The 57,671-nt window shown below is 29.7% G+C and carries 48 protein-coding genes and 1 pseudogene (2 of these 49 running past the window's edge); 35 read left to right on the top strand and 14 right to left on the bottom strand.

Annotation, left to right across the window (positions count from 1 at the left end):
• The 3 genes from CBLAS_RS08480 to dcd form a co-directional block, all read right to left on the bottom strand.
• Positions 1-1,103 carry the 5' portion of a cation:proton antiporter gene (locus CBLAS_RS08480; protein ID WP_106869804.1) on the bottom strand. Its footprint begins 55 nt before the window's first position, so only the first 1,103 of its 1,158 coding nucleotides appear in the window; the start codon lies at positions 1,101-1,103; its stop codon lies beyond the left edge, outside the window.
• 2 nt (positions 1,104-1,105) lie between these two features.
• Entirely contained in the window at positions 1,106-3,178 is a 2,073-nt protein-coding gene (topA, locus tag CBLAS_RS08475; protein ID WP_106869806.1) for a type I DNA topoisomerase, read from the bottom strand.
• Between the two features lie 65 nt (positions 3,179-3,243).
• Positions 3,244-3,804 (bottom strand): dCTP deaminase, encoded by a 561-nt coding sequence (gene dcd, locus CBLAS_RS08470; protein WP_106869808.1) that lies wholly within the window; start codon positions 3,802-3,804, stop codon positions 3,244-3,246.
• 185 nt (positions 3,805-3,989) lie between these two features.
• Between dcd and CBLAS_RS08465 the strand changes: the two genes are divergently transcribed.
• Genes CBLAS_RS08465 through CBLAS_RS08435 form a run of 7 tightly spaced genes read left to right on the top strand, consistent with a single transcriptional unit; the run spans position 3,990 to position 13,009 of the window.
• On the top strand, positions 3,990-6,263 hold the full coding sequence (locus CBLAS_RS08465; RefSeq protein ID WP_106869810.1) for a TonB-dependent receptor domain-containing protein: 2,274 nt from the start codon (positions 3,990-3,992) through the stop codon (positions 6,261-6,263).
• A gap of 15 nt (positions 6,264-6,278) precedes the next feature.
• Positions 6,279-7,079 (top strand): ChaN family lipoprotein, encoded by an 801-nt coding sequence (locus CBLAS_RS08460; RefSeq protein WP_157943548.1) that lies wholly within the window; start codon positions 6,279-6,281, stop codon positions 7,077-7,079.
• A gap of 13 nt (positions 7,080-7,092) precedes the next feature.
• A complete protein-coding gene (locus CBLAS_RS08455; protein ID WP_241517563.1) occupies positions 7,093-9,384 on the top strand; it encodes a TonB-dependent receptor domain-containing protein in 2,292 nt (763 codons plus the stop codon).
• Between the two features lies 1 nt (position 9,385).
• The gene (locus CBLAS_RS08450; RefSeq protein ID WP_106869814.1) at positions 9,386-10,198 is read left to right on the top strand and encodes a MotA/TolQ/ExbB proton channel family protein; all 813 of its coding nucleotides are present in this window, start codon (positions 9,386-9,388) and stop codon (positions 10,196-10,198) included.
• Positions 10,185-10,595: a biopolymer transporter ExbD gene (locus tag CBLAS_RS08445; protein ID WP_106869816.1), complete on the top strand. Its 411-nt coding sequence runs from the start codon at positions 10,185-10,187 to the stop codon at positions 10,593-10,595. Before CBLAS_RS08450 ends, CBLAS_RS08445 begins: the two co-directional genes overlap by 14 nt.
• The gene (locus CBLAS_RS08440; RefSeq protein ID WP_106869818.1) at positions 10,585-11,394 is read left to right on the top strand and encodes a TonB family protein; all 810 of its coding nucleotides are present in this window, start codon (positions 10,585-10,587) and stop codon (positions 11,392-11,394) included. Before CBLAS_RS08445 ends, CBLAS_RS08440 begins: the two co-directional genes overlap by 11 nt.
• A 28-nt stretch (positions 11,395-11,422) precedes the next feature.
• On the top strand, positions 11,423-13,009 hold the full coding sequence (locus tag CBLAS_RS08435; RefSeq protein WP_106869820.1) for an ATP-binding cassette domain-containing protein: 1,587 nt from the start codon (positions 11,423-11,425) through the stop codon (positions 13,007-13,009).
• Between the two features lie 18 nt (positions 13,010-13,027).
• Here the strand turns inward: CBLAS_RS08435 and hutX are convergent, their stop codons facing one another.
• Complete coding sequence (gene hutX / locus CBLAS_RS08430; protein ID WP_106869822.1) at positions 13,028-13,522, bottom strand: heme utilization cystosolic carrier protein HutX; 495 nt, start codon at positions 13,520-13,522, stop codon at positions 13,028-13,030.
• A gap of 266 nt (positions 13,523-13,788) precedes the next feature.
• Here hutX and CBLAS_RS08425 point away from each other — a divergent pair, with 266 nt between their 5' ends.
• The 6 genes from CBLAS_RS08425 to CBLAS_RS08400 all read left to right on the top strand — a co-directional run bounded on the left by CBLAS_RS08425 (position 13,789) and on the right by CBLAS_RS08400 (position 21,631).
• Entirely contained in the window at positions 13,789-14,763 is a 975-nt protein-coding gene (locus CBLAS_RS08425) for a FecCD family ABC transporter permease (RefSeq protein ID WP_106869824.1), read from the top strand.
• Positions 14,760-15,527, top strand: coding sequence for an ABC transporter ATP-binding protein (locus tag CBLAS_RS08420; RefSeq protein WP_106869826.1), 768 nt, complete (start codon positions 14,760-14,762; stop codon positions 15,525-15,527). The genes CBLAS_RS08425 and CBLAS_RS08420 overlap by 4 nt, the downstream gene beginning before the upstream one ends.
• Positions 15,528-15,556: 29 nt before the next feature.
• Positions 15,557-18,439 carry a TonB-dependent hemoglobin/transferrin/lactoferrin family receptor gene (locus tag CBLAS_RS08415; RefSeq protein WP_106869828.1) on the top strand — a complete coding sequence of 961 codons (2,883 nt, stop codon included), beginning with the start codon at positions 15,557-15,559 and terminating at the stop codon, positions 18,437-18,439.
• A gap of 15 nt (positions 18,440-18,454) precedes the next feature.
• Positions 18,455-19,252 carry an ABC transporter substrate-binding protein gene (locus CBLAS_RS08410; protein ID WP_106869830.1) on the top strand — a complete coding sequence of 266 codons (798 nt, stop codon included), beginning with the start codon at positions 18,455-18,457 and terminating at the stop codon, positions 19,250-19,252.
• A gap of 21 nt (positions 19,253-19,273) precedes the next feature.
• Entirely contained in the window at positions 19,274-21,196 is a 1,923-nt protein-coding gene (locus tag CBLAS_RS08405; RefSeq protein WP_172658218.1) for a flavodoxin family protein, read from the top strand.
• 285 nt (positions 21,197-21,481) lie between these two features.
• Positions 21,482-21,631, top strand: coding sequence for a hypothetical protein (locus CBLAS_RS08400; RefSeq protein ID WP_157940006.1), 150 nt, complete (start codon positions 21,482-21,484; stop codon positions 21,629-21,631).
• Positions 21,632-22,035: 404 nt separating this feature from the next.
• On the opposite strand, the gene CBLAS_RS08395 is transcribed toward CBLAS_RS08400, so the two are convergent.
• Positions 22,036-23,466: a pyridoxal phosphate-dependent decarboxylase family protein gene (locus CBLAS_RS08395; protein WP_106869832.1), complete on the bottom strand. Its 1,431-nt coding sequence runs from the start codon at positions 23,464-23,466 to the stop codon at positions 22,036-22,038.
• A gap of 338 nt (positions 23,467-23,804) precedes the next feature.
• On the opposite strand from CBLAS_RS08395, the gene accB reads away from it, so the two are divergent.
• Positions 23,805-24,263 carry an acetyl-CoA carboxylase biotin carboxyl carrier protein gene (gene accB / locus CBLAS_RS08390; RefSeq protein ID WP_106869834.1) on the top strand — a complete coding sequence of 153 codons (459 nt, stop codon included), beginning with the start codon at positions 23,805-23,807 and terminating at the stop codon, positions 24,261-24,263.
• Positions 24,263-25,600, top strand: a complete 1,338-nt coding sequence (locus CBLAS_RS08385; protein ID WP_106869836.1) for an acetyl-CoA carboxylase biotin carboxylase subunit — start codon at positions 24,263-24,265, stop codon at positions 25,598-25,600. Before accB ends, CBLAS_RS08385 begins: the two co-directional genes overlap by 1 nt.
• Positions 25,601-25,787: 187 nt before the next feature.
• Here CBLAS_RS08385 and CBLAS_RS08380 read toward each other — a convergent pair whose 3' ends face one another.
• From CBLAS_RS08380 to CBLAS_RS08365, 4 genes are all read right to left on the bottom strand, one after another.
• Positions 25,788-26,060: a GNAT family N-acetyltransferase gene (locus tag CBLAS_RS08380; RefSeq protein WP_106869838.1), complete on the bottom strand. Its 273-nt coding sequence runs from the start codon at positions 26,058-26,060 to the stop codon at positions 25,788-25,790.
• Positions 26,061-26,065: 5 nt separating this feature from the next.
• Positions 26,066-26,281: a (4Fe-4S)-binding protein gene (locus CBLAS_RS08375; RefSeq protein WP_106869840.1), complete on the bottom strand. Its 216-nt coding sequence runs from the start codon at positions 26,279-26,281 to the stop codon at positions 26,066-26,068.
• Between the two features lie 64 nt (positions 26,282-26,345).
• A complete protein-coding gene (locus CBLAS_RS08370) occupies positions 26,346-27,185 on the bottom strand; it encodes a pirin family protein (protein WP_106869842.1) in 840 nt (279 codons plus the stop codon).
• Between the two features lie 126 nt (positions 27,186-27,311).
• The gene (locus CBLAS_RS08365; RefSeq protein WP_106869844.1) at positions 27,312-28,145 is read right to left on the bottom strand and encodes a peptidylprolyl isomerase; all 834 of its coding nucleotides are present in this window, start codon (positions 28,143-28,145) and stop codon (positions 27,312-27,314) included.
• Between the two features lie 88 nt (positions 28,146-28,233).
• On the opposite strand from CBLAS_RS08365, the gene gltX reads away from it, so the two are divergent.
• The 12 genes and pseudogenes from gltX (at position 28,234) to CBLAS_RS08305 (ending at position 40,077) form a co-directional block, all read left to right on the top strand.
• Positions 28,234-29,610, top strand: coding sequence for a glutamate--tRNA ligase (gene gltX, locus CBLAS_RS08360; RefSeq protein WP_106869846.1), 1,377 nt, complete (start codon positions 28,234-28,236; stop codon positions 29,608-29,610).
• A gap of 2 nt (positions 29,611-29,612) precedes the next feature.
• Positions 29,613-30,869, top strand: a complete 1,257-nt coding sequence (locus tag CBLAS_RS08355) for a malic enzyme-like NAD(P)-binding protein (RefSeq protein ID WP_106869848.1) — start codon at positions 29,613-29,615, stop codon at positions 30,867-30,869.
• Positions 30,870-30,889: 20 nt separating this feature from the next.
• Complete coding sequence (locus CBLAS_RS08350) at positions 30,890-32,317, top strand: nicotinate phosphoribosyltransferase (protein ID WP_106869850.1); 1,428 nt, start codon at positions 30,890-30,892, stop codon at positions 32,315-32,317.
• Positions 32,318-32,326: 9 nt separating this feature from the next.
• Complete coding sequence (gene upp, locus CBLAS_RS08345) at positions 32,327-32,959, top strand: uracil phosphoribosyltransferase (RefSeq protein WP_106869852.1); 633 nt, start codon at positions 32,327-32,329, stop codon at positions 32,957-32,959.
• A gap of 68 nt (positions 32,960-33,027) precedes the next feature.
• Positions 33,028-33,309, top strand: coding sequence for a hypothetical protein (locus CBLAS_RS08340; RefSeq protein ID WP_133169605.1), 282 nt, complete (start codon positions 33,028-33,030; stop codon positions 33,307-33,309).
• A gap of 61 nt (positions 33,310-33,370) precedes the next feature.
• Positions 33,371-34,747: an NADP-specific glutamate dehydrogenase gene (gdhA, locus tag CBLAS_RS08335; protein ID WP_106869857.1), complete on the top strand. Its 1,377-nt coding sequence runs from the start codon at positions 33,371-33,373 to the stop codon at positions 34,745-34,747.
• Between the two features lie 153 nt (positions 34,748-34,900).
• Positions 34,901-35,890 (top strand): annotated as a pseudogene (locus tag CBLAS_RS08330) (DUF2156 domain-containing protein).
• On the top strand, positions 35,887-36,300 hold the full coding sequence (locus CBLAS_RS08325; RefSeq protein ID WP_106869859.1) for a GNAT family N-acetyltransferase: 414 nt from the start codon (positions 35,887-35,889) through the stop codon (positions 36,298-36,300). The pseudogene CBLAS_RS08330 and the gene CBLAS_RS08325 overlap by 4 nt, the downstream one beginning before the upstream one ends.
• A 130-nt stretch (positions 36,301-36,430) precedes the next feature.
• Positions 36,431-37,801, top strand: a complete 1,371-nt coding sequence (locus tag CBLAS_RS08320; RefSeq protein WP_106869861.1) for a GntP family permease — start codon at positions 36,431-36,433, stop codon at positions 37,799-37,801.
• Positions 37,802-37,873: 72 nt separating this feature from the next.
• Positions 37,874-38,995, top strand: a complete 1,122-nt coding sequence (locus CBLAS_RS08315) for a glycerate kinase family protein (RefSeq protein WP_106869863.1) — start codon at positions 37,874-37,876, stop codon at positions 38,993-38,995.
• A gap of 184 nt (positions 38,996-39,179) precedes the next feature.
• Positions 39,180-39,644: a DUF2628 domain-containing protein gene (locus tag CBLAS_RS08310; RefSeq protein WP_106869865.1), complete on the top strand. Its 465-nt coding sequence runs from the start codon at positions 39,180-39,182 to the stop codon at positions 39,642-39,644.
• A gap of 172 nt (positions 39,645-39,816) precedes the next feature.
• Positions 39,817-40,077, top strand: coding sequence for a DUF2628 domain-containing protein (locus tag CBLAS_RS08305; protein WP_106869867.1), 261 nt, complete (start codon positions 39,817-39,819; stop codon positions 40,075-40,077).
• Between the two features lie 455 nt (positions 40,078-40,532).
• Here CBLAS_RS08305 and CBLAS_RS08300 read toward each other — a convergent pair whose 3' ends face one another.
• Genes CBLAS_RS08300 through selA form a run of 3 tightly spaced genes read right to left on the bottom strand, consistent with a single transcriptional unit; the run spans position 40,533 to position 44,459 of the window.
• The gene (locus CBLAS_RS08300; protein ID WP_106869869.1) at positions 40,533-41,240 is read right to left on the bottom strand and encodes a thioredoxin fold domain-containing protein; all 708 of its coding nucleotides are present in this window, start codon (positions 41,238-41,240) and stop codon (positions 40,533-40,535) included.
• A 49-nt stretch (positions 41,241-41,289) separates the two neighbouring features.
• Positions 41,290-43,116 carry a selenocysteine-specific translation elongation factor gene (selB, locus tag CBLAS_RS08295; RefSeq protein ID WP_106869871.1) on the bottom strand — a complete coding sequence of 609 codons (1,827 nt, stop codon included), beginning with the start codon at positions 43,114-43,116 and terminating at the stop codon, positions 41,290-41,292.
• Between the two features lie 17 nt (positions 43,117-43,133).
• Positions 43,134-44,459 (bottom strand): L-seryl-tRNA(Sec) selenium transferase, encoded by a 1,326-nt coding sequence (gene selA, locus CBLAS_RS08290; protein ID WP_106869873.1) that lies wholly within the window; start codon positions 44,457-44,459, stop codon positions 43,134-43,136.
• 131 nt (positions 44,460-44,590) lie between these two features.
• Between selA and CBLAS_RS08285 the strand changes: the two genes are divergently transcribed.
• A complete protein-coding gene (locus CBLAS_RS08285) occupies positions 44,591-45,880 on the top strand; it encodes a DUF2130 domain-containing protein (protein ID WP_106869875.1) in 1,290 nt (429 codons plus the stop codon).
• A gap of 939 nt (positions 45,881-46,819) precedes the next feature.
• Here CBLAS_RS08285 and CBLAS_RS08280 read toward each other — a convergent pair.
• On the bottom strand, positions 46,820-48,670 hold the full coding sequence (locus CBLAS_RS08280) for an aryl-sulfate sulfotransferase (protein WP_206603284.1): 1,851 nt from the start codon (positions 48,668-48,670) through the stop codon (positions 46,820-46,822).
• A gap of 164 nt (positions 48,671-48,834) precedes the next feature.
• Entirely contained in the window at positions 48,835-49,665 is an 831-nt protein-coding gene (locus tag CBLAS_RS08275; protein ID WP_157940007.1) for a PfkB family carbohydrate kinase, read from the bottom strand.
• A gap of 221 nt (positions 49,666-49,886) precedes the next feature.
• On the opposite strand from CBLAS_RS08275, the gene CBLAS_RS08270 reads away from it, so the two are divergent.
• The 7 genes from CBLAS_RS08270 to CBLAS_RS08240 form a co-directional block, all read left to right on the top strand.
• Positions 49,887-51,572: a 4Fe-4S dicluster domain-containing protein gene (locus CBLAS_RS08270; RefSeq protein ID WP_106869883.1), complete on the top strand. Its 1,686-nt coding sequence runs from the start codon at positions 49,887-49,889 to the stop codon at positions 51,570-51,572.
• Entirely contained in the window at positions 51,569-52,255 is a 687-nt protein-coding gene (locus CBLAS_RS08265; RefSeq protein ID WP_106869885.1) for a molecular chaperone TorD family protein, read from the top strand. Before CBLAS_RS08270 ends, CBLAS_RS08265 begins: the two co-directional genes overlap by 4 nt.
• A gap of 166 nt (positions 52,256-52,421) precedes the next feature.
• Complete coding sequence (locus CBLAS_RS08260; RefSeq protein WP_106869887.1) at positions 52,422-52,619, top strand: twin-arginine translocation signal domain-containing protein; 198 nt, start codon at positions 52,422-52,424, stop codon at positions 52,617-52,619.
• 9 nt (positions 52,620-52,628) lie between these two features.
• The gene (locus CBLAS_RS08255) at positions 52,629-55,544 is read left to right on the top strand and encodes a formate dehydrogenase subunit alpha (protein WP_172658217.1); all 2,916 of its coding nucleotides are present in this window, start codon (positions 52,629-52,631) and stop codon (positions 55,542-55,544) included.
• Positions 55,545-55,554: 10 nt separating this feature from the next.
• Positions 55,555-56,130, top strand: a complete 576-nt coding sequence (gene fdh3B, locus CBLAS_RS08250) for a formate dehydrogenase FDH3 subunit beta (RefSeq protein ID WP_106869893.1) — start codon at positions 55,555-55,557, stop codon at positions 56,128-56,130.
• A gap of 88 nt (positions 56,131-56,218) precedes the next feature.
• Positions 56,219-56,779 carry a complement resistance protein TraT gene (locus CBLAS_RS08245; protein WP_106869895.1) on the top strand — a complete coding sequence of 187 codons (561 nt, stop codon included), beginning with the start codon at positions 56,219-56,221 and terminating at the stop codon, positions 56,777-56,779.
• A gap of 98 nt (positions 56,780-56,877) precedes the next feature.
• Positions 56,878-57,671 carry the 5' portion of an alanine/glycine:cation symporter family protein gene (locus tag CBLAS_RS08240; protein ID WP_106869897.1) on the top strand. It continues 622 nt past the right edge of the window, so only the first 794 of its 1,416 coding nucleotides appear in the window; it begins with the start codon at positions 56,878-56,880; its stop codon lies off the right edge, out of view.

Raw genomic sequence — 57,671 nt, 5'->3', positions numbered from 1 at the left:
CAAACTATAGCTTGAAACAAACTTGCCAATATGAAGGAGTAGTATAAATCTTTTGATATATAGTTTGTTTCATACCCTATAGCAGCTGTTGCTATAAGTAGCGTTAAAGGTATGGATAATGAAAAGCCAAAGAGTATAATACCTTTAGATCCTAGATTTTTAATAAATATAGTTGATGCTATTAGTCTTACAATTATCATACCTATTGTGATTAATATCATATTTTTTAAAATTTCTATATTTAAAAGTGCTTCTAAATTTACAGTAGAGCCAATGTAGACGAAAAATATAGGTACTAAAAATCCAAATCCAAAACTAGAAAGCTTGTGTGGAAGATCTTTTTTGTGTTCAAAAAATGTAGGTATAAACGTTCCTGCTATAAAAGCACCTATAACTACTTTTAGATGTAGCATTATAGTAATTGCTATAACAAAACAAAAAAGTGCCATTGATAGTCTTATATCTTTTTCTTCTTTGTCATAACTTGGCATTAGAATTTTTTTAACACTTGGATACCACCAAAACAGAATTTCTAAGCCATTAAATATTAAAGTAGTAACAACTAAAAAACCTATAAGTGCAGATAAGTTTATAAAAAGTCCAGTTCCAAAGCCATATTTTAGATAAGCGCTAAAGACAGTAAGAAGAGCTATGCTTACAACTTCTCCTATAATGCCAACTATCATAGCCATATTAAGCCACTCTTCATCTTTTCCATACTCTTTATATAGGGTTGAAAGAATTCCTATACTTATTAAAGGGGTTATAATTATAAATATCTTATTTATATCAAAAGTGAAAATAGCTATAGTTGAGAGCACATAAAGAAGGGCTAAAAATAAAATAGATTTTTTTAAAATTTCTCTTTTGGTTGTTATAAAAACTTTAAGATTAACCTCTGTTCCTGCTAAAAACATAAGATAGTAAAAGCCTATATCGGCTACAACCTTAAATGAGGCGTTGTCTTGAAGTAGCCCAATTGCTCCAAACAAAATTCCAAGTAAAATTTCTGTTGGTGCTGTTGGAATTTTTATAATTTTTGCTATGTATGGAGATGCAAATATTATAAATGCCAAAGTTATTAAAATCGATATCTCACTCATAATTAGTCAATTTGCTCTTTAAATTTACACTCAGGACACTCTAAAAAAGTTCCTTTTTTAAGTTCTTTTTTAACCAAATTCGTTTTTTTACACTCAGGACACTCTTTGTTCGTTGGTTCGTAGTTGCTTACAAATTTACATTTTGGATATCTAGAACAGCCATAAAATTTACCTCTTCTTGAAAATCTTTCAACTATATCGCCTTCTTTACATTCTGGGCATTTTACGCCTATTGATTTAACCTCTTTTTTCTCTTTTGTTTCGCCACTTAAATTTCTACTATATTTACATTTTGGAAAATTTAAACAAGCTACAAACTCCCCATATCTTCCTTTTCTCTTAACTAGTTCTCCGCCACATTGAGGGCATTTTTCACCAATAGGAGTTGCAACTTTTAAACTTTTAATATTTTCTTTTCCAAGTGCAATTTTTTCCATAAAAGGGTTATAAAAATCAGCAAGAATTTGTTGCCAATCAGCTTTATCTTCAGCTATATCATCCAAAATAGCTTCCATTTTTGAAGTAAATTCACTATCAACAATATTTGCAAAATGTTTTTCTAAAATTTCTGTAATAGTAAAGGCAATCTCTGTTGGGATTAGTTGTCTTTTTTCTAAATTTACATATTTTCTTGCAGTTAGTATTGATATAGTTGGTGCATAGGTTGATGGTCTTCCTATTCCTAAACTTTCAAGCTTTTTAATTAGGCTTGCTTCTGAATATCTAGCTGGTGGTTCGGTGAAATTTTGAGCTGAGCTTATTTTTTCTATTTCCATGTTTTGACCAATTTTCAACTCAGGAAGTATCTTATCTTTATCAAGATCTCCATATACCTTATAAAAACCATCAAAAGTTACCTTTCTTCCACTTACTTTAAACTCAGTTTTTTCTCCACTTATAAATACATTTTGAAGCTCTGAAATACTTGGCGTCATTTGCGATGCTAAAAATCTATTATATATTAAAGTATAAAGCCTAGCTTCATCTTTTGGCAAGATAGCACTTGCATCTTGTGGGGTAAAGCTTAAATTAGTTGGGCGAATTGCCTCATGGGCTTCTTGGGCGGATTTTTGCTTTGTTGCATAAAAATTTGGTGATTTTGGTAGGTATTTATCTCCAAATTTACTTTTTATCAAATCTCTAGCTGCACTAAGAGATTCTTTTGAGAGGTTTAATGAGTCAGTTCTCATATATGTTATAGCACCACCATCTTTTGTATTAACACCCTCATAAAGACTTTGAGCTAACATCATAGTTTTTTTAGGGCTAAAACCAAGAGATGAGCTTGCAGTTTGTTGAAGCGTTGAGGTCATAAATGGCGGAGTTGGATTAGTTTTTCTTTGTTTGCTTTCAATATCTCTAATAGTAAATTTTTCATTTTTTACAATATCTAAAATTTTATTTGCTTCATCAAAGGTTTTTACGGATAATTTATCCATTTTTTTATTTTGAAATTTAATAAATTCTGCATCTAAGCCTTTTTTGAAAATAGCATCAATGCTATGATATTCAACAGGAATAAAAGCTTTAATCTCTCTTTCTTTATCAACTACTATTTTTAAAGCTGAGCTTTGAACTCTTCCTGCACTTAATCCCTTTTGAATTTTTTGGTTTAGCAAAGGGCTTAGTTTGTAACCAACTATCCTATCAAGTAATCTTCTTGCTTGTTGTGCATTTACACTTGATATATCAAGTTTTCTAGGGTTTTTAATAGCATTTTTAATAGCATTTTTGGTAATTTCGTGAAATACTATTCTAGGAAGTTCCTCTGGATTTTTACCTATTGCCATAGCTATATGATAAGCGATAGCCTCACCTTCTCTATCCTCATCAGTAGCTAGATATACTGTATTTGCCTTTTTTGATAACTCTTTTATCTCTTTTACTATCTTTGAATGATCTGTACTAACTCTGTATTGCGGCTCAAATTTATCATCTTTTATAATTATGCCAAAGGTCGTTTTAGGGAGATCTCTAATGTGTCCTTTTGAGGCTATCACCTCGTAATCTTTCCCTAAAAATTTTTTTATAGTTTTTGCTTTAGCTGGAGATTCCACAATTATTAAATTTTTCATATCTTATACCTTAAAATGCACTTTTTTCTGTAATTTTATCAAAATTTATTAATAAAAATTAAACATTACTTTAAAATTCTTGGTAAAGTTATGCCCTCTTGTGATTGATATTTACCTTTTTTATCAGCATATGTTATCTCACAAAGTTCATCTCCTTCAAAAAATAAAACTTGTGCTATGCCTTCGTTTGCATAAATTTTAGCAGGAAGTGGGGTTGTGTTTGAAATTTCAATTGTAATATGCCCTTTAAATCCTGGCTCAAAAGGAGTTACATTTACTATAATTCCACATCTTGCATATGTGCTTTTACCAAGACAAATTGCTAAAACATTATTTGGCATATTAAAATACTCAACAGTTCTTGCTAATGCAAATGAATTTGGCGGAACTATACAAACATTACCCACAAAATCAACCACATTCTTTTCATCAAAATTTTTAGGATCAACAACAGTTCCTCCAACATTTGTGAATATTTTAAACTCTTTTGCTACTCTTATATCATATCCATAACTGCTAAGACCATAACTAACGACACCAACACCAACATTTTCCTCAAAAAATGGATCAATCATCTTGTTTTTTAAGCTCTGTTCTCTTATCCATTTATCACTTTTTAAACCCATAAAATTTCCTTTTTACTAGAATTATATCAAAAAATTATGAGAATATATCATTATGTAATTAAACTACATATTGCTTTATCAAAAAGTAAGTATTTATAAACTAATTTATTATATTTATTGTAAATTAATACAAATATCTATATAATAATGATATTAAATATCAATATTATAAGGTTTTCGAGAATATGTTAAAATTTTTTATTATTGGAACAATTTGTTTGGTTAGCTTGTATGCGGTGGATTTAAATAAACAAAATAATGAAATAAATTTTGATACATTAAATATATCAGCAGATGAAATTAAAAAATCAAATGAGAGTTTTTTAAAAGCAGGCGCAGTATCAATAAGAGGCAAAGATACTTTTAGTAATCAAACACAAAGTTTAGATTCTATAGTAAGAAGTTTGCCGGGAAGTTACACTCAAATTGATCAATCTCAAGGTGGAATTTCTGTTAACCTTAGAAGTATGACAGGTCTTGGTAGGGTTAATACTATGGTAGATGGAGTTACTCAAACTTTTTATGGAACATCAACTGACGAGGGCGGGGTTCATAATTTTCTTAGTGATATAGGAACTTCTTCATTCAATACATTAATTGATACATCATTTTTAATTGGACTTGATGTTGAAAAAGGATCTTTTAGTAGTTCGGCTATAGGTTTAATGGGCAGTGCAAATTTTAAAACAATAAATGTTAATGATGTTATAAGAGGAAATAAAAACTTTGGGTTTTTAGGAAAATTTTCTTATGGAAGCAATGAAGTTGGACCAAGTTATATGGGGGCTTTGGCTGGAAAAGTTAATTTTGAAAATGGATCTAATCTTGGAATTTTGCTTGGATATGGTGGCAAAAAAATTAAACAAAACTATAAAATGGGTAATGGCAAAAGAATAAAAGATAATCTTAAAGATATAGATGGTGATGGTATTTTTGATATAGATAGTGCTTTTAATCCAGATAGATTAACCCAAAAACCTAAAAGCTATTTATTTAAATTAGATTATAAAAATGAAGCTAGCAATGCTACACTATCTTATAGAAAATATGATAATTATTTAGCACAAAGAAAGATTAAAAGTGATAATTATCAATTTGATTATAGATATAATCCATATTCTGATTTTATTGATATTAAATTTTTAGTAGCATATGGAGATAATAAACAAATTTACGACAAAGATTCAAGGCTGTTTTGGGCAAGTTTTGAAAATGGTATGACTTTTAAAAATAAAGCTTCAACTTTTGATATATCAAATACTATAAATTCAGATATTTTAAATGATATTTTATTAACAAATACTTTTGGAGTTAGATATTTAAATAATGAATACAAAAGAGAAACAGGCGATAAGGATTATGCTGTATTAAAAACAGATTATGGAATTCCTGATGGAAAACAAAAGATAATTAGCTATTATTTAAACAATAAGTTTAAATATAATATATTTACATTTGATGCAAATTTTAATTTTCAAGATTGGAAAACAAAAGGTTTTAAAGGAGAATGTGCCAAAGTAAATGGATTTTGTTTTCCTAAAGAGAGTGGAAATTTTACAAAAAAAGATAAAAATTTAAATAGTTCTTTTGTTTTTTCTGCTGATATACACGATCTATTTTCTCCATTTATAAGTTATTCAAAAATAACAAGGGCAATAAATGTTCAAGAGTTATTTACATCAGGTAGTGTTTATCAAGATATTAACACTATGTTAAAACCAGAAAAATCCAAAACTTGGCAAATAGGGTTTAATAGCTTTAAAGATGGATTATTTCAATCAAATGATTTTTTTGGATTTAAATTTGTATATTACAACACTGATGTTGAGGATTTTATATATGACAGAATGCTTTTACTATCAGGTAAAGATTCTACATTATTTACAGCTAGAATGAATGGAAAAGCCAAACTAAAAGGCTATGAATTTGAAATTAGCTATGATAATGGAGCTTTTTATACCAATGTAAGCTATACTAGACAAAAAACTTCAATGAATCTTTCCGATAGCTCAAGTATAGGCTCTATGTTTGGTCCTTCTAGTGGACAAACACAATTTAGTATCTTGCCAAAAGATTATGCAACTATTGATATAGGCTTTAGATTATTTGATAAAAAACTAACAATAGGCACAATAGCAAAATACACAGGAGAGGCAAAAAGGGTTGATCCTAGGGTTGATTATGTAGGAAATCCTACTTTGGATTCGTTGTTTGGTGACCCAAAAATAGAAAAATTGCCAAATATACCAACTATATATGATCTTTATGCAACCTATAAACCAAACGAACAATTTTCTTTAAAATTTGAGATTCAAAATATTTTTGATAAAGATTATATGGATGCATTATATACATATAATTCATCAAATGCAAAACAACAAATTGGTGATGAAATTTCTGTTTTTAATAACTCTGCAAGAGGCAGAACATTTATAGCTAATATAGAATACAGGTTTTAGAGTATGAAATTATTTATGAATAAATGCATTTTTTTAGTTGTTCCATTTTTGTTTTTTGGTTGCTCTAGTTTAAATACTCCAAATAGTTTAGAACAAATTACTTTTAATATTATAAACAACAACACCAGCAAAGAGATATCATTTAATGAATTTATAGATGAAATTTTAAAATATGATATTGTTTTAATAGGCGAAGAGCATAACAATCACAAACATATTTTAGTTGAAACAAAAATTATAGAGGCTTTAAACAGCAAAAAAGATGTAGAAGTTGTGCTTGAAATGATGAGTGTTGATAAACAAATAAAGATAGACAATGCAAAAATCAATGGCTATGAAAATAAAAATTTATTAAAAGAAATTGATTGGAGTGATAGTTGGGATAAGAGTTATTATAAAAGGTTAGTTTTATTTATATTTAATTCCAAAATAGATTTAGTAGCAGGAAATTTAAGCAAAAGTGAAATTCAAACTATATTTAATGGAGCTTATCCATTACAAGGAAAAGCTTCAACTACATTTCAGGTTAAAGAAAAAATTAAAGATATGATAATTGACACATCACACAAAATAGATGATACAAAAACTATAGATAAGTTTGTTCAAATTCAACAATATAAAGATAGAAGAATGGCAGATAAATTAGTAAGTTCTAATAAAACGGCTATTTTGATTGCTGGAAAGTATCATACAAGAAAAGATATTGGAATTCCATTACATATAGAGGATTTTAATAAGTCAAAAACTTTTATAAGCATTGGTCTACAAACTAATATAAAAAATGAATATGTTGATTACAGCTTTAAAATTAAATAATTAGGAGATTTTTGTGGGAAAAGTAAAGAGTTTATTATTGATTATATTTCTTAATGTTTCTTATCTTGTTGGTGGTGAAAATGAGATTGATTTTGATACATTAAATATTTCAGCTAAGCAGATAAAAAATAATGAAAAGACTTTTATTATGCCGGGGGCTATTAGCTCTAGAGATGAGATTGGTTCTCAAACACAAAGCATTGATTCAATAGTTAGATCTATCTCAGGAAGTTATACAAATACAGATCAGTCTCAAGGAACTGTTCAGGTAAATATTCGTGGAATGACAGGCTTAGGAAGAGTTAATACTATGATAGATGGTGTTACTCAAACTTTTTTTGGAACTTCAGCTGATAATGGTAAGTTTCATACAGGAGAAGGAACGCTGGGGAATTCAAGCTTTGGAGCACCTATTGATAAGAATTTTTTAGTATCTGTTGACGTTGAAAAAGGTAGTTTTCATAGTGGCAGTAGCGGACTTATGGGTAGTGCAAATTTTAAGACAATTGGTGTTGATGATATTGTAAGAGATGGTAATACGTTTGGTTTTTTAGGTAGATTTGGATATGGCACAAATAAAGTTGGACCAAATTATATGGGTTCTGTTGCTGCTAAAACTGAGCTTAATAATGGATATAATGTAGGTGCTTTGTTTGGATATGCTGGTAAAAAGCTTAAACAAAATTATAAAACTGGTGGCGGTGACAACATAGAGGATAAGAAGATTTTAAATGAAACATTTGATCCTGCTATGCCAGAGTCTGATTGGAATAAGAAATATATAGATGTAAGTCCTTTTAACCCTAAAGAGCTTACCCAAAAACCTAATAGTTATATTTTTAAATTTGAATTAAATTCAAACGATGATATAAAATCTATTCTTAGTTACAGAAAATATGACAATGAACTAGCTGGTAGAAAAATTAATCATGATACCTATCAATTTGATTTAAATTACAACCCTATATCTGAACTTATAAATTTAGACTTTTTAATTGCCTATAACAAAGGCACACAAAAATACAATAAAAATGCAACAATTTTTTCAAGAAGTGATATAACAAATGGACTTAGTGCTAAAAATAAGGCATTAACTATTGATATTAGTAATGAACTTAAATTTGATTTTATGAATAATATTTTTTTAACATTAAAGCCAGGAGTTAATTATATAGATAATAAATATACCAATTCAATTGATTATGAAAATACTCCTGGTGCATATGCTACACCATTTCAGCCAAAGGGTAAGCAAAAGATTAAAACACTTTATTTGGATACAAATTTTGAATATGATATATTATCAATAGCTACAAATTTTAGTTTAACAAATTGGGAGTTAAGTGGCTTTAAGCCAGAGTGTGATGTTAATACTAATTGCTTTCCTAAGGCAGCAACTGATATTAAAAAAAGTGATACAAATTTTAACTATTCAACAATTTTATCAGCACAATTACACGATTTGTTTTCTCCTTTTATAACTTATTCAAAGACAACAAGAGCCCCAAATATTCAAGAGATGTTTTTTGGTAGCAATTATGGAAATAGTGTAAACCCTTTTTTAAAACCAGAAGTTGCTAAAACTTGGCAGATAGGGTTTAATAGCTTCAAACATGGATTATTAAGCGATAATGATAGCTTTGGATTTAAAGTGCTTTATTATAAGACAAAAGTTGATGATTATATTTATAATAAAAGCTTTTATACAACAGATAAATTTACACTGCATTTAAACTCAGCAAACACTGTAACTCTTAAAGGGGTTGAGGCTGAACTTAGTTATGATATGGGCAGTTTTTTTGTGAATGCTAGTTATTCTCACGAAAAGTCAGATGCTCCTACAAATGAAACATACGGAGGTGATATGTTTGGATATGGAAAGATAGCAAAACTCCCAGAAGACTATGCTACTATAAATGTAGGAACAAGGCTATTTAACGAGAAATTAACTTTAGGTGCAATTATAAAATACACAGGAAAAGCCAAAAGAATACATCCAAATGATTATGATTTAGGAAGAGAGCCAACAGATGATCCAAATGATTTGTTTGCATCAAGAAAAGAGCAAGATTTGCCAAATATACCTACTATATATGATTTATATGCCACCTATAAATACAGCGATAATTTTAATCTGAAATTTGAAGTTCAAAATGTATTTGATAAAGATTATGTGGATGCTTTAAATGCTTTTTCAACTCAAGGAAACCAAGAACAATATGATAGTAATTGGAATGAGTTATATATTTTTTCAAATAAAGCAAGAGGAAGAACATTTTTAGCTAGTTTTGAGTATAGGTATTAATATGAAAACATTGTTAAGTTTAATTTTATTTTTTAATGTATCGTTTGCTTTAGTGGTAGAAGGAGACTCTACCACTAATCTATCTTATAGTAATTTTACTGAGCAAAATTTTACAGCTAATGAAAAAGATATTCAAGTAAATTCGGATAAAAAACTAGAGTTATCAATATATTCATTTTATAAGCAATCAGATTTTGTTACTAAAATAATTATTTATATTTTAGTAATTTTTTCAATTCTCACTTGGAGTGTTTTAATAGGGAAAACGATTCATTACTATGTTGTGTTTCATATTTTAAATAAAGACAGAGAAATAGTGTCAAAAATAGTAAATTTAAATAAAAATATAAATTTCCATAAAAATAGTTTTGTAAAAATACTTATAGAAGAGATAAAAGATGAAACAAATAAATCAAAGAATTATTCTAAAGACACAATAGATAGAATAAGATATAGAATTGAATCAAATAATTTATCATTTTTAGCAAATTGTAAATCTTATACACCAATTCTTGCCACAATAGGTTCTAGTGCTACATTTTTAGGTTTATTTGGAACAGTTTGGGGAATAATGAACTCATTTATAGCCATAGCTAGTATAAGTAATCCAAATTTGAGTGTAGTTGCACCAGGAATTGCACAGGCACTATTTACAACAGCACTTGGACTTGGCGTGGCAATTCCAGCTGTTTTATTTTATAATTATTTAAGCAGAAGAAGCGTTAAATTTGCTAATGAATTATCAAAAATATCAACTACTCTTTTTGTTATAGCCCATAGGAATTTAAACAAGGAAAATTATGATAAAAGTTGAAGATGAAGAAGAAATAAGTGATATAAATATAACTCCATTTATTGATGTTATGTTGGTTTTATTAATAGCTTTTATTGTAACAATACCATTGGTAACTACATCTATTGATGTAGAGCTTCCAAAAGTGGCTCAAGATGATGTAAAACAAAGTAATAAAAAACCAACTATACTTTCAATTGATAAAAATAGATTGTTAAAAGTTAATGACATCAATGTTGAACTTGAAAATATAGAAGATATTTTATTAAAACAGACTAATAACTCTAAAGATGAAGTGATATTTTTTTATGTGGATAAAGATGTTAATTATGAATTTTTAATGAAGATAATAACAAAAATAAAAAAAATTGGATATTTAAAAATAGCATTATCTGCCGAGATTAAGAATGACAACTAATAAAAATCTGTTTTTATCGTTATTAAGTTCTGTTTTACTTCATTTAATTGTATTGATTTTTATTTTTCATAAACCTATAAAAAGTGAAACCTTTAGTGGTTCTTTAGGGGAACACTCAGAATTTGAATCAATAATGATTATTTCAGAGCTTCCAGTAGGTATTTTAAAAGATACTAGCGTGCCATCAATTAATACCGAAAATACTTTAGATGAACCTAAAATTGAAGATGAAATTTTAAAACCAATAGAGCCAAATTCAAATTTAGATGGATTTAATGATATACATAGTGATATAGAAGTTAGTAAGCAAAATAAGATAAAAGACAGTAAAGAACACAATAAAAAAGAGACAAAAAAACAAAAGAAAAAACTAGTAAAAGTTAATTCAAATTTAAACTCAAGTGAAAAATATCAAATCTCTAGTGCTCCTATCAAAGATAATGGAAAAAAAGTTTCTTCTTATCAAGAAGGTGTGAGTAAACAACAAATCAGTAGTTGGCAGGGTAAAGTTTTTGCACATATAAACAAGTATAAGAAGTATCCAAAAAGTGCTTTATTTAAAAAACAAGAAGGCACAGTATATGTTCAAATAAAAATAGATAAAAGCGGATATGTGATTGATAAAAATGTAAAAAAACAAGCCAAACATAGTTCTTTAAATAGAGCCTCTATTCAAATTTTTGATGAAGCATCTCCGCTTCCTGCTCCGCCAAAAAGTATATTAGGAGATGATAAATATATAGTGATTAATATACCAATATTATATAACATAAAAGAGTATTTGAAAAATAAAAATTAATGTTATAATTTTCAAAAGGAAAATTATAATGCAAAAAAATTATATATATAAATTGATTATTATATTTTTACTATCTGCTATTTATAGTGGAATTGGAATTTTGATATTGTTTTTTATAAATAGATATATTATGACTCTGCAAAGCCCTGACTACATGGTTTTGATATACTTTATGCTTATTTTAATTTTATTTTTTTCATATACCCTTTTGATGAGAGTTTTAGTCGCTAATATAAATAACAATATAATCTATGAGCTTAGAACAAAATTTGTCCTTCGTATTTTAAATAGCGATTTACAAACTATAATAATCAACAAAAAATCAAAAATTCTAGCCTCTTTATCAAAAGATATAACAAATATTTCAAACGGCTTTATGCGACTTAGTGATACACTGCAAGGCTCTTTGTTTGTTTTTATTTCATTTTTTTACTTTTTTTATCTTTCAAAAGAGCTTTTTGTTTTTATATTTATCTGGTTTTGTTTGATTACAATTGGCGCTTTTTATTTTATTAAAAAAGCACATTTAGAATATAAAAAAGCAAGAGAAAATGAGGATATTTTATATAATGATTATGAAGTTCTACTTGAAGGATTTAAAGAGCTTAGCTTGAATGAAAAAAGAGCTAATAGTTTTTTAAATACCTTTTATCAAAATGCAAATGAACAAAAACTCACAAGCTCAAAAGCTGAAATTTATGGAAATTTATCAGGCAATTATTTAAACAATATGATGCTAGGTGGCATAGGTATGATTATATATTTAGCTCTTGGTTTAGGGATTAGTGATTTAAAAACAGCAGCAACTATGGCTATATCTATGATGTTTTTAAGAGCTCCTTTTATGATGAGTATTTTTTCTATACCATCAGTTGTTTTGGCTATTATCTCTATAAAAAAAGTAAAGGAGTTAAAATTAATTTCTTTTGATAAGATTGATTTTAGCAAAAGCTCTCAGGCTATTAAGTGGAGTGAGATAGAGCTTAGAGATATATCTTTTTCATATGGTGAGAATTTAGTTTTAGATAGAGTAAATCTTAAAATCAAAAAAGGTGAAAGCATTTTTTTAATAGGTAAAAATGGAAGCGGTAAATCAACTCTTTTTTTAATACTTTGCGGTCTTTTAAGGGCTGATAGTGGAGAAATTTACATAGATAATGAAATATTAGATGAAAAAAATATAAAAGAATTTCAAAATAGTATTAGTGTTGTATTTAGTGACTTTTATCTTTTTAAAGAGATATTAAATAGTAATGAAAAGAGTATTAATTATTGGATTGAAATTTTAAAGATGAAAGATAAAGTAAAGGTTATTTTGAAAAATGAAAAACTGCATTTTTCAAGTATAAATCTCTCATTAGGTCAAAGAAAAAGAGTGGCTTTAATCCAAGCTTTACTTGAAAAAAGAGATTTTTTAATGATGGATGAATTTGCAGCTGACCAAGATCCTGAGTTTAGAAAATACTTTTATAATGAAATTTTAAATTTATTAAAAGAGAAAGGAATTTCTATCTTTGCCATAAGTCACGACGATAAATATTTTGATAAAAGTGACAAGGTTTATAAGATAAAAAATGGAAAATTAGAACTTATAAAACAAGCTACCTGGAGATAAAATAGCTTGTTTTCATGGCTAGAACCTATTTTTTAGTCTAAAAAATTTCTCTTCTTGAGTTTTGTTTAGTTGCATTTTTTCATCACGGCTAACAAATATTTTAAAAATAGAATTATTGTTTTTATCATAAAAATGCAAACTATGACCAAGAAAACCCATAAATTTTGTGCTAACAAAACCTATATTTGCAATAGCATCTTCTTTTAAGTGCCCACCTAAAAATCCGCTATTTCCATTAAAATTATAAAAACCTCTTGCTTGTTTTGGTGTGTCAATTTTGAGCTTTATTTCTATTATAAATTCGGGGGTATTTTTGATAAATACAACCTCACCCCAAGAGCCTAAATCCTCTATAATCTCTAAAAATTTATCTCCACTTACTAGCTTAAATTCATTCTCATCTTTTAAATTTAAAATATCAAATTCACTAACTTGAAGTATTTTAGAAGCCTCATAAACAGACATTTTCTTATCTTGAAACAACTCATCAACTTTTTGCTTTAAATCTTTCATATATAGCCTTTTAAAATTAGTTTTTAATATTACTAGAAATATCATTAAATTATATTTAAAATAATTATCATTATATAAATAAACAGTTTAATAAACATTAATAAAACTTTAATAAATAAGTAGGTAAGATAGTTTTTAAATTAATGATATCAAAAATTAAAATTGATATTAATTTTAGAATTTTTGGTAAGCAAGGTAATTTCTTTTGAGGAGTTGTTGAGAGTGGTAAAGATATTTTTTATTAAAAAATCAGTATTGAAGTATAAATGAAAAAATATTATCTGTTTTTATTAATAATAATTAGTATATTTTTGATGTTTTTATCATTATTTTTAGGTGGTGCTGATATTGGATTTTCCGATATTATAAATCTACTTAATGGAGATGTAAAAAACGCTAAAAGCATTATTTTATTAGAGATTCGTATCCCTAGAGTAATAATGGCATTTTTAATAGGAATGCTATTAGCAAGTAGTGGAGTTGTAACACAGAGTGTTTTTTTAAATCCATTAGCTGATCCTTATATTATAGGGATTGCTTCAAGTGCTACATTTGGTGCAGTTATAGCATATTTTTTAAAATTACCAGATATTTTTTATGGTTTATTTGCTTTTATAGCTTCTGCTGGACTTTCTTTTTTGATATTTGTAATATATAAAAAGGCAAATAACATAGCAACTCTTTTAATAACGGGGATAGCTTTTTCATCTTTTTTAGGAGCATTTACCTCTTTTGCAACGTATTTAATAGGCGAAGAGAGTTTTAAAATAGTTGCTTGGATGATGGGTTATTTAGGTGGCGCTTCTTGGAATAAGATAGCAATGCTTATAGTGCCATTAATTTTTACAATATTTTATTTTTATATTAAAAGAGATGAGTTAAATATAATTTTAAGCGGAGATGAAGAGGCAAAAAGTCTTGGGGTAGATGTAGAAAAAATTAAAAAAAGACTATTGGTTGTGTCAGCACTCTCTGTTAGTTTTTCTGTTGCTTTTACTGGAATGATAGGCTTTGTTGGTTTAATTATACCTCATACTTTAAGAATGTTTTTAAGAACATCTAATAATGCAATTTTAATACCTTTATCTTCGGTTTTTGGTGGGATTTTTTTGCTAATATGTGATGATATAGGTAAGAGTATATTAAGTCCAACAGAGATTCCTATTGGAGTGATTACGGCATTTTTTGGCGCACCATTTTTTCTATATTTGGCACTAAAGTCTAAAAGAGGTGTCTTTTGAGCTTAAAAGTTGATAACTTATCATTTAAATTTGGTGAAAAAGTAATTTTAAAAGATATAAGTTTTGGTGTTAAAAGTGGTGAGATAGTTGGAATTTTAGGACCAAATGGTTGTGGAAAAAGTACAATTTTAAAAAATATACTTCAAATTTATAAACCAAGTAGTGGGATTATAAAATTAGAAAATAAAAAGATTGATGAATATTCCTTAAAAGAGCTCAGTAAAATCATAGGGTTTGTTCCGCAAAAATCAGCACTTTCTATGCCGCTTTTAGTGGAAGAAATAATACTAATGGGAAGATATTCTCATATGAAAAATGCATTTAGCGGATATAGCATTGATGACCTAAAGGCAGTAGATGAGATTATAACTAAGCTTGATTTAAATAAGTTTAAAAAAAGAATTGCTAACTCATTAAGTGGTGGCGAGTTTCAAAGAGTTATCTTAGCAAGGGCTTTAGTGAGTAATCCAGAATTTCTTTTGCTAGATGAGCCAACATCAGCATTAGATTTAAATTTTAGTGTGCAAATTTTAAAATTTTGTAGAAATCTTGCAAAAAATAGCAATATAAAATGTGTTTTAGTATTGCATGACTTGAATTTAGCATCATTAATATGCGATAAAGTTGCTATGGTTAAAAATGGTAAAATAAAGTATTTTGGAGAACCAAATAAACTATTTAATAAAGAAATTTTAAAAGAAATTTATGATTTAGATTGCGAAATAATTAACCATAAAAACAGACCTGTAGTGATAGCTAATTAAAAGATAATACAAATTAATTAAGGGATTTTATGAAAAGATATTTTTATCTGATATTTGTAGTTAGTGTTTCTAATTTTTTATTAAATGCAAAAGAGATTTCATTAAATCAAGTTACTGTAACTGCAAGCGAAGAAGATAATTTAGCATACAAAAAAGTTGGTAAAAATATAAAATCCTCTAAAAAACTTAGCAAAGAACAGGTATCTAGTTCAAAAGATTTAGTCAGGTATGAAACAGGTATAAGTATTGTTGAAGGAGATGGCAGATTTGGAAGTAGTGGTTATAATATAAGAGGGGCAGAGGAGAACAGAGTTGCTACTGTAATAGATGGTTTACATCAAGCTCAAACACTCTCTTCTCAGAGTTTTAAAGAGTTGTTTATGGGATATGGAAATTTTAACAATGTTCAAAATGGTGTTGAAATGGAAACTTTAAAACAAGTTACTTTCCAAAAAGGTTCAAATTCTGTTAAAACAGGAAATGGCTCACTTGGTGGTTCTGTTATATTTGAAACCAAAGATGCTAGAGATTATCTACTTGAAAAAGATTGGTTTTTTAGTGTTAAAAGTGGTTATTCTAGTGCAAATTCTCAAAAATTATTTTCTACAACACTTGCTGCTAAAGTGAAATATTTTGACTTTTTATTTGTTAAAGCAAAAAGAGATGGTCATGAGACTAAAAACTATGGGTATAAAGGGTATGATGATAGTATAGTTGGTAAAAAAAGAGAAAAAGCAGATCCATATAATATAAGTTATGATAGCACATTGGTTAAAGTTTCTTTTAATCCATCAGAAAATCACCGTTTTACAATTGGAACCGATATGTATGAGAAAAATTCACAAGGGAATGATTACTCATATACATTAACCTTGACTAGATGGGGAAATTCATTTCAAGAACTTGGAAAAAGATATACAGATGACAAAGTAGAGAGAAAAAATAACTTTTTAACATATGAAAATTATGATATTACACCTTTTTGGGATACTCTAAAACTTACTTTTTCAAATCAAAAAATAAAAACAAAAGCTAAAACTGATGAAAATTGTCGTGGAAATAATTGCATAGAGGTATCCAATAAAGAGGGAATAGATCTTAAAAATGGACAACTAGTAGATAAATATGGCGGTAAGTACAAGGCGGAGTTAAATAGCGAAGGAAAAGAACTATATGTAGATAGTAAAGGAAATAAAATTCTATTTAGCAATGCTGATTTAACATCAAAAAGATTAAATCAGTTGTGGTTTGATTGTTCTGTGTTTGATTGTTCAAAAGAGATAGAAGGATATAAGACGGGCTATGATACGACAGGAAAGACCATTGTACATAAAAAATTTAAATTAGATAGAGAGGCTACATGGGCAGTTAATGGAAAAACATATAGGTCAATTCCAGATGAGTATGGGTGGCTTTTAATGCTTCCAAATTCAAAAGGATATCTTGAAAGGGATTGGAAAGACAGGGATTTAAACACAGATACTAAGCAGATTAATCTAGATTTAACAAAATCTTTTACAACTTTTAATCTAGACCATTATTTGGAGTATGGAGGACTTTATAGTAAAACTGAAAAAAGTATGGTAAATAGACAAGGCTATGATGGTGCAAATGCAAAGTGGTGGGGAAAATATATACTCGAAGGAAATACTCCGTGGAATAAGCCAAATCAAATAGAAAATGTTAAAAATTCATATTTAAACCCTAAAATAGATCCAGAATTTTCTTTTTTAATTCCAGTGGAGATTAAAAACACTGCACTATATTTTTATGATGAACTTTATATAAATGATAAAATTAGTTTTGATTTAGGATATAGATATGATATATTAAGATATAGAACTAAATATGAACATGGTAAATCTCCAAAAATTCCAGATGATACTGTAAAAGGGCTTTTTATACCTATGCCAAAAGGAGAGGAAATTTGGTGGAATCCAGGACATTACTATCCACCAAATGATAAGCAAATTGCAGAAAATATTAGACAAAATATAGATTTTATATCAAAACCTAAAAAGTATAATAGCCACTCTTATGAACTAGGGTTAAATTTAGATCCACTAGATTATTTAAAGATTCAACTTAAATACTCAAAAGGCTTTAGGGCACCAACTTCTGATGAGTTGTATTTTACTTTTCAACATCCAGATTTTACCATTATACCAAACCCTACATTAGAAGCTGAAACTTCAAAAACAAAAGAGATATCTTTTACTCTTCATAATGAAAATTATGGATATTTTAGTATAAATGCTTTTAGAACTGATTATGATAACTTTATAGACTTAGTCTTTTTAGGGGCTAAAAATGTAGAATGGGCAGGTGGTTCTAGGGTTGATTATTATAAATATGCAAATTTTAATAGAGATAATGCAAAAGTAGAGGGTATTGAAATTGAGTCAAAACTTAATTTAGGTGCTTTAACCAATATTTTAGATGGATTTCATATTGGCTATAAACTAACTAAGCAAAAAGGAACTGTTAAAGATAAAATTGATATGCCTATGAATGCTATAAATCCTATGAAATCTGTGTATAACTTAGGATATAATGATCCTTTAAATAAATATGGAATCGATTTATATATGACTAGCGTTGCTAAGAAAAAAGCTAAAGATACATATAATATGTTTTGGAAAGAACAAGGTGAAACTGACACTACTATGAAATATAGAAGTGATGATTATACTGTAGTTGATCTTATAGGTTATATAAAGCCTATTAAAAACTTAACTATTAGAGGCGGTATATATAATATAACTGATAAAAAATATCTAACTTGGGAATCAGCAAGATCTATAAGACCTTTTGGAACAACAAATTTAATAGATCAAGATACAGGTGAGGGTTTGGCTAGATTCTACTCACCGGGCAGAAATTTCAAAATTGATTTTGAATATAAATTTTAAATATGAGGGAAAAATATGAAAAAAATAATTTTTAGTTTAATTTTATCTATAAATGCACTTTTTGCAAAGAATATCGTGATTCTTGAGCCATCAAGTATCGAGATAATTTTTATGCTTGAAGCACAAGATAGTATTGCAGCCATTGCAAAAACACAAAGTAGTGATATTTGGCCACAAGAAGAGGTAGCAAAACTAGCAAGTATTGGAACCTATATTAAACCAAATTTAGAAAAAATTGTAGAAATAAATCCTGATTTGGTTTTGGTTAGTTATCACTCAAGCTCTATCATAAATGATTTAGATAGATTTAACATTAAACATGAAATGATACAAGCAAATAGCATAGATGATATTTATAAGAATATAATTAAAATAGGAAAATTTGTTGTAAAAGAAAAAGAGAGTAAAAAAATTATAGATGATTTTCAAAATAGAATAAATGCACTTAAATTTGATAAATTGAAAGACAAAAAAGCACTATTTTTTTATTCAGCAACTAATTTGCTTAGTTTTGGAAAAGATACATTACCAGATAGTATATTTAAAATTATGGGAATTAAAAATATTGCTTCAAAATTAAAAGGTAGCAATCCAATTGTTTCGCCTGAATATTTATTAGAGGAAAATCCTGATTTTATGTTAGTTGTAAGCAATGGCAATGTTGATGATTTTTTGAAACAATATCCTATTTTAAGGCATACAAATGCAGTAAAAAACAATAAAATTTTTATAATTAATGGCTCTTCATTATTAAGAGGAACACCTAGAATTATTAACGAGATAGAAAAAATTTATAGCGAGTTTATTAAATAGATTTTAAAAAAGATATAAAATATGTTTAAAGAAAGAATAAAAAATCATCATAGGGAAAGATTAAACCCACCAATTATGAGTAGTTTTAATGAGTTAGATAGGTTTTTACAAAAAAAACCAAAAGATAAAAATATGGTTATATATTTTCATATTCCATATTGTGACAATATCTGTTCATTTTGCTCTATGAATAGAACAAAACTAGAAGATGAGCTTGATAATTATTGTAATTTTTTAATCTCACAAATTGATAAATATAAAGATTATCCATATATACAACAAAAAAGCATTAAAAGTATATATTTTGGTGGTGGAACGCCAACTGTTTTTAAAGAAAAACATTTAGAGAAAATTTTAAACAAGATAAACGCATCTTTTAATATCTCAAAAGAGGTTGAGTACAGCTTCGAAACTACTTTGCATAATTTATCTATGAGCAAAATAAATTTGATGACAAATTTGGGTGTAAATCGTTATAGTATTGGAATTCAAAGCTTTGATGATAAGGGAAGAAAGTTTTTAAACAGAGTTGGAACTGCAAAACAGGCTATTAACAAGATAGAGAAAATCAAAGAGCGTTTTAGTGGAAATTTATGTATTGATATTATATACAATTATCCAAATCAGAACATAAAAGATATTTTATATGACTCTAAAACAATTAAAGAGCTTAATATTGATAGTGTTAGCTTTTACTCTTTGATGTATTTTACAGGTTCAAAACTTAGTAAGGAGCTTGACGAAAAATACTATAATCTAGAACAAGATAAAAAACTTCATAATGCTTTTGTAGAGGATTTGCTAAAAGATAAAAGGTTTGAGTTTTTAGAATACACAAAAATATTGCAACCAAAAAGAGATAAATATAAATATATAACTTTAAGCCATAAAGGTGTTGATATTTTACCTATTGGAGTTGGTGCAGGTGGGAGAATTGCAGAGTATTCAATGTTTATGCCTAAAATGGGAATGCAAATAGTTACGAAAGTTCCAAAATTTGAGATAGAATTTGAGCGACTTTGTAATTTGTTTCAATATGATAAAATAAGCCTTGAGAAAGTGAAAAGCTATTTAAGTGGTGAAACTTTTGGTGAGCTAATGAACTTTTTTAAAAAATTAGAGGCTGAAAAATATGTCTATATAAATAATGGCTCTATAAATTTCACTTTAGATGGAATATTTTGGGGAAATACGATAGCAGTTGAAGTTGCAAAAATAGTAAAAAAAGATTTTATAAAACATATTGATATGAATATTATACCTATGCTACACCATCATATGAAAAATTCAGAAGTTACTAATAAAATGTCACCAAATATGTTAGAAAAAGCTAAGAAAATGAATGAAAATATGATGCGTATGCCACATCATTATACTGATGAACAGAATTTACATAGTAAAATTCCAGATATGAGCAAACAAAAACAAAAGGAAATTAAAATGAAAAATGTAGTTATTTATTCATCAAAAACAGGAAATACAAAAAAAGTTGCAGAAGCTATAGCGCAAAGTTTAGATTATGAGCTTATAAATATAGATGATGTAAGAGATTTTGATGATTATGAAAAAATTATTTTTGGTTTTTGGGTTGACAAGGGTTTTATGGATACAAAAACTAAGAAAAAAGCTGAAAACATTAAAAATAAAACTTTAGGTATATTTTTTACATCAGGAGTTGAGCCAAATAGCGAGCATGCAAAAGAGTGTTTAGAAAAATCAAAAGAGTATTTTACTATTTTAGGTAACAATGTTACTCACCTTTTTTGCTGTCAAGGGGCAATTGATCCTGAGGTTATAGAGATAATGAAAAATATGGCAATTAAAATGGGAGATAAAGCTGTTCATAAAATCACTGATGAAAGAAGAGCAAGATGGAAAAAAGCAGAAACTCATCCAGATAAAGAAGATTTAAAAAATGCAATTTTAGCATTTTCAAATTTTTGAATGTTATTTATATTAAAATTAAAATATTTATACGAATTTCAAACGACTTATAAATTTATAATGTAATATTAAAAACAAAAAAATATTAATCATGAAAAAGTTTTTGTTAATAGCAATATTAATAATAGGTAAATTTATATGCTGATGAAAATCTAACTTTAGAGTTGTGTCAAAAAAAGTAAGAGATATTGATGTTTTATCAATGAATGATGAAGATAGAAAAATTATTGACAAATGTGAAAAATTTAAAAGAGAAACAAATTATAAATAGTGTAAACTGGTAGAATGGAATTTGATAAAATTATTGATTTTAGACAAATAAACTGTTATAAAGTTAATGAATATTATGAAGGAAAATCTGAAGCTAGTTTAAATATTGGAAAATGTGAAATGATAATGTGTAAAAATCAAGCAGAAAAATATGCGATGAGCTAAGAAACGATTATAGTAGTGATGGTTTAAAAAGTATAGCTGGTGCGAATGAAAATAGATATGTTAAGCCTAAAATGCAAAATAAAATGAACTTAAAACAAATTTAGAAATAAAAAGAGATAAAGCTTTAAAGAGTTGGATAAAGCAAGTAAAAAATACCAAATATCTATAAGAGATAATAAAGATGTAAAAAAGTTAAAGAAAAATTAGATAAAGCTGAAAAAGAGCTAAATAACTCAATGAAACAATCAGATTAGAAAAAGAAAAATAATTTAATATATTCATCATAAAATTATAACTAATATTTTAAAGTTTTATAATAAAGTAAAATACAAATTTTTATATATGAAATTTTGATTTTGCAAAGACCTTCAATTGCATAAATTTAGGGTCTTTGCAATGGTTGTTTATTTAATTAGCCCAAGGGATACAATATCATTTTTAATTTCTTCGACAACTTCTTTAACATCCTTTTTGGTTAACAAAGGATTAATTGTGCAAAATCTTAAAACAATTTTTTCATTAAGCATAGTTGTATAGTATATTGCCTTATTGCGTTTTGTAGCCATTTCAGATAGTTTTTTATTTATTTGGTTTAGCTCTTCTTCGCTATGGTTGTTATCAAAATATCTTATGTTTACAGTGCTTAACTGAGCAGGCGATACTATTTCAAAATATGCTTCTTTTTTAAATAGCTCTTCAAAGTATTTTGCATTTTCAAAACCTTTATCAATTGCTCGTCTCATCTCTTTTAAGCCGACTCTTTGTAAGGTATACCATAAACGCATGCCTCTTGCTGGAGCGGTTAATTCAATTCCCATATCCCAAAAATTTATATTTGAATCGTCTGATTTTATATCTGTCAAATATTCAGGATTGGAATTAAAAGTTCTTGCCATAGCTTGACGGTCTTTGCATATCACAACCGCACATCCATAAGACTGAAATAACCACTTATGACCATCCCAACTTATAGAATCACTGCGTTCAATGCCGTCTAATAATTCACGGTAAGAAGATAGTAAAGCACTAGCACCATAAGCACCATCTATATGAAGCCAAGTATTGTATTTTTCGCTAATGTCTGCTAATTTGTGTAGCGGATCAATTGAGCCTGTATTTGTAGTTCCACAAGAACCAACTATTAAAAACGGAATATAACCCGCTTCTTTGTCTTCTTGAATTTGTTTTTCTAGCTCTTCTGGAATCATTTGAAAATATCTATTTGTCTTTACTTTTTTAATATTTGCTCTAGGAATTCCCATAACTCGTATCCCTTTTGCAACGGATGAATGGGTTTGATCCGAGATGTAAACAGTTCCTTTGTAAAATTCATTGTCTTTTAGTTTTTCATCTCTAGCAACTATAGAGGCTGTTAAATTTGCCATAGAGCCACCTGAAACAAATAATCCACCAAGCTCTTTTACAGGATATCCAACTTGTTCGCCTAGCCAGTTTATAAGCCTTTTCTCAGCAACTGCCATTCCTTGACTTAAAGTATGGCTTCCTCCATATGGTGAATAAAAAGCATTAATTGCTTCTCCTACAACAGATATCGGCGATAGTGCTAAGGGTATAAAAGAAAAAAATCTTGGATTGTTTTGCATAGTTCTATATTTGTAAACTAGCTCTTTTAAATCATCCATAACATCATTTGCTGATCTAGGTTCTTCTTGAAAAGGTATACTTTTTATCTTTTCTTTTTTCTCCTCAGGCAATGGATTTATTATACTAGTTCTAGAAGCATTCATTTGCTCTTCAGCCATCATAGGCATAAATTTGTTTAGAGATTCTTGCGCTTCTTTCCATTGAAATAAAATAAATTCTTCTTTATTCAAAACTATTCCTCCTATTTTTTTGATAAATATTATAACACAAAATATTATATCTATAAGCAAAATATTGAAATTATAAATGGAATATTTATATAATAAATATGCATAAATTTTTGTTTTAATAATTATACTGATAATATCAATATATTAGGTAAAATAAAGTAGTTTTTAAATATGTTGATTTTAAATCGTGCTAAATTTATATATTATTTTTTTAGAAATAGTAGTGTATAATAATAAAAACTTGTTATTTTACTAAATTTAAAAATAAGTTGTTTTAGCAAAGTTTATAAACTTTTGATAATATTAAAATAGTATAAAATTTTTAACCGGAGTGGAGAATGAAAAAATTAGAAGATATAAAAAATCTTATGGAATTTTTTGAAAAAGTTGGAATAGGGCGTCTTAGAATAAAAGAGGGGGATTTTGAAATAGAATTAAAAAAACATAGTGAAGATAAAGCAGAAGCTTTAGAGCAACAATGCACAGCCCCAAAAAATCAAACAACAACACCAATTAATTTTGTTGTAAATGATACTATGCTTTCATCAAATACTAAAACAGATACCATAGATGCACCGATGGTCGGCACCTATTATGTGGCACCAACACCAGGAGCAACTCCATTTGTAAAAATTGGACAAAGCGTTAGAAAAGGTGAGGTTATAGGAATTATTGAAGCTATGAAAATAATGAATGAGATTGAGGCTGAGTTTGATTGCAAGATTGTAAAATCATTAGTTGAAGATGGACAGCCGGTTGAATATGGAACACCTTTATTTGAGGTGGAGAAAATATAATGGAAATAAAACGAGTTTTAATAGCAAATCGTGGTGAAATTGCTCTAAGAGCACTTAGAACTATCCAGGAGATGGGAAAAGAGGCAATCGTTGTCTATTCTACTGCTGATAAAGATGCTTTGTATGTAAAATATGCAGATGCTAGTATATGTATAGGTCCACCAAGAAGTAGTGATAGTTATTTAAATATACCTGCAATTATGGCAGCAGCTCAAATCAGTGAAGCTGATGCTATTTTCCCAGGATATGGTTTTTTAAGTGAAAACCAAACTTTTGTTGAAATTTGTGAAAAAGAGGGTGTTAAATTTATTGGACCTGATGTTTCTGCTATGAGTTTAATGAGTGATAAGAGTAAGGCAAAAAGCTTTATGAAAAGAGCAGGAGTTCCAGTAGTTCCTGGAAGTGATGGAGCTGTAAAAGATGCTGACACAGCCAAAAAATTGGCTAAAGAGATAGGATATCCTGTCATTATAAAAGCAGCAGCTGGTGGTGGTGGTCGTGGTATGAGAGTAGTTCATAAAGAAGAGGATTTAGAAAAAAACTTTTGGTCTGCCGAGAGTGAAGCAGTATCTGCTTTTGGTGATGGAACTATGTATATGGAAAAATATATTCAAAATCCAAGACACATAGAAGTTCAAATCATTGGTGATAATTTTGGCAACGTCATACACATAGGAGAAAGAGATTGCTCTATGCAAAGACGACATCAAAAGTTAATAGAAGAGAGTCCTGCTGTAGTTCTTGATGAAGTTGCAAGAAAAAAACTCCAAGAAAGTGCAGTAAAAGCCACAAAGTCTATAGGATATACTGGTGCTGGAACTTTTGAATTTTTATATGATAGCACCACAAAAGAGTTTTATTTTATAGAGATGAATACAAGATTGCAAGTTGAACACTGTGTTAGTGAAATGGTAAGTGGTCTTGATATAGTTGAACTTATGATAAGAGTAGCTCAAGGTGAAAAGCTACCTTCGCAAGATGAGGTTATTTTAAGAGGTCATTCAATTGAATGTAGAATTACAGCTGAAGATCCAAAAAGCTTTGTGCCAAGCCCGGGAACAATCACGAAATATATTGCCCCTGGAGGACGTAGCGTTAGAATGGATAGCCATATTTTCCAAGGATATACAATTCCTCCATTTTATGATAGTATGATAGGAAAGCTTATTGTTCATGCAAGCACTAGAGAAAAAGCGATCTCAAAAATGAATGTTGCGCTTCACCAACTAACTATACAAGGAATAAAAACAACAAGAAATTTTCATATAAATATGATGGAAAATAAGGATTTTCGAGACAATAATTTTGATACAAACTATCTTTCAAAATACTATTAAAAATTATTTCCGCCTATTTAGGCGGAAATACATAGATGTTTTATAGAATACTTTTTAAAGCTATGTTTAGTAAGATTAAGATGATAAATTTGCAATTTAATAATTAATTTTTTGGTATGAATAAGACTAAAACATTGTAATATTAAAATGGTTTAGTTTAAAATAGATTAAATAAAACTATAAGAGCTTATAGTAAATCTGAGTAGTTTGGATTTTTATCAAATTCACTTTTTGCAAATGGACATAGTGGAATTATTTTAACCCCATTTTTTCTGGCTTCTTGAACTATTAAGGCTACAAGTTTTCCTGCTATGCCTTGTCCTGTGTAGCTATCTTTGACAAAGGTATGATCTATTATCCATATATTATCAGATTTAGAATATGTACTTTCACCTATATTTTTATCTCCATCATATGCAACTACTCTTTTCTTGTCAGGTTCATATATGATTTTTATCATTTTATTTACTTTTTTTCATAACTTAGTGCACCAGATGGACATCTATCAATTACTTCCATAATGTGTTCTATGCTATCTTCATCAAGTTTTACCCATGGTCTTCTATTTACATCAAAAACTTTTGGAGAGCCTTTAACGCATTTACCTGCGTGAGTACAGGTATTTGGTTTCCAATAAACTGTTAAACCATCTTTTTCGTATTTTTTAACTATTTGTTCCATTGTCTAGTTCCTTTTTATTTACCCCTATTAATTTAAAATAGGGGAATCAATTATTTTAACTATATTAATAATCTATATTTTCTTTTATAAAAGTATCGTTTTGAAGATCATTAAAGGCTTCTCTTAACTCTTCTTGAGTATTCATTACAATTGGTCCAGCCCAGGCTACAGGCTCACTAAGTTTAACAGAACTCATAAATAACACTTGAGCTTTTTTGTCGCCATTTTTAATTCTCAAGATATCGCCATTAGTTAATTTTACAGCTGTTTTTTCTTCTACAAATTTATCATTTACATAGATGTTACCAACTAGAGTAAAAAGCATAATTGAAGCATCATTTTTTGTATCTATAGAAAATTCTTTGTTTGCTTCAAGATGTATGTCATAGTAATCAAGTGGTAAATGTTCGCCTTTATATCCTTGATGTTCTTTATAGGAGCCAGCAAGCAATCTAAGCTTACCTCCTTCAATTTCTATCTCTTCAATGTCATTATTTTTTATACTATGATAACTTGGTTTGCTCATTTTTTCAGACTTAGGAAGGTTTATCCAAAGTTGAACTCCTAAAACTCTTTCGCTAGCAGGAAGCATTTCTTCATGCAAAATACCAGATCCAGAGTTCATCCATTGAACTTCTCCATCAGATATCATATCTGAGTTTCCAAGGCTATCTCTATGGACCATTTTTCCTCTATATACATAGCTTATAGTCTCTATGCCTCTGTGAGGATGCATAGGAAAACCTGCTGTATAATCATCAGGATTTGTGCTATCAAACGAATCAAGCATTAATATTGGATCAAATGTTCTTGTTGTTTCTCCGCCCAATACTCTTACTAAATGCACGCCAGCACCATCAATTGCTCTTCTACCTTTAACCTGTGTTTCGATTTGTCTTTCCATTTTTTATCCTTTTTTATTTATATTATATATTAATAAATATAATATTATATTAATAAAAATTAATAGTATCCTTAATGGAAATTTACTTCAATAAAACTATAACAAGCCTTAAAAAGATAAAACTAACTATTTTTTGGGTTCTAAAAATTCTATAACAGCTTGAGCTCTTAGTTTTTCAAAATACTCTTCAATATTCTTTTTTCTAACTTGGATTATATATTGATTTGTAACATCATCTTTAACTTCTTCAAATGATAAAGTTTTATATCCAGACTTTGAATCAATTCTAAATACTTCATAAAATCCTCTTGGATTTGGAATTATAGGAGTAAATCCGCCATTTGGTATGGACATAAATACAAATTGAGAATTTGGATCTAATTGTGATTTTTTAATTGTGATTTTATGATTAAAAGTATTGCCAATGCTCCCGCCTTTAGAGATTCTTAGTATATCTGCTTTATTATCAGAAGCAAATCTAGTAACATTTACTGCATCAAAAGTTGTGAAAAGTCTTTTATTTTGTTCATAAAAATCTCTAATATTTTCAGGAGTTATTTTCTTATCAGCTTTTTCAAAAATAGCCGCAAAAAATTTTTGTTCTTTTAAGTTTTTAGCTACATCTTGTTCAAAATTTTCAAATTTAATACCTTGTCTTGATAAATCTTCTTTAAGGGCATTAACTGATTTACCATTTTTTTCAGCTATCTGTTTTATTTGATTATCTATCTCAAAAGGAGAAACAACAATACCTCTTTTTTTTAACTCTGAGGTTTTTAATTTATCTTTTATTAATAACTCAAGAGCAGTTTTTTTATCAACTCTTACTTTTTCCATAGTGCTAACTAATTCATAGTTAGTAATAGGCTCATTGTTTACTAGGGCAACAACCCAATTAACTATGTTTGCGTACGACAATGTAAAACTAAAAAGAGTTATTAGTATAAACTTTTTTTTCATTAAAAACCTTTATTTTAAGCTTTTTGGATTATAATATAGCCTAAATTATAACATAGTTTAATTAAATTTGAGCAATAAAAGGAAAAATATGATCGTAACTCGTTTTGCACCATCTCCAACTGGGTATTTGCACATAGGTGGACTTAGAACAGCTTTGTATTCTTACTTATATGCAAGAGCAAATAACGGCAAGTTTCTTCTTAGGATAGAAGATACAGATTTAAAAAGAAATTCACAAGAAGCGGCTGAGGCTATTGTTGAGGCTTTTAAATGGTGCGGCTTAGATTTTGATGGTGAGATAGTTTATCAAAGCAATAGATTTGATGTTTATAAAAAATATATCCAAAAACTTCTTGATGAGGGGAAAGCTTATAAATGTTATATGACAAAAGAGGAGCTCGAAGCTTTAAGAAATGAACAAATAGCAAATAAGCAAAGACCAAAATATGATGGCAGATATAGAGATTTTAAAGGAACTCCACCAGCAGGAATTGACCCAGTTATCCGTATAAAAGCACCACTTAGTGGAGAGATTAAATTTGATGATGGAGTTAAGGGCGAGATTAAGTTTAATGCTGAAGATATTTTAGATGATTTTGTAATTGCTAGAAGTGATGGAAGTCCAACTTATAATTTTACTGTTGTAATTGATGATGCTTTGATGGGTATAAATCAAGTAATTAGAGGAGATGATCATCTTTCAAATACTCCAAAACAAATTGTTTTATATAAAGCTTTAGGATTTGAAATTCCAAAATTTTATCATGTTGCTATGATAAATGGAACTGATGGACATAAGCTCTCCAAAAGACATGGTGCAACTGATGTTATGGAATACAAAAAAATGGGATATTTAAGTGAAGCACTTTTAAATTTCTTGGTAAGACTTGGTTGGAGTTATGGAGATGAAGAGATTTTTACAATGGAGGATTTAAAAAAGAAGTTTAGCCCTAATAATCTTAGCAAATCAGCAAGTACATTTAATCAAAGCAAATTAGAATGGTTAAACCAGCACTATATAAAAGAGGCTAAATTTGAATACCTAGTAGAAAAACTAAAAGATTTTGATTTGGATTTAAGCAAAAATAGCCATGCAAAATTACTTATTGATTCTTTAAGAGAGAGAAGTAAGACCCTTATTGAGATGAGCAATAGTGCAAAAAATATATTAAATAGACCAAAAGAGTATGATGAAAAGGCATATAGAAAATTTATTAATGAAGATAGTTTAGAATTATTAAATAAATTTAGTGTTATTTTGGATAAAGATATGAGTGCAGCTGAATATGAAGAGGCGACAATTAAATTTCTAGAAGATAACAATTCAAAACTTAAAAATTTAGCTCAACCTTTAAGGGTAGCTATAACTGGCACTAGTGTAAGTCCTTCAATTTTTGAAGTGATTGAGATACTAGGAAGCGATGAGGTAAAAACTAGAATTAACAATATAATAAATAAGGAATAAAAATGTCAACAAAATATACAAAAGAAGAAGCTTTAGAGTATCACCATAATGGAAAGATTGAAGTTTGTGTTAAAAAGCCAGTTGCTACTGCTAAGGACTTAACGCTAGCTTATAGCCCAGGAGTTGCTGAGCCTTGCAAAGAGATAGCAAGAGATAGAGAGCTTGCATATAAATATACAAATAAATCAAATTTAGTGGCTGTTATAAGTGACGGAAGTGCGGTTTTAGGTTTAGGGAATATTGGTGGGCATGCTAGTAAGCCAGTAATGGAAGGTAAAGCAGTTTTATTTAAAAAATTTGCCGGAGTAGACGCTTTTGATATAGAGCTTAATGAGAGCGATCCAGAAAAAATCGTTGAAATTTGCAAAGCTATTTCACCAACTTTTGGAGGTATAAATTTAGAAGATATCAAAGCTCCAAAATGTTTTGAGATAGAAAAAAGACTAAAAGCTGAGACTAATATCCCTGTTATGCATGATGACCAACATGGAACTGCGATAATTACAACAGCAGGACTTATGAATGCAATCGAGCTTAGTGGAAAAAATAAAGAAGATATAAAAATTATAGTAAATGGAAGTGGTGCTGCTGGTATTGCTTGTGCTAGAATGTATAGAGCTTTTGGTATTAAAAATATAATACTTATTGACTCTAAAGGCGTTATTCACTCAGAAAGAACAGATTTAACACCGGAAAAAATAGAATTTGCTATTAAAACAAAAGATAGAATTTTAGAAGATGTTATAAAAGATGCAGATATGTTTTTAGGGCTTAGTAGAGCTGGAGTTTTAACAAAAGATATGGTAAAACAAATGGCTCCTAACCCTATAATATTTGCTTTGGCTAACCCTGAGCCAGAAATTTACCCTGAAGATATTGAAAAAGTAAGAGATGATGCGATGATAGGAACGGGAAGAAGTGATTATCCAAATCAAGTAAATAATGTTTTAGGTTTTCCATATATCTTTAGAGGCGCTTTAGATGTGAGAGCTAGAGCTATAACTGAAAATATGAAAATAGCGGCTGCTAAGGCTTTAGCTGATTTAGCTAAAGAGCCTATTACACAAGAAGTTAAAGATATTATAGGTAGTGATGACATTAAATTTGGTAAATATTATATAATTCCAAATCCATTTGATAGAAGGGTTTTTGTTGCTGTATCTTCAGCTGTTGCAAAAGCTGCATTTGACGATGGGGTTGCAAGAGTTAAAGATTTTGATGTTGAAGAGTATAAAAAACATTTAGAAAAACAATTATAACCTTTAAAGATAGTTTTATAATGAATAATTTTGGACTTTTTACAGACTTTTACCAACTTAGCATGATGCAAGGCTACTTTAAAGAAAAAAGAGATAGCGTAGTTGTATTTGATTGTTTTTTTAGAAAACACCCATTTGAGGGTGGTTATACTATAATTTGTGGCATAAATGAGGTTGTAGAGTATATACAAAATCTAAAATTTAGTGATGAAGATATAGAGTATTTAAGAACTCTTAACTCATTTGATGATGATTTTTTACAGCATTTAAAAACTCTAAAATTTAGTGGTGAAATTTATGCTATGAAAGAGGGTTCTATCGCTTTTGCTCACGAGCCAATTATAAGAGTAAAAGCAAATATTTTAGAAGCACAACTCATTGAAACAGCTATTTTAAATATAGTTAATTTCCAAACACTAATTGCAACAAAAAGCTCAAGAGTTGTGGAGAGTGCAAAGGGTGGTGGAGTTATGGAGTTTGGGCTTAGAAGAGCCCAAGCAAGAAGTGCAGGGCTTTATGGCTCAAAAGCTGCCATAGTTGGTGGGTGCGTAGGAACTTCAAATGTTGAAGCTGCTAAGAAATTTGGCTTAAAGGTAATTGGAACTCACTCTCACTCTTGGGTTCAAAGCTTTAACAGTGAGCTTGAGAGCTTTAGAGCTTATGCAAAATGTTACCCAAATAGCACTCTTTTACTCATTGATACTTACAATGTTTTAAATAGTGGTTTGCCTAATGCAATTACAGTTTTTAAAGAGCTTAGAGAAAAAGGTTATAAACCATTAGGCGTAAGGCTTGATTCTGGAGATTTGGAATATTTAAGTAAAGAGGTAAGAAAAGCTTTAGATGCTGAGGGTTTTAAAGATGCAAAGATAACTGCTTCAAATGATTTGGATGAGCATTTAATAGAGCACCTTCTTATAAATGGAGCTAAAATTGATAATTGGGGTGTTGGAACAAGGCTTATTACAGCACATGATAGCCCAAGTCTTGGTGGAGTTTATAAGCTAAGTGGAGTTTTGAAAGATGGTAAAATTGAGCCTAAGATGAAAATTTCAAACGACCCAAGAAAGATAAACAATCCAGGGTTAAAACAAGTTTATAGACTTTATGATAAAGATACAGATAAAGCCATAGCTGATTTAATAACCTTAGACGATGAGGTTATAAATAACGATGAAATTAAGATTTTTCACCCACTATATACATATAAAAGAAAGATAGTTAAAAATTTCTATGCAAAAAAACTACTTAAACCACTATTTATAGATGGTAAATTTGTAGGTAAAATGCAAAGTGTAAAAGAGATAGCTAAGTTTGCAAAAGAGGAAAAAGAGAGTATGTGGGAGCAGTACTTAAGAAATATAAAACCACAAACTTATAAAGTAGATTTATCGCAAAAATTATGGGATATTAGAGAGAGTATAATACAAAAACACAAACCAAATTAAAGGATAAAAATGAGTAACATTAAAAAAATTTCACACCCCTTAATAGAGCATAAAATTTCAATTCTAAGAGATAAAAACACAGACCCTTTCCAGTTTAGAATGCTTATAGATGAGATTAGCTATTTGATGCTATTTGAAGCAAGCAGAGATTTGGAGTTAAAAGAGGTAAGAATTGAAACTCCAGTTGCAAAAACAAAGGGTAAAAAACTATCTAGTAAAATAATGATATGCCCTATTTTAAGAGCTGCACTTGGTATGCTTGATGCTGTATTTAAGCTAATTCCTGATGCAAGTGTTGGATTTTTAGGTTTTCAAAGAAATGAAGAGAGTTTGGAAGCTGAGTTTTTTTATGCAAAATTGCCAAAAGACTATAAAGAGAGAACTGCTATTATAATTGATCCTATGTTTGCAACAGGTGGAACTGCAATTGATGCTGTTAAATACCTAAAAGATAAAGGTGTAAAAGATATAAAGTTTATATCTATAGTAGGAGCACCAGAGGGTCTAGAAAAATTTAGTAAAATTTACCCTGATGTCGAGGTTTATTTAGCTGCAATTGATGAAGGACTTAATGATAAAGGCTACATTGTTCCAGGTCTTGGCGACGCTGGTGATAGGGTATTTAATACTTTAAATAGCTAATGATGAAATATATTTATTATATAATTTTTCTCTTTTTTTTAGTAGCTTGTAGCTATAAAATAAATAGCATGGAAAAAGAGAACCTAGATCCTGTAGATGAGATTAAAGCACTTTATTATATAGGAACTCAGGGTCTAGTTATTGAAGTTAGTACAAACGATTTGTTTCAAAATGTAACAGTAAAAGATAGTAATCAAAAAAAATTTAATCTCTCAAGAAATACATTTAAAAACAAATTTTGTTTTAGCGATAACCTAAATACCGAACTTTGTTTAAATAATAATTTAGCAACATTTAAAACTCAAACTCAAAATTTGGTAAAACTAGTTTTAGTAAGCATTGAAAAGTAAATAAATTTTTACGCTAAAATTTATTTACTAGACTGAAGTCTAGATTTAAAAAGGAGTAAAAATGAGTGCAAAAAGCAATGCAAAAAATTATGTAAACGATGTGTTAAATACTGTTAAGATAGTTTCTCCAAGACAGCCGATTTTCCATCAAGCAGCAACTGAGGTTTTACAAAGCTTAGTTCCGCTTTTTGAAAGAGAGCCAAAATACCAAAAACACAGTGTTTTAGATCGTATCGTATTGCCTGAAAAAACTACAATTTTTAGAACAGTTTATATAGATGACAAAGGCAAAGCTTGTGTTCATTTTGGATATAGAGTTGAGTTTAATTCTGCTTTAGGACCTTATAAAGGCGGACTTAGATTTCATCCGACTGTAAATTTAGATGTTCTAAAATTTCTAGGCTTCGAACAAATTTTTAAAAACTCACTTACAGGTCTTAATATAGGTGGCGCAAAAGGTGGTGCAAATTTTGATCCTAAAGGTAAGAGTGATGGCGAGATTATGAGATTTTGCCAAGCATTTGCTAGTGAGCTTTCAAAGCTTATAGGTGATGTTAAAGATGTTCCAGCAGGAGATATAGGTGTTGGTGCAAGAGAGATTGGTTATATGTATGGTCAATATAAAAAAATAACAAGTAGATTTGATGGGGCATTTACAGGAAAAGGACTTAGTTGGGGTGGAAGTTTAGTAAGAACAGAAGCAACTGGATATGGATCTGTTTATTTTGCAGAAGAGCTACTAAAAACTAAAAATGATAATTTAGAAGGAAAAACTTGTACTATAAGTGGATCTGGAAATGTTGCTATTTATACTGCCCAAAAGCTTTACCATTACGGTGCAAAACCGATTGCGGTTAGTGATTCAAGCGGATATATTTATGACAAAGAGGGTATTGATGTAGAACTTTTAAAAGAGCTAAAAGAGGTTAAAAGAGAAAGAATTAGCGAGTATGCTAAGATTAAACCTAGTGCTAAATTCGTTAGTGTTAGTAAATACCCAAAAGATAGAAATGGAATTTGGGATGTGCCTTGCGATGCGGCTTTTCCTAGCGCAACTCAAAATGAGTTAAATTTAGAAGATGCAAAAACTCTTTATAATAATGGTTGCCGCTTAGTTTGCGAGGGTGCAAATATGCCAAGTAATCTTGAAGCAATTGACTTTTTCTTATCTAAAAAAGATCTGCTTTTTGGTCCTGCAAAAGCTGCTAATGCCGGAGGTGTTGCAGTAAGTGCTCTTGAAATGGCACAAAATGCAAGTATGACTAGTTGGAGCTTTGAAGAAGTTGATACAAAACTTCAAAATATAATGAAACATATTTTTAAAATATCTTATGAAGCTTCAAAGGAATTTGGAGATGAGGGCAACATCGTTCTTGGTTCAAATATAGCAGGCTTTAGAAAAGTTGCTGATGCTATGATTGATCAAGGTTATATCTAAAATATCAAATTTCAAAGGGCTTTAGGGCTCTTTGGTTATTTATAAATTCATAAAATTTACAAATAAAATTTTTAAATAAATAATCTATTTTAAAAGATACAAAAACTCAAAATTAGAGTACAATTACCCGAAATTTATATATAGGAATATTTTATGGAATTTCAAATTCAAGGGTATGAGTTAAAAAAACTTGATATTCATTCAAAATCAATTATGGAGGAATATTTAAGGCAACTTGGTAAAGACCAGCAAATAGATGTTAGCGACTACACTTTTGCATCAAATTACATCTGGCTTGCAAATGCTAGTGGTTTTTATGTGATTATTGATGAGTGCTTTTGTCTATTTTTGCTTCAAGGTGGAGAGCTGTCTATGCTTTTGCCACCAATTGGAAAAATTAGTAAACTAAAAGATGTTATATTAAAATGTTTTGAACTTATGAATGAAAACAATAGCTCAAAAAATTACTCAAGAATTGATTATGTGGCTGAATGTTTGCTTGAGAGTTTTGCACTTTCACTTGATAAAACAGCAAATATTTTTGATATTTTTGAGGATTTTATTTTTGAGAAAAAATTGGCAGACTATATCTATAAAACCGATGATTTGATAGAACTTAAAGGCAATTCTTACCATACCAAACGCACTGAAATTAACAAATTTAAAAAGACATACCCAAGCTATAGAGTTGAAATTTTAGATCCATCTATCCATAAAGATGGAATTTTAGAACTTTCAAACAGATGGGCACAAGAGCGTATAAAATATATGCCAAAAGAGAGTGTTGATGAGTTTATGGAGGGGATTTATTAAGAGAGATCAGCTATTAAAAAAGTAATTCAAAGCTATAACGAGCTAGATTTAGTTGGGATAGTGCTTTATATTGATGATAAAATGCAAGGTTTTACCATAGGAGAGCAGATAAATGAAGGTGTTGCAAGTGTTATAATAGAAAAAACAGATTTTCAAATTCTTGGTTGTGCACAGTTTATTTTTAGAGAGTTTAGTAAAATTTTAAAAGATAACTACTCTTGCGAGTTTATAAATGTTGGCGATGATATGGGGTTTGAAAATCTAAAAAAAGTTAAGATGAGTTATAGGCCATTTAAGCTTGATATAAAATATACAATTTATCAAAAATGAAGATTAGATTAGCTCACTCAAGTGATGTAAAAAGGCTTTTGGAGATTGAAAATAGAGTCTTTTCAAAAGATGAATTTGCTCTTTCAAAAGCTAATTTTTACTACCATATAAGAAAAAATTTACTCTATGTGTCAGTTGGTGAAAAAGATGAAATTTTAGGATACATTTTAGTTTTTAACAAGCTTAAAATTCCTAGAATTTACTCATTTGCAGTTGCAGTTCAGCACCAAGGAATTGGGAGTAAACTTTTAAATTTTGTATGTGATAAATTTGAGGCTTTACAACTTGAAGTAAGGGCTGATAATTTTAATGCCATTAGATTATATGGAAAATTTGGATTTAAAAAGTATAAAATTTTAAAGGCATATTATCCAGATGGAGCTGATGGCATTAAGATGAAAAAGCTTTAAATTTTTAAAAATATAGATAATGCTTCAAATTTACACAATGCAAAAAATAAAAAAAGATAGTATCTTGCATTTAAGAATTTGCAATATAAATTTTGGTAAAATATCTTAAAACTACCTTAAAGGAGATTTTATGAGCGGCATTGTTCTAATTGTCTGTTTTGTGATAGCTATCATTTTAATGATTTGGCTCATCTCAAGAGTTGGAGTTCATCCTTTTATTGCTATTATGCTTATCTCTTTACTTCTTGCTATTGTTGCTGGAATTGATTTGGTTAAAATTCCAGGCATTATAGGAGATGGGTTTAGTGGAATTTTTAAAAGTATTGGTATAGTTATAATCTTTGGTGCACTTATTGGTATGGCTTTGGAAAAAACAGGTGCAGCACTAAAACTAGCTGATATGGTCGTAAAATGTATAGGAGAAAAACATCCTGAAATGGCTATGCTTATAATGGGATGGATCGTAGGAATTCCTGTTTTTTGCGATAGTGGTTTTGTTGTTTTAGATCCAATTCGTAGAGCCATTAGAGAGAAAATACATGCAAGTCCTGTAGGTATGGCAGTAGCTTTATCAGGTGGACTTTATACATCTCATGTTTTTGTGCCTCCAACTCCTGGACCAATAGCAGCTGCTGGACTTATTGGTGTTGGCGGAAATTTATTGCTTGTTATAATAATTGGTGTTGTAGTCTCCATCCCTGTTTTAATCGCAGCGTATTTGTATGCTAGATATATAGGTAACAAAATCACTCTTAAAGATGAGACAAATAGCACCCAAAAGAGCTATGATGAGCTTATTAAAGAGTATGGAAAGTTGCCAAGTAGCTTTTTAAGTCTTGCCCCTATTTTTGCTCCTATTATCTTAATGGCATTAGGTTCAATTGTAAAAATTGCTGGTTTAAAAGGTGCTATTGCTAACTTTTTACTATTTTTAGGAAGTCCTGTTATAGCTCTTGGAATAGGTGTTGTATTTGCAGTTTGGCTCTTGTTTGATACTGGCAAGATAAAAGAATTTAATGCTATGACAAATGAAACTTTAAAACTAGTAGGACCAATTTTGTTCATAACTGCTGCTGGTGGGGTTTTAGGTAAAGTTATAACCGCTGCTGGATTTGTTGAGTTTATGAAGGCAAATGCTCATATTATTGGTAGTGTTGGAATTTTCTTTCCATTTTTAATCTCAGCCATAATCAAAACAGCACAAGGAAGCTCAACCGTAGCACTTACTACAACTGCTTCAATTATGGGACTTTTTACCGATCAAACATCTATGATGACGGCACTTGGACTTACTACACAGATGGGTGCAGCACTTACAGTTATGGCTATAGCGGCTGGAGCTATGACAGTTTCACATGCTAATGATAGTTATTTTTGGGTTGTTACAAATTTTAGTGAAATGACCCCAGAGCAAGGATACAAAACTCAGACAACACTTACTTTGATAATGGGTATTGTCGGAATCATAACTGTTTGGATAGCCTCTTTAATACTATTATAATTAAAAGTTAAGGCTAAGTTTTAAAATTTAGCCTTAAATTAACAAGTTTAACTTTAAAATCAAGGAGAATAGATGAGAGTTTTGGTTGCTATTGACTCTTTTAAAGGCTCACTTAGCTCATATGAAGCTGGTAGTGCGGTTAAAGCTGGTATAGAAAATTTCTGTGATGAAGTTATAGTTAAACCTGTTGCGGATGGCGGAGAGGGAAGTGTTGAGGCTTTGGCTGATGCACTTGATGGCAAATTTGTTGATGTTATAGTTCAAAACCCACTAAGTGAAAAAATATCTGCTAGATATGCTATAACAGGGGAGCTTGCAATACTAGAAATGGCTAGTAGCTCAGGGCTTACTCTAATTAAAAAAGAGGATAGAAATCCTATGAAAACTAGCACTTATGGATTTGGGGAAATGATAGCTCATGCTATAAACGAAGGAGCTAGAAAATTTATAGTAGGCATTGGTGGAAGTGCTACAAATGATGCTGGAACTGGTATGCTTAGTGCTTTGGGATTTGAGTTTTATGATGAGTTTGGAAACTTACTTGAGGGCATTGGTGAAAATCTTATAAAAATTAGCCAAATTTCAACTAAAAATGTTTTGCCTTCTCTTAAAGATTGTGAGTTTTTAATCGCCTGTGATGTTGATAATCCACTTTTTGGGAAAAATGGAGCAGCTTATGTTTATGGTCCGCAAAAGGGTGCTGATGAAAAAATGGTAAAAGAGCTTGACAATGGACTTATTAGCTTTGCAAAAGTAACAAGTAATCACTTTTTAAATGAGTTTTGCAACTTAAGCGGTGCTGGGGCTGCTGGTGGGCTTGGATTTGGTTTTGTAAGCTACCTAAATGCAAAATTAAAACCTGGCATTGATATAATAATTGAAGAAATTGGGCTTGAAGATGAGATAAAAAGAGCTGATTTAGTAATAACTGGCGAAGGAAAGCTTGATTTTCAAAGCTCTATGGGAAAAACACCAACAGGAGTTGCAAAAATTGCTAAAAAATATAATAGACCTGTAATCGCACTTGGAGGCTGTGTTTGCAAGAGTGCAAAAAATTGTAATGAGAGTGGAATTGATGCATTTTTTAGCATATTAAATGAACCAATTAGCATTGAAGAGGCTATGGACAAAAAGACAGCCATTGAAAATATTAAACGCGTTAGCGAACAGGTTATAAGGCTTTATAGACTTTAATTTTTGTTTGAATTTTAAGAATTAGCCAAGCTAGTTTTTACTTATATTCTTAAATTATAATTATTAATTTCAATTAATATAAAAAATAAGTTTTATTTTAGTTATAAATTTTTATTGTTTTAAGTTGAGTTTTAAAAAATATGCATTATTATAATATTTATATTTTATTTATAAAAGAACTTTTATGAACGAGCATCAAAAAGAGGTTTTTAGTAATCCAGCATTACTTAGAGAAAAGTTAGGAATTTATCTTCAAACTCCAGAAAAAGTTGAAATTTATGCGGAATCTTTTGAGAAATTTTTTGAGGCAGGAAACCGTAATGAGATTAAATTTAAAGCTACTTGGAGCTGGTGGGCACTTTTTGGAGGTTTATTTTTCTATTTATATAGAAAAGATTATAAAATGGCAATAATCTATTTTATACTATCTTTAATTCCTATTGTGAGTCTAGTAGCATTGTTAATACCTGCATATGCAAAATATAGCATATGTGATAAATTTTGTAAAGCATTAGCCCTAAATAATGATGAATTTTTAAAAAATGAGGGTGGTGTTAATAAGTGGGCAATTTATCTTGCTGTTGTTTTATTTGTTTTGGTTATATGTCTTATTTTGTTTGCAGCTTCAATAGGGGCATACTCTTATTGAAATTAAATTATTAATGAATTGAAATAAATTGACTTTAATGTTGAAATTTATACTTAGTTAAAATAAAAGCCCAAATTTCAACTATATTTTATAAAGAATATTATTTTTAATGTAAAAAAGAGTATTAAATTTCAATACTCTAATAAAATTATATAATTATGCAAGGAAATATATGAACGAGTATCAAAAAGAGGTTTTTAGTAATCTAATTTTACTTAGAGAAAAACTTGAAATTTATCTTCAAACTCCCAAAAAACTTGAAATTTATGCAGAATCTTTTGAAAAATTTTTTGAAGCAGGTAATTGTAATGAGATTAAATTTAAAGCTACTTGGAGTTGCTGGGCATTTTTTGGTGGGTATTTCTTTTTCTTATATAGAAAAGATTATAAAAAGGCACTAATCTTTAGTGTTATACTCTATGCGGTTATATAATTTGTCCGCTTGTAAATTTATTAATAATTGTTTTTTTAATACTCGTTGGAATTGCATGCTATAAATTATTATTAATGACAAATATATCTTTTATAACCACTATACCTATGATTTTAACCGGTATGTATAGTAAGTATTTTATTTGTAAGAGATTTATAAAGATATTAGAAGTAAAGAATGATGAATATTTAAGAATCGAAAGTGGTTTTAATAAGTGGATTATCTATATTTATTTTATAGTAAATTTATATGTATTTGGTGGCTTGCATTATGTATTTTTCTATAATTAAGAAAATTATATAAATAGTCTTAGTAGCGAAATTTAAATTTCTTTAAGTAACTAAGTCATTTAAAGTTTTTTAAAAGTTCTAATATAATTGTTTTAAAATAGCTTATGAGATAAACAAGTAAAAAAGCTTAGAAGTTCAAACCCAAAAAGGGCTTGAACTTAAAAATTATTTAACTAATTTGCTTTTTTCTACAATGTATGGAACGCCTTGAACACCTGCACTAAAGTATTTGTTGGCTAAAGCTTCCATTTTTTTAACATCTGCTTCACTAACTTCTGGAGATTTTGCATCTTGTGCATACCATTTGTTTAGAACTTTAATTTTTTCTTCATCAGATTTAGCATTTTTCATCTCTTCATAAACTTTAACACTTTTTGCATGAGCTTTAGCACCATGGATTGATGTCATTATAATTTCTAGATTATTTTCTTTTAATATTTCATTTATATTTGCTACTTCTCTACGGCAGTAAGGACAGTCTGTATCTGAAAGCATAATTAAAGTTGGTTTTGAATTATCATTTCCTATTTTTATTATATTTGCTTTGTCTTCTTTTGAATATAGTTCAGCAAGTTTTTCAATCAATAAACTATCTAGATATTTTGCTTTATAACTTTCTTGTGTTTTTAAGTTTAGTAAATCAGGGATAACAAAATCACCTTTTGAAAAGATAACTTCTTTTCTTCTCATATCACCTTGACTCATCTCAATGATTACCATTTCAACGCCATCAAAATCCTTTACAGGAACTCTCTCAACGATTTTCATTTTGATTTCGTGTGGCATACCTTGGTAAAGAGATAAAATCTCTGCATCTGTAGCTGCAAAAACTGCGCTTAAACTTAAAGCTGAAGTTAGTAGTATTTTTTTCATTTTTTTCCTTTGAATAATTTGTTCTTATAAGGCATTATAGTAGATAATGTTAAATGGAATTTAAAAACTTTCTATCGTTGTCAATTTTTATAATATCATCAAATTTATCAAGATGTTCCAAATAAGATATCGCGAATTTTCTACTTAAACCAAGCTCATTTTTTACATTTTGAACATTTGCTTTTCCATCTTTTAATATAATCTCTCTTATTTTTTTCATAGCTAAGTCTAAATTACTTGAAGTTACAAATAGATTGTGTGCAAGCCTTACAACTCTTTTAGTAGCAGTTAGGCTTTTTAATGCATTATCGCCCGTAACTCTATCTATATCAAGTTCATCATATATATTATAGGGTGCGTCTGGAGTTAAATTTGCATTTTCTAAGATAGTATAAATTTTATCATTTAAGCTTTTTTCAATTTTAGAAAAATCAATGCCTTTTTTTACAAAAAGCATTCCATTTTTTTCTAAAACATTGGCTTTTAAAAGTTCATTTAATACAAAATTTGCCAATACTTCACTTACCCAAGTTGTTCTAAGTGCAACGCTTTGGGCTGAAATAACTGCAAACTCATTTTTAGAAATTATAAATTTAATTATCTCTTTTAAGTCATCTATAGCCCCATTTGCGTATATACATAAATTTTCACTATCTATAAAGACATTGTTTAAGCTTTTAGCGATACTTAGTGCCTCTTCATGAGATAAATTAAATCTTTGATAAGATGAGATAAGTCCAAAGCCGTGCTTATGGTTTTGTGTTAAAATTTCAAAAGCTGTTTTAAAGTTTTTATCCAACAAAGCAACTAAAAGTTTAATTTTTTCACTTTTTTTAAGAGGTTCGCTAACAGGATTTAAAACCTTTCCACCACCAACCACGCGGGAGTTTCTTAAAATGACAAAAGGCTCATTAAATTTAGCAAAAACATTTTTATCAAATTTAAAAGTAACAAAACTTTTATTATCTTTTTGGCTTAAGATTTTACATTTGGCACTAAGTTGCCTACTTCCTATACAAAAAGTTAAGTTTTCATTATGTGAAATTTCGCCACTAACAAAACAATCAATCTCTTTAAAACCTCTAAAAAACCCTTTTTTGCTTAAAATTTGACCTTTTTCTAGTGAATTTACCGTTATGTTTGCTAAATTTAGTGCTACTCTGTTTGGAGAGGTTGCAATATCTACAAAGTTATCATGAACTTGAACACTTCTAACTGTAACTTGCTTGTTATTATCAAGGCAAATTAGCTTCTCATTTTTTGATATAGTTCCTTCTATCAAGCTTCCTGTAATAATTGTTCCAACACCTTTTAGGGTAAAAATTCTATCAATATAATATCTTGCAACTATACTCTCATCTCTTTGTTTTGGTTTTATGGTAAAAAGATAATTTCTAAGCTCATCAATGCTAGTTTTATATTTTATGCTTACAAAAAAGGTTTGCAAAGTTTTTAAACTTTCAAATTTAGATATATAATCTTCAACCTCTTTTTCAACCTCTTTTTGTCTTTTTTTGTCTGTTAAATCGCACTTTGTTATGCAAAGAATAACGCTTTTAATTCCAAGAAGTGAGAGAATTTCAATATGCTCTTTAGTTTGGGGCATAAGTCCATCATCGCTAGCTACTATTAGCATACTAACATCAAAAGCATAAGCACCACTTATCATAGTTTTTACTAAGTTTTCATGTCCGGGAACATCTATAAAGGCTATATTTGTCTTGCCATTGCTTAAATTTGAAAAACTTAAATCAATGGTAATTCCACGCTCTTTTTCAGCTCCAAGTTCATCGCCCTCAAAGCCATTTAACTCTTTTATAAGTGCAGTTTTTCCATGATCTATATGTCCTGATGTCCCTACAATGATACTATCCATTTTTTTCCTTTTTAAACTTACTCTAATATCTCTTTGCAAATTTCAATTAAATCTTTTAAATTTTCATCCATAATACTTCTAAAATCAAGTAAAAATTTCTCATTTTCTATCCTACCAATAACGCCTTTTTGCCTAAATTCAAATTCCAATTTTTGCGGGTTGCCTTTAAAGGCTAGTGCAATTGAAGGGTAGGATTTACAAGGCAAAGTTCCACCACCTACAAAGGTTTTGGTTTGGATAACTTTGCACCAAGAATCTATGTTTGATTTAACTAAATTTGCCATATCCGTTAGTTCGTCTAAGTCCTTGTTGATTTGGTTTTGTGTTTGGATTAGATGAAACTCTTTATTTATATAAGCTTTAATTGTTTCATTTAATAAGCTTAGTGTTACTTTATCAACTCTTAACATTCTTAAAAGCTGATTTTTTCTTAGCTTTGCAATAAGCTCTTTTTTGCCTAAAATTATGCCACATTGAACACTTCCAAAAAGTTTATCTCCACTAAAACTAACTAGATCAACACTGCTTTTTAAGATCTTATCAACAGGTGGTTCTTGTTTTGATAAAGAGTAGGGAAGCTCGTTTAAATACCCACTTCCTAAGTCATAATAACTTAAAGTTTCACTCTTTTTTGCTAAACTTGAAACATCTTCTATAGTTGCATTTTCACTAAACCCTTCAATACTAAAATTTGATTGATGAACCTTCATAAGCATTGCAGTTTTTTCATTTATAGCATTTTCATAGTCATTTATATTTGTTTTATTTGTTGTGCCAACTTCTTTTAGTATAGCTCCTGAGTTTGCCATAACCTCAGGCACTCTAAAACTTCCACCAATCTCTACAAGTTCCCCACGACTAACAACTACCTCTTTATCTTTTGCAAAGGTATTTAAAACTAAAAATACAGCACTTGCGTTGTTATTTGTGATTATGGCATCTTCTGAGTTAAAAAGATTTGAGCATAAAAAGCCTGTATAGTCGTATCTGTTTCCGCGTTTTCCCTCTTTTATATTGTATTCTAAATTTGAGTATGAGCATATAGTTTTATTAGCGCGAGATAAAATTTCAGGATTTATAACACTTCTTCCTAAATTTGTATGTATCACAACGCCAGTTGCGTTTATAAGGGGCTTAAGTTCTAAATTTTCATACTCTTTATACTGCTTTACAATCTCTTCTATAATCTCATCTTCATCTTTATATGTTAAATTTGAGATAGCTTTTTGTCTTTCGTTTTCTACAACTTTTTTGGCTAAACTTAAAACTATAGGGTAAGAAAACTCCTCAAATTCTTTAGCTTTTACAAGTTTGTCTATCTTTGGAAGATCAATTTTTGCCATAACTACACCTTTGTAATTTTATAGATATGATTATATCTAAGATTTAATTTTTTTATGATAAAGGGCTATTTTTGGTGTGCATATTTTAATGCAAAATATGTTAAGATTAAAAGAAAATTTAAAGGCTAATCATGGAAAAACAAGCAAGTATAAAATGCCCTAATTGTGGAGAGTTGATAGATATAAATGAGCTACTTTATCATCAGCTAGAGAGCGAATTTAGACAAAAAACATCACAAGAAAAGAAAAAATTTGAAGATGAGTTAAACAAAAAAAGAGGTGAATATAAAGAGGCATTTGCAAAACTTAAAGAGCAAGAACAAAGCGTAAAAGAGCAAAAAGAGAAATTTTTAGAAGAGCTTGAAAAAGCTACAAAACAAAGACTAAAACTTGAAAAGCAAAAGCTTAGCGAAGAGCTTAAAAAAGAGATTTTAGAAGAGCAAAGTGAGTCAATGAATCTTTTAAAAAAAGAGCTTGAAGAGAAGTCAAATCAAGTAAAAGAGCTAAACAAAAGTAAGGCTGAAATTGAAAAATTAAAGCGTGAAAAAGATGAAATGGAGTCAAAGCTAAAAGCAAATATAGAGATGGAATTTAGCAAGCAGCTAAGCGAGGAAAAAGCTAAAATTCAAAAGAGTATTGACGAACAAAATGAGCTTAAATTTAGGCAAAAAGAGGAGCAATTAGAACAGCTTAGAAAGCAACTCCTTGAGGCTCAAAGAAAAGCAGAGCAAGGCTCACAACAGCTTCAAGGTGAGGTGCAAGAGCTTGCCATTGAGGAGTATTTGAGTGCTAAATATCCATTTGATAATATTGAAGAGATTAAAAAGGGTGCAAGGGGTGGGGATTGTGTTCAAATAGTCCATACTAGAGAGTTTCAAAATTGTGGAAAAATTTACTATGAGAGTAAAAGAGCTAAGGATTTTCAAAGAGCTTGGATAGAGAAATTTAAAGCTGATATGAGAGAAAAGGGTGCAGATATTGGGGTTTTGGTAACTGAAGTGCTACCAAAAGAGCTTGATAGAATGGGGCTAATTGATGGTGTTTGGGTTTGTACTTTTGAAGAGTTTAAAGGGCTTTGTGGAGTGCTTAGAGAGGGCATTATAAGAGTATATTTGGCTAAAAAATCAGGCGAGAATAAAACAGATAAGATGAGCTTGCTTTATGGATATTTAACTAGCAATGAGTTTAAAATGCAAATTGAGGCAATAGTTGAAGGTTTTACACAAATGCAAAGCGACCTTGATAGCGAAAAAAGGGCGATGCAAAGAATTTGGAAACAAAGGGAAAAGCAGATTGAAAAAGTGCTTGAAAATACTATAGGAATGTATAGCTCCATAAAAGGCATAGCTGGAAATAGTATAGGAAGTGTTAAGGCTTTGGAATTACCGTATAGCGAAGAGGCAGAAGAGCTAGAAGAATAGTGATAAATTTAAATTTTAAATAAATTCTATCCTATACGATAAGCTACTTTAAAATATAATAATAAGAAATTTAAAGATAAAAGATAAAAATTTAAATAAAAATGTCATAGATGAAAAAAGTATAAATTATGTAAAGATTGCAGTAAATTTTTAAATGAAACTTGTGCATAGGGATTATTTACACAAAGTAGTGGCTGTTGAAAAAGATGGAAAATTTGGAATGGTTGATTATGAAAAAGAACTTATTATTCCAATTGAATAAGATAAACCAGTATAGATTTAGCAATAAAGGACTATATAGGGTTAAAAAAATGGTAAATATGGTTATCTAAATGAGAAAATAAGGTGATAATTCCATTTGAATTAGGATTATGTTGCTATACTTTATGAGGGCTTTTTAGTAGCTAAAAAAGATGGCAAAATGGAGTTTATAATGGCAAAGAAGAGCTACTTGTGCCGTGTGAGTATACTTTAATTGATAATTTTATGGATTGTTTTGATAATATAGAAGATAATTTTGCTTTTATATACCACGCTGAAAAAATTGGACTATTAAATCACGAGTGCAAATTTAGTATACCTGTAAAGTATGATTTTTTATCTTGCGTAGATGATAATTTATACTTAACAAGTTTAGTCAAAACTTTTTGCCTAATTAGCAAATATAATAAAAAATAGCACCATTTAAATACAATTCTAAAAAAGAAGTTTTAAATCTATTAAAAAGTAAAAAGTAAAGAAAAATTTATTTGACCTATTTAAGATTATATTACAAACATAAATTTCTTGTAAGTAGTTTTGAATTTTAATCTTTATCTTTTTGGACTGTCTATCTTTAAGGTAATAATATATAAGTTAAGGAAAATAATCTTAACTATATAAATGCAAGTAATAAAAATTGAATTATAGAGGCTATTTTAGCCTCTATGTTTTTTTGAATTATTTAGAAAGTGCTTTTTCTACACTAAATGGAAATGCTTGATATCCAGTTGTATCAAAAAGCTGTATTTCAACTGAAGGTTCTGTTTTACCCCATTCAAATTCTACTAAAGTAGGGCTTGGTTCAGATAAGAATGCACCAGTTGTAAAGTCAAATTGAGTTCCTGCTGTTGCAAAATATCCAAATACAGAGTCTTTATCTGGCTGATATTCTGTTATAGAAGTTACAGGGCTAAATAGAGAATTTCCTCTTTCTTTACCCCATTCCCAGATTTGTTCAACTGTCATGTTTTTCTGATCTATTTTGTAAATAACCATTCTACTATATTTCATTGATGGAAGTGCAGGTTGCTCCATTCCTCTACCATCACCATTATCAAACGCACCTAGGTAAAGAATGTCGCCTTTGCTTTTTTCATCAATTTTAAATGCAGTATGTTGTGTCCATGTAAAGTCAAATCCACCTTTTTCATTTACATACCCAGGGCATTTTTCTCCACGTTCACCACAATCTATTTTATTGCCTTTGCTGTCAACTGGTTGTAAAACTGCTTTTGCAAGATCACCTTTCCAGCCTTTTGCAGCGCCAAGTATCCATTTTACTTTTTTATCTCTACCAATTTTAATCATAGCACTTTGGTGACGAGAAGATATAATTATACTATCATCTTCAGGGTCATAATCAACACTATTAACATGCGCCCAGTTTCTACCAGGACCGCTACCTAGAATATCTCCAAATTGATCATTTGTATCAAGTGCAGCTAGTTCTTCAGCACTCATGGTTTTACCAGCCATACTAGCATCTATGTTTAGACAAACAGCACCTTGATCTAAAGATATTAAAACATCATCACGGTAAGGATCTAATATATCAAATAGTCTCCATTCATCAAGCACATTACCTTGTGGATCAACTTCAACTATAACATCTCTAACTGTTCTTACATGTTTACCATCAGCTCTTTTTAAATTCGCACTAGCAGCTCTTATAAAAAAGTTTCCATTGTCTGCATCATCAAGAGAGTGTGAAAAGTCATTGTAGTTTGCAGGTAAGCGTCTGTTGAAGCTTTTGTGTCCTAAAATATCATATTTTGCATATCTTTGTCCATAGCCAAAACTAAGTCTTCCATCTTCGTTTTGCTTAAAGCCCATCATAACACCAGCTTGGTAGATGCTTTCTAGGTCATAAATTTTATTTGGTTGCATATACCATCTAACTTCGCCAGTTGTATCAATTATAAAGTTTCTTGGATAGTAGTTCCACTCTAAAGCTCCACCCATTGGGTTATTCCAAACAACTTTTGTGCCAACACCACTTTTTTCAACTATGTTATTTAAAAAATATAGCCTATCTTTGAATTTTGGATCAAGTTTTTTTATCTCTGCTTTTGTAAATAGTGTATTTTTTTGCATATTTATACCAGCAACTTCACTATAAACAGGTGCTGTGTAAATTCTATAAGTTTCTTCTTTAGTCACTTCTTCTTTAGTTCTAGTTGAAATTCTAGTATATTTTACTTTAACTTCATTTAGATAATCAGGATATAGTCCAAAAATTGGAATACCACCATGAGTAAGAAGATTTCTTTTACTTACTGTATAAGCTATTTTTTGTCCACCTTTTTTTGGTACTATCTCTACGCTAACATCTTTTAATACATATCCGCCATTTTTAATGATAGCAGTTAGCGGAGCTATACCATATGGATTTACTACAGTTTCACCAAGTTCCCCTTGTTTGTGGTAGTTTACATTAGCACCACTTGCACCACCCATTGCAAATGAAGTAGTTGCCATACCTCCAATTAACATACTTGCAACCAATACAGATGAAAGTGTTTGTTTGATTTTCATAAATCTCTCCTTTATAAATAGATTTTAGTACTACTACTATATATAAAAAAATAATCTAACAAACAAATAACACTAATATTAATTTAATATAAATTTAATGTTTAAATATTATTTATAATTTGTTTAGCTTTAAAATTTAGGAAATTTGCTATGAATATTTACAAACTCCTATAAACATCTTGTAGGTAGTTTTGAATTCTAACCTCTATTTTTTTCTTACTAGAGGTTGGTTTATACTCTTTTTTAATAATATTTGTTAAAATTTTAGCAGCGTATGAAACAGAGGCTTTTAAATCTTTTTCTTGTAGATATTTTCCTACAAACAAAGATGTGAAAATATCTCCAGCTCCTCCAACTTCTGTTGGGATGTATTCTATCTCAACTCTAAAAATTTCATCATCTTCATAGCCATAAACATAGTATTTTTCACCTATTTTAACAGATGTGATAATAGCTGATTTTATACCTTTTTTTCTTGCTTTTTCTAACCAAGATATAATTAAATCGTGATTAATTTCACTATCATTTGGGTATTTTTCATTAAGTATAAAGGCAAATTCTGTAAGATTTGGCAAAATGATATCAGCCTTTAATGCAACAAGTTGAGATGCCCTTACTAATTCCATAGATAGCCCATTATATAGTTTGCCATGATCACCCATTATAGGGTCGCTTATAATTAAAGGTTTTTTGCTTTGATAGTTTATAATTTCTTTTATAATTTCAACCTGTTTAGGGTTCATAAGTATGCCAGTTACTATGGTATCAAACTCTAAATTTAACTCTTTCCAAACATTTAAACTATCTTGCATAAAATTAGTTAAATCAGCTATTGAGGCATTTCCATAATCAAAATTATTAGAAACAACAGCAGTTGGAAGAAATGATATGTTGGCTTTCATTGTGCTTAAAATAGGACTCATTGCAGAAAGTGCGACTTTACCAACTCCAACAAAGTCAGAAACTAATAAAATTTTATTATCATTCATAAATATTGCCTTTAATTTTTGAAAACATTTTATAATCATTGTGCTTTAAAATTTCTTACCATAGCTATTTTAATTAAGATAGCACTATATTAAAAAGGCTATAAATACCTTATATGTTTAAAATAAATTTCAAAAATTAAATAAAAAACATAAAAAATTTATTAAAGTCTCATTAAGAGAAAAAAGACTAAAATAGTTTAAATTTGATAATAGGATAAAATATGAAAGAATTTGTTTTTTTGAAAGATTATGATGTTGATGCTGTGCTTTCAGATGACATTGATGTGATAACAAGCATAGAAGAAGAGAGAGCTTTAGTAAGCAACTCAAGTAAACAAAATACTGAAGTTTACGCTCCAGAGATAAATTTTTACCTAAAACATAGTAAAGATAATATCTTAGACAAGGCAAAAAATGTAAGCATTTTATATGAAGCAAGAGCCCACTGTTTTGACCAAGCAAGAGATATTGACTACCAAAAAGAGATTGGTAGAAATGTTATTTTAATAAGCGATAATAATAAAGACGAATTAATAAAGGATTTAAAAGAAGCAGAGTATAAAGTAATACACTTAAATCACAATGAAGTTAAGTTTCTATATGGAGAGATAGGAGATCTTTTCGTAACTATTTTAAGAGAAAACGATGAGATAGAAGTTGAGGCTGATTTTGTGCTAGTTGATGGCATTAAAGACTATATGTTAAGACAAAGTGGAACTTTAGATATAACTCACTTTTTAAATGATGAGGTTATTGAGTATCTAAACCAAAGAAGCCCAATCCACAAATACAAAAGTGCTATCACTTACGACTCAACTATCTGCCAATACCACGAAAGAAGAACAGAGCATTGTAGTAAATGTGTGGATGTTTGTCCAACAGTTGCTATTTTAAAGGACGACGAGGTTAAAAGACATCTTGTATTTTCGCATATAGATTGTATTGAGTGTGGTGGATGTATTAGTGTTTGTCCAAGTGGGGCACTTGATTATGCAAAAATGCCAAGAAATGCATTTTATGAAATAGCAAAAATGTATGAAGACAAAAAAATAGTAATCACACCAAGGATAATGGATATAGAAAATTGTGATGTAGAACTTCCTGAAGGTGTTTTACCTTTTGCTATTGAGGGTGAGAAATTTTTAAGTGAAACCCATTTTATGACACTTTTACAAAGCAGTGGAGCAAATGTAATTTATTATAGTGATATAATGGCACCAGGTGTAAAAGAGTCAATTAGTTTAGTAAATCAAATTATGCAGGCTAAATTTGGAGTTGATGGAGTATTGGTTGCAGAAGATGAGATAGAGCTTAGAAGAGCTTTACAAAATAGCAAATTCATAGTTGGATTAAAATATGAAATGAGTGAATATGCAACACCAAAAAGGGAAATTTTTGCAAAAAGAGTTGCACACATTGTTGGAAATGATGATTTAGGAGTTGCTAAAAGTGGCGATTGGGTAAGATATGGAAAAGTTGAGATATTTGAAAATAACTGCACTTTATGTTTAAGTTGTGTAGGTGCTTGTAATGTTGGCGCTTTAGTGGCCGATAAAACCAATAATTCAATTAAATTTAATGCTTCAATCTGTACAACCTGCGGATATTGTGAAGCAAGTTGTGCTGAAAAAGATGCTATTAAACTAACTCGTGGAGAGATGAGATTAGAGCCAACCTATTTTGAACATCAAGAGCTTGTAAAAGATACTCTTTTTGCCTGTATTGAGTGTGGAAAAGAGTTTGCAACCTCAAAAGCTGTTACAAAAATAGCAACTATGATGACTCCGTTTTTTGAAGGCGATCCACATAAGATGAAAACTCTTTATTGCTGTGCTGATTGCAAAGCTAAAATTATGGTTCAAAAACAACTTGAAGAGACAAGAAAATTTAAAGAGGAGTTAAAATGAAAGATAATATAGCCATTGCAAGAAGCTATTACTATGAATTTTTTGCTATCCCATTTTTCTTTAATGAAAATGACAGTAAATTTAAATTATGGAAAGAGCAGCTAAGATACTTAAAACAGTCCCCTATAGAAGAAAAAAATATAAAAGATTTTGAAATTTTAGAAAAGTTCAGCTTTGAAGAGTTTAAGGCTGAGCAAAATCTACTATTTTTTGATTACTCTTTTGCGAATGTTCCTTTAACTGCATCTTTTTATGATGAGGGGCGAGATGACGGGTTTGCAAAGGAGTTAGTTTTAAAAATACTTAGAAAAAGCAAATATAGAAAAAATGAATCTTGTAAAGATGGAGAAGATTTCATAGGATTTATATTTTATGCCATGTCTTCATTGTTAAAAGATAAAGACGACAAAGAGAATAATCTAAGTAGCGAACTTTTCAAAAGTGTTATAAATGACTTTGTTGACGAGATGTCAAAATTTATGAAAGAAAATAAAGGCTCAAATTTTTTCACCCATTTTAGCAACTTAATAGACACTTTTTTTGCTTTTGAAAGAGCGGTTCTTGGGGCTGTAAAGCCTGTTAAGGATAAAAGTGCGGCAAAAGAATCTATCAAAAAGCAACCATATCTCACAAATATAACAATAGCAAAAGACAAATATGATTGGAGTGATTTAGACTTATAATATTTTTAATTATATAAACATTTTTTAGAATTCATATTTTTTTAATTATAAATATGCTAAATTTGCATATAGTTGAAATGTCCTATATATAGTGAATTAGGACATTTCTTGTCTTAAATATGTAAAAATAGCATATTTAAATAAATATTTTAAAAAAGGAGTAGCTATGAAACAAAAACGTAGGGATTTTCTTAAAAAATCCCTAAAAATCGGTGCTGTAACAGGTGCTGCTGCAACTCTTGCTATGGCAAGTGATAAAGTAGAGCCTGGTAGTAGTGGGGTAGTTAGCGGAAAAGCTGTAAAAAAAGAGATTCTTTACTATAAAAGTAGAGATTGGGAAAAGTATTATAATGTGGCTTGGTAGGAGAATATAATGAGTCAAAGTTCAATAGGAAGAAGGTCCTTTCTAAAGCTTGCAGCACTAGGAGCTGGTGCAACTGCAGCATTTGGAAACAATGAGACTTTAAGGGATGCAACACCCGAAGAGATTAAAAATCCATTTCCTAACTCTGTAACAAAGAAAACAATTTGTTCAATTTGTTCAGCAGGATGTGGAATTTTAGCAGAAGTTGATGAAAAATCAAATACATGGCTAAGACAAGATATGGCAGTAGATCATCCAATATCTCAAGGAAGTCACTGCTGTAAAGGTATTGATCAAATTGATTTAACAAAATCAAAAATGAGACTTAAATACCCATTAAAAAAAGTAAATGGAAAATGGGAGAGAATTAGCTGGGAAACTGCAGTTAATGAAATTGGCGATAAAATGATGCAAATTAGAAAAGAAGATGGTCCTGATAGTGTTGAATTTTTAGGATCGGCTAAATTTTCAAATGAACAATCATACTATTTTAGAAAATTTGCAGCTTTTTGGGGAAGTAATAACATAGATCACGTTGCAAGAATTTGACATAGCGCAACAGTCGCCGGTGTGGCGAATACATGGGGTTATGGCGCTATGACAAATCACTTTGGTGATATGGAAGCTAACTCAAAAGTTATTCTTTTTATAGGTGCTAATTCAGCGGTTGCAAACCCAGTTGGCGGTATGAAACATGCTTTAAGAGCAAGAGATAGAAACAATGCCAAAATAGTTGTTGTTGATCCAGTTTTTACAAGAACAGCTGCTAAGGCTGATATGTTTATTAGAATTCGTCCTGGAACTGATATAGCGTTTGTTTATGGAATGCTTCATCTTATTTTCAAAAATGGCTGGGAAGATAAAGAGGTTATTAAAAATCAATCTTATGGAATTGATGAGATAAGACAAGAGGCAAAACATTGGACACCAGAAGAGGTTGCTAATGTAACAGGCTGTAAAGAAGAAGAGCTTATAAGCTTTACTCGTCTTTTTGCTACTACAAAACCAGCAACTCTATGTTGGGCTTTAGGTATCACTCAGCACTCAGTAGGTAGTTCAAATACAAGAATTCTCTCAATCCTTCAATTAGTTTTAGGAAATATGGGTAAACCAGGTGGCGGATGTAATATTATCCGCGGTCATGATAATGTTCAAGGTTCAACTGATATGGGTAACCTTGCAGATACATTACCAATGTATTATGGACTAGCTGATAGCGCATGGAAACATTATTGTAAAGGCTGGGGTGTTGATTTTGATGAATTTGTGAAAAGATTTGCTGTTTCAACAAAGGAAAAAAGAGATAAAGTTGGTGAAAAAGTAAAAGGCACAAATTTTAATGAATATTTTTACCATGATCCAAAAAATCCAGAAGATAGAAATTGGAGAAATGAAAAGGGATATTCTCTTGCTAAGTGGTGGCAAGGTGTTTTAAAAGAGGAAAACACATTTTCAAGTGGAAATCTAAGAGTTCTTTGGGTTCAAGGAACAGGTATTACATCTATGGCACATACAACCAAGATACAAGAGGCTGTTGATAAGTTAGATATGCTTGTAGTTGCAGAACCTTTTTTAAATGAAGTTGCAATTTTAAGCGATAGAAAAGATGGAATTTATGTTTTACCTGTATGTACTCAATTTGAAAGCGAGGGCTATGTAACTGCAACTAACCGTTCAGCTCAGTGGAGGACTCAAGTTATAAAACCAATTTATGAAAGTAAAGAAGACCAAGAGGTAATGTTTTTATTTGCTAAGAAATTTGGGTTTTATGATGAGCTTGTAAAGGGTATGATGCTTGATGTTGTTGATGGCGAAATAAAACAAGTTAAAAACGAATTTGTTTGGCCTGATGATGCAACTGATGAGATAGCAAGAGTTGGTCAATCAATTGGGAATGTAGGTAGGACTGCAAAAAGATTAAAACGTCACCAAGAAAACTGGCATAACTTTGATCCTGTAACTTTAATGGGAAGAGGTCCTGTTGAAAGTGAATATTACGGTCTTCCTTGGCCTTGTTGGGATAAAGAGCATCCAGGTAGTCCAATTTTGTATGATATAACAATTCCTTACGAAAAAGGTGGCATGGGCTTTAGAAATAGATTTGGGTTAGAACATAACGGAGTTAGTCAATTAGCTGATGAGAGTGTAACTTTGGCTGGAGCAAAAATTAAAGGTGGCTATCCACAAATTACTAAAGACAATATAGAAAAAGTTTTAGGTATTACTTTAACAGAAGAAGAAAAGACAAAAATAGGATCTAGTTGGAGTATGGATTATAGCGGAACTATTCTAAAAAAATGTAGAGAATTTGGAATAACACCATATGGAAATGCAAGAGCTAGAGCTATTGTTTGGGAATTTCCTGATCCAATACCAAAACATAGAGAACCGCTTCACTCTCCAAGATGGGATTTAGTTGAAAAATATCCAACTTACGATGATCAAGAGAGAAATTTCCGTGTAGCTTCTAAATTTATTAGTGAGCAAACTGAAAAAGATTGGTCAAAAGAGTTTCCAACGGTTATGAGTTCACTTAGACTTGTAAATTTAAGTGGTGCTGGTATGATTGAGCGAACAAGTAAATATCTTGCTTCAATTACTCCTGAAATGTTTGCACATGTAAATCCAAAACTTGCTGCAAATTATGGCATAGAAGATGGAGCTATGATGTGGATACATGCACCTCAAGGAACCAAAATAAAAGTTAAATGTATATATTCTGAGTCAGTTACTCCTGATAGAATTTGTTTGCCTTACAACTTTGCTGGTGTTATGCAAGGGGTTGATTTAAGCAGTAGATATCCTGAGGGAACTAAACCTTATACTATAGGTGAAAGCTCAAACACTGTAACAAACTATGGATTTGATATTATTACTCAAATTTCAGAATATAATGCTGGTCTTTGCAGACTAGAAAGAGCGTAAGGAGTATAAAATGGCAAGAATGAAATTTTTTGTAGATGAAAGTAGATGTATAGCTTGTTATGCTTGTCAAGTAGCTTGCTCTTCTGCTCATGAGGTTCCAGTTGGCATAAATAGAAGAAAAGTTATAATACTAAATGAAGGGGTTGTTGGTAAAGAGACAGCTATGACTATGGCTTGTCAGCACTGCACTGATGCACCTTGTGCACAAGTTTGCCCTGTTAAGTGCTTTTACATTAGAGAAGATGGGGTAGTGCTTCATAATAAGCACACTTGTATAGGCTGTGGCTATTGCTTATACGCTTGTCCATTTGGAGCACCACAATTCCCAAGAGATGGTGCTTTTGGTATAAAGGGCGAGATGGATAAATGCACCATGTGTGCTGGTGGTCCTGAAGAGACTAACTCAGGCGATGAAAGAGAGCTTTATGGACAAAATAGAATCTCAGAAGGCAAAGTTCCTATGTGTGCAGCAGTTTGTTCTACAAACGCACTTTTGGTAGGAGATGCAACCGAGGTTGCTAATATGTATAGAAAAAGAGTTATGACTAAAAACTCAATAGCAAGAGAAGGGGATTACTCTTTTTAATAAATTAGCCCTAGAAGAAATTTTTTCTAGGGCAATAAATTTATCTAAATTAAGATAAAATACTTCTAGTTATAACTAGGAGGAAAATATGAAAAAACAGATTCTTATGCTATCTTTACTTTTTATTTTTACAGGATGTGCACAAACAAGATTTAATGACAGTGTGGTTAGACAAAGTGAACCAATCTTTGTGGATACAAAGCCTAAAAACAGTAAAGCATATATTAGATTTATAAATTCAAGCAACTTCGAAAGTAATTTAATGGATATTTTAAATCATAAATTAATCCAAAATGGTTATGAAGTAGTACATAGTAAAAAAAATGCTAGTTTGCTAATAGATTTAAATTTGAACTATTTTAGAAGAAATAGAGTAGTAGACACTAGGCCAACAATAGGATTTGGCATTGGCAGAGGAAGTGGATCGTGGGGGTATGGATTTGGAATGGAGAGTTCAAATAATGACTATTTTTATGATGCACAACTCTCTTTAAAAATCTCTATAGATGATGGTAAAAAAGAACAAAACTACATGACAAATTTAGATTATCAAAATACTAAAGGCTATAACTCTATAAAAATACTTCAAGATGATTTTGATGAGAGAATTTCAAATCAAATTTTAAGATACTTAAAAGATTATCAATAAGTTTTAATTTTTTTTATATTAAAAAATTAATAATAAATTTTTATCTATATAGATAAAACCATAGGCTATAATGAATTTAAACCATTAGAAGGAGATTTATGATTGAGATTATAAAAGAGATAACAAATGTAGCAAATACCTATGTTTGGGCTATTTTAGTCTATATTTTAATAGGGGTTGGAATATATTTTACGATCAAGACTAAATTTGTTCAAATTAGACTATTTAAACAAAGTTTTATAAGAATGGCTGCTGGAAAAAGAAAAGCAACTGATGCTATTAGCCCTTTTCAAGCCTTTGTTGTTGGGCTTGCTAGTAGAGTTGGCACAGGAAATGTTGCAGGAGTTGCAATAGCAATTGCAATAGGAGGTCCTGGAGCTGTTTTTTGGATGTGGATAACTGCACTTATTGGAATGAGCACAGCTTTTATAGAATCAACCTTAGGACAACTTTATAAAGTTAAAAACCCTGATGGTAGTTTTAGAGGAGGACCAGCTTACTATATAACTGATGGTCTTGGTCAAAAATGGCTTGGTGTTATTTTTGCTTTAAGTTTGGTTTTTTGTTTCGGGCTTACATTTGAAGCTGTTCAGGCAAATACAATAGTTGCAGCAACGCATGAAGCATGGGATTGGAGCCCAAAAATGGTTGCGATAGGGCTTGTTATAATAACAGCACCAATTATATTTGGTGGGATAAAAAGAGTTGCTAGATTTTCAGAAGGTATCGTTCCTATAATGGCGCTTATATATCTTTTGGTTACAATTTATGTAATTATTACAAACTATGATAAAATTCCTACCATTTTTGGTATGATATTTTCAGATGCATTTAACTTTAAATCAGCAGGCGGGGGGCTTTTTGGAGTTTTAACCATAGCTATGTTAAATGG

It is taken from the genome of Campylobacter blaseri (assembly GCF_013201895.1).
Lineage (GTDB): Bacteria > Campylobacterota > Campylobacteria > Campylobacterales > Campylobacteraceae > Campylobacter_B > Campylobacter_B blaseri.
This window is presented reverse-complemented; position numbering and strand designations above follow the sequence as displayed.

Coding starts and splice junctions, on each gene's coding strand:
- topA (WP_106869806.1), bottom strand. CDS start 3,178: ATGAAAAATTTAATAATTGTGGAATCTCCAGCTAAAGCAAAAACTATA.
- dcd (WP_106869808.1), bottom strand. CDS start 3,804: ATGGGTTTAAAAAGTGATAAATGGATAAGAGAACAGAGCTTAAAAAAC.
- CBLAS_RS08465 (WP_106869810.1), top strand. CDS start 3,990: ATGTTAAAATTTTTTATTATTGGAACAATTTGTTTGGTTAGCTTGTAT.
- CBLAS_RS08460 (WP_157943548.1), top strand. CDS start 6,279: ATGAATAAATGCATTTTTTTAGTTGTTCCATTTTTGTTTTTTGGTTGC.
- CBLAS_RS08450 (WP_106869814.1), top strand. CDS start 9,386: ATGAAAACATTGTTAAGTTTAATTTTATTTTTTAATGTATCGTTTGCT.
- CBLAS_RS08445 (WP_106869816.1), top strand. CDS start 10,185: ATGATAAAAGTTGAAGATGAAGAAGAAATAAGTGATATAAATATAACT.
- CBLAS_RS08440 (WP_106869818.1), top strand. CDS start 10,585: ATGACAACTAATAAAAATCTGTTTTTATCGTTATTAAGTTCTGTTTTA.
- CBLAS_RS08435 (WP_106869820.1), top strand. CDS start 11,423: ATGCAAAAAAATTATATATATAAATTGATTATTATATTTTTACTATCT.
- hutX (WP_106869822.1), bottom strand. CDS start 13,522: ATGAAAGATTTAAAGCAAAAAGTTGATGAGTTGTTTCAAGATAAGAAA.
- CBLAS_RS08425 (WP_106869824.1), top strand. CDS start 13,789: ATGAAAAAATATTATCTGTTTTTATTAATAATAATTAGTATATTTTTG.
- CBLAS_RS08415 (WP_106869828.1), top strand. CDS start 15,557: ATGAAAAGATATTTTTATCTGATATTTGTAGTTAGTGTTTCTAATTTT.
- CBLAS_RS08410 (WP_106869830.1), top strand. CDS start 18,455: ATGAAAAAAATAATTTTTAGTTTAATTTTATCTATAAATGCACTTTTT.
- CBLAS_RS08405 (WP_172658218.1), top strand. CDS start 19,274: ATGTTTAAAGAAAGAATAAAAAATCATCATAGGGAAAGATTAAACCCA.
- CBLAS_RS08400 (WP_157940006.1), top strand. CDS start 21,482: ATGGAATTTGATAAAATTATTGATTTTAGACAAATAAACTGTTATAAA.
- accB (WP_106869834.1), top strand. CDS start 23,805: ATGAAAAAATTAGAAGATATAAAAAATCTTATGGAATTTTTTGAAAAA.
- CBLAS_RS08385 (WP_106869836.1), top strand. CDS start 24,263: ATGGAAATAAAACGAGTTTTAATAGCAAATCGTGGTGAAATTGCTCTA.
- CBLAS_RS08380 (WP_106869838.1), bottom strand. CDS start 26,060: ATGATAAAAATCATATATGAACCTGACAAGAAAAGAGTAGTTGCATAT.
- CBLAS_RS08375 (WP_106869840.1), bottom strand. CDS start 26,281: ATGGAACAAATAGTTAAAAAATACGAAAAAGATGGTTTAACAGTTTAT.
- CBLAS_RS08370 (WP_106869842.1), bottom strand. CDS start 27,185: ATGGAAAGACAAATCGAAACACAGGTTAAAGGTAGAAGAGCAATTGAT.
- CBLAS_RS08365 (WP_106869844.1), bottom strand. CDS start 28,145: ATGAAAAAAAAGTTTATACTAATAACTCTTTTTAGTTTTACATTGTCG.
- gltX (WP_106869846.1), top strand. CDS start 28,234: ATGATCGTAACTCGTTTTGCACCATCTCCAACTGGGTATTTGCACATA.
- CBLAS_RS08355 (WP_106869848.1), top strand. CDS start 29,613: ATGTCAACAAAATATACAAAAGAAGAAGCTTTAGAGTATCACCATAAT.
- CBLAS_RS08350 (WP_106869850.1), top strand. CDS start 30,890: ATGAATAATTTTGGACTTTTTACAGACTTTTACCAACTTAGCATGATG.
- upp (WP_106869852.1), top strand. CDS start 32,327: ATGAGTAACATTAAAAAAATTTCACACCCCTTAATAGAGCATAAAATT.
- CBLAS_RS08340 (WP_133169605.1), top strand. CDS start 33,028: ATGGAAAAAGAGAACCTAGATCCTGTAGATGAGATTAAAGCACTTTAT.
- gdhA (WP_106869857.1), top strand. CDS start 33,371: ATGAGTGCAAAAAGCAATGCAAAAAATTATGTAAACGATGTGTTAAAT.
- CBLAS_RS08325 (WP_106869859.1), top strand. CDS start 35,887: ATGAAGATTAGATTAGCTCACTCAAGTGATGTAAAAAGGCTTTTGGAG.
- CBLAS_RS08320 (WP_106869861.1), top strand. CDS start 36,431: ATGAGCGGCATTGTTCTAATTGTCTGTTTTGTGATAGCTATCATTTTA.
- CBLAS_RS08315 (WP_106869863.1), top strand. CDS start 37,874: ATGAGAGTTTTGGTTGCTATTGACTCTTTTAAAGGCTCACTTAGCTCA.
- CBLAS_RS08310 (WP_106869865.1), top strand. CDS start 39,180: ATGAACGAGCATCAAAAAGAGGTTTTTAGTAATCCAGCATTACTTAGA.
- CBLAS_RS08305 (WP_106869867.1), top strand. CDS start 39,817: ATGAACGAGTATCAAAAAGAGGTTTTTAGTAATCTAATTTTACTTAGA.
- CBLAS_RS08300 (WP_106869869.1), bottom strand. CDS start 41,240: ATGAAAAAAATACTACTAACTTCAGCTTTAAGTTTAAGCGCAGTTTTT.
- selB (WP_106869871.1), bottom strand. CDS start 43,116: ATGGATAGTATCATTGTAGGGACATCAGGACATATAGATCATGGAAAA.
- selA (WP_106869873.1), bottom strand. CDS start 44,459: ATGGCAAAAATTGATCTTCCAAAGATAGACAAACTTGTAAAAGCTAAA.
- CBLAS_RS08285 (WP_106869875.1), top strand. CDS start 44,591: ATGGAAAAACAAGCAAGTATAAAATGCCCTAATTGTGGAGAGTTGATA.
- CBLAS_RS08275 (WP_157940007.1), bottom strand. CDS start 49,665: ATGAATGATAATAAAATTTTATTAGTTTCTGACTTTGTTGGAGTTGGT.
- CBLAS_RS08270 (WP_106869883.1), top strand. CDS start 49,887: ATGAAAGAATTTGTTTTTTTGAAAGATTATGATGTTGATGCTGTGCTT.
- CBLAS_RS08265 (WP_106869885.1), top strand. CDS start 51,569: ATGAAAGATAATATAGCCATTGCAAGAAGCTATTACTATGAATTTTTT.
- CBLAS_RS08260 (WP_106869887.1), top strand. CDS start 52,422: ATGAAACAAAAACGTAGGGATTTTCTTAAAAAATCCCTAAAAATCGGT.
- fdh3B (WP_106869893.1), top strand. CDS start 55,555: ATGGCAAGAATGAAATTTTTTGTAGATGAAAGTAGATGTATAGCTTGT.
- CBLAS_RS08245 (WP_106869895.1), top strand. CDS start 56,219: ATGAAAAAACAGATTCTTATGCTATCTTTACTTTTTATTTTTACAGGA.